Genomic DNA, 40,471 nt, shown 5'->3' with positions numbered 1-40,471 from the left:
TGCCAGTCGTCAGTCAGCCCAAGTTCGACAAGCGTTTCCAGAAGTGCGTCCCATACGCCTTGTTCGGCCCAGCGACGGAAACGAACATAGACCGAATTCCATTTGCCATATCGCTCGTGCATATCTCGCCACGGACAGCCAACGCGCAGAACATGGAGCATGCCATTGAAAAAGCGGCGATTGTCATGCGACGGCCGAGACTTGCGGCCACGCTCGGTCGGCAACAGCGGTTCGACGACCCGCCATTCCTCATCACTCAAATCGCCTCGCGCCATGGCTGCCTCCTAAAAAGCAGTCTTGAATCACGCCTCAGCCGATTTGGGAATGCACTTTGTCAACAGGACCTAGTCCTCTATATAATGAGGGACGAAGCGCGAGGTATCGCGCGTAATGGGCGTATCGTCCTCGCGAATACCGATACCCGCGGGTTGGCCTGCGACGATCCAGGATCCGATCACGGTCCAATCGTCTCCGAAGCGGGGAAGCAGATGCAGTGCCTGCCTTATATATCCCTCTTCTCCGTAGGGGCCCTCGACGTGATACAAACCGCCACCAGCTTCGTAATTGACGAGCGTCACATTCGCGCCCTCGCGGGATAGCAACGGTTTACGGACATAGCGGTCCCCAAGATGGCTGCTGCGCAGATCGTCCTCGAAATAGGCGGGCAGCAAATTTTCGTGGCCGGGGAACATTTCCCACAGCACGGGCAGTAGCCCCTTGTTGGACAGCGTCAGTTTCCAAAGCGGCTCGACTATTCGCGTCGGTGTCAACGGCAGATGGCGACCGAAAGGCTCGCGTACCATGTCTTCTAGCGGATAAAGCTTGAATATGCAGTCGATGCGCTCGTCTTGAAGATCAATTAGCCAATGTTTGTCGTCGACGCCGATATCGGGCATGGCGATCAGCTTTGTCTTGCAGCCAGCCTGTGCAGCGCAATCGACAAGATAGTTCAACGTCACGAGGTCTTCCTCGGATTCCAACATGCCGGCGAAGTGCATGCGCTGCGACGGTCCAGCAAGGACGCGTATCGCGTCGATCAGACGTTCATGCACGGAATTGAACTGGTCGGCTGAGGACGGAAGTTCGCCGCGTTGCTTCATGTCTTCCAGCCAGCGCCATTGGAAGACCGCGCTTTCGAACAGGCTGGTCGGCGTGTCCGCATTGAATTCGAGCAGCTTTGCCGGATCGTTTCCGTCGTAAGAGAGGTCGAATCGGCCGTAGAGATCATGTTCGCGATTGCGCCAGGAGCGTAATATTGCATCGTGGTAGGCGGGCGGAATGGCCATGCGGTGCATCAACTCACCGTCCGAGGCAATTTTCTCGACGGCAGCGTAACACATTTCCAGCAATTCGGCGGAAGGATCCTCCAGCCTCGTCTCTACTTCCTCAAGGGTAAAGGCATAGGCGTGCCGTTCGTCCCAATAGCGTTGGCCATACATGGAATGAATGGTGAAGCCACAAGCCTCGGCGTCGGCCTTCCAATCCAGTCGCTCGTTCATGACGACGCGTTTCATCCGCTCACCCGTTAACCCGAAAGATGGAAGCCGCGAAAGCCCCAGCCGCCACGCTCTACCATGCCGGCCGAGCGCGTCGAACGTTCGGAAGACGACCCCCAGAAACTATGGCCGCCACCGCCGCCACCCGAAGATGACGATTGTATATCGTCGTCCTTTTTCTTTGCTGCATAGTTTGTTTTTCCAAGCAGCATGCCGTTTGCGAGGCTGCGACCGGTCGCCGTTCGAAAGTCGCTGCTTCCACGCGGCTGGTAGAGCGCTTTGGTGCCAAGCGTTCCTGCAGCACTGCCGACGAGATAGCCGGCCAGCAATGGAATGAAGTGGCCCGTACCTGCCTGATGGGCGCCGGTTGTTGGTTGGCACTTGTCGGCACCATACTCCTTCTCGCAGTTCGCCATCGTCTCGTAGGCGGGCGCATTCTGCTTGCGCTCGGTTTCGGCTGCGGCAAACTGGGATCGACATTCGTCGGCAGAAAAGGCTTCGCTCGCGATGCAGGCGTCGGCGTCCTTGTATATTTGTGCGGTATCTTCCTTTTGGCCACAGCCCGTCAACGCTGCTGTTCCCATTAGCAGCAGAGACACACTCATCGATCGCTTCATTAGACCCTCGGCGCCTTCGCGTTCATACCCGGATATTCCGGACGTTGCCCGCACAAGTCTATCAGCCGCCACACACGCAGGTGCGGTTGTCTACATGTGCAAAGATTGCAACGTAAAGAATATGGGCGAGAGAATAATTAGGTGTAAATCGGCCATATTTAAAGAACGTAGACGTGCGTTCTGTTGATTTTTTGACCAAAGGTTGCGACCGCAAAAAGAGGTCTTTCCAATTTTCCTAAGTTTTGGTGACCCCGATATATCCGGGAGAAGGCGGGACTCATTTATCTCTGGCCCACGGGGGGTTACCAGGAGATAGACTATGGATTGGCGGAGCGTCGGCAATCCGACAATTGCTAGCCAAAACGGTGCCGGACTGCATCGGCATAAGGGCGGCTCACGGGCATTTCCATGCCGTCGCGCGTCACGATGAAAAGTTTGCCGTTGTCGCGTTTCAAACCGGCGACATGGTCGGCGGCAATCCAATGGGATCGATGCAGGCGCATGCCCTCGGTATCGCCGATTTCCCTCAGCGCATCGCCGAAGCGCAGCAGGACGAGCTCGCGGCCGCGGCTGGTGACGACCTCGGTATAGTGATCCCGCACGGCAAGCCGTATGAGCGCTCCCCGATTTTCCGGTTTCAGGCGCGACAGGATCGGTGCCTGCGAGGGCAGGTCGCGAATCTCCGATGTCTTTATTGAGGTGGTTGCCGGCTTGTTGTTGCTTGGTCCCTCGGCGGCCACCGCGATTTGCCGATGCATGGTCAGGTAGCTCAAAAAGCAAAAGAGCAGGCAAAGCGGTATCGAAGTCAACGATTGGCGCAGGCTGCCTGCCACGGTGGGCACAGTGCCGAAGAATGCCAGATCGATCAGCCCGATGCCGAAGCCGATCGGAAGTGCCGCAATGATCGAACCCGTCATCATCCGGGCAAACATCCTGGCCACCCGTTTGCGCAGGAGGATTTCGGCGACGACGGAGAAGACGATGGCTATCGACCAGGCCATGGCATGAAGGGCCAGCCAATAGCCGAGCCGAGCGCCCGGCATCAGCCGTGCGAATGTGTCGTAGGGACCGGTCAGGGCAAAGATCAGGACGACCGTGACGAAGGTTGCCCAGAATCGCGGCGAACGCTGGAAGACTTGCAATTCACGAAGCGTGGATTGCAGAAAGGTGTGATCCACGAAATTTTCCCGTTCTTTCGCGCAATTTCAATTGAGAGAACAACAATATCGCGGAAAGGCTCGACAAACTCAACCGGATCCCGCCATGACCTTCGAGCCGCTTCTTCATGCTTCGATCGCAATCCAGATTCACGTTGCGGCAGTCATCCCGGCCGCCGTGCTCGGCGCCTATCTTCTGCTGAAGCCAAAGGGGACTTCGAGGCATCGATTGCTCGGCAAGATATGGCTGAGCCTCATGCTGGTCACGGCGCTATCGAGCTTCTTCATTCACCAGATCAACATGGTCTATGGCTTCAGCCCCATTCATCTACTCTCCCTATTGGTTCTCTTTGGCTGTTGGGGAGCGATCGCCAATGCTCGCAATCACAATATTGGGGCGCATAAGCGCATCGTCAGAAGCCTCTACTTCGGCGGCATCGTCGGTGCGGGGGCGTTTACGTTCCTTCCGGGCCGTATCATGAACATGATAGTCTTCGGCGGCGACGAAATTGTGCCGCTCGTCGTCGTCGCGGCTATTGCGATCGTTCTTCTATGGCTGCTGTCGAAAGAAATATGGCGTCGCCGAGGTTTAACTTGACGTTCTGTCGCTCGCCAACTGGTGTTGCCCGTCTTCCTGGATATATAAGTGCTTTAAGGGACATTGGCTTAAGGCATCGCCAGGAGGTGCAATCATGGATTGGAAGGGGCGTCGGCAATCCGACAATATCGAGGATGAACGCGGCTCATCGCCCATCGGCGGCGGCGGCGGCGGCTTCCGCTTCCCCGGCGGCGGGATAGGCGGCGGCGGTTTGAGCCTGCGCACCATCATCGTTCTGGTGGTGATCTTCCTCGTGCTGAGAGCCATGGGCGTCGATGTCATGGGCCTGCTGCAGCAGAGTGGCGTGCTGGGCGGCGGCTCGGGATATCAGCAGAGCACATCAACCGGGAATAGTGGTCGGCCCGCTAATGACGAGATGAAGCAATTCGTCGCGACTGTTCTTGCCGATACAGAGGATACCTGGACCGGCATTTTCAAATCGATGGGCCAGACCTATACCGATCCGAAGCTCGTGCTGTTCTCGGGCAGCTTCCCTTCGGCTTGTGGACAAGCTTCGGCCGCGACCGGGCCCTTCTATTGCCCGAGCGATCAGAAGGTCTATCTCGATATGGCCTTCTTCCAGCAGATGAAGGATCAATTCGGTGCATCCGGCGATTTCGCTCAGGCCTATGTCATTGCGCATGAGGTCGGCCATCATGTTCAGGATCTGCTCGGCATCCTGCCGAAGTTCAACCAGGCCCGCCGGACCATGAACGAGGTGGATGCCAACAAGATGTCGGTGCGTATTGAGTTGCAGGCCGATTGCTTTGCCGGCATCTGGGGCAAGTTCACACAGCAGAAGGGCATCTTGCAGGCAGGCGACCTTGAGGAGGCACTGAACGCCGCCCAGCAGATCGGCGACGACACGCTGCAAAAGCGCACACAGGGCTATGTCGTTCCGGATAGCTTCAACCACGGTACTTCCGCGCAGCGCATGAAGTGGTTCAAGCAGGGTTTCGATTCCGGCAAGCTCAGTGATTGCGATACGCTGAACAATCCCGTTTGATCTCCTTCGCCCGCTCTCCGGCAGGAAGCGGGCGAAGTGCCAATTCCTTTTCCTTATTTCTCGCTATCCAGATGCGTCAATTGCGCTTCCGGATAGCGCCCGCCCGCGGCGGCGTCCTTTGGCACGGCGCGTTCGATCGCCGCCATATCGGCTTCCGACAACTTCACCGAGAGCGCGCCTAAAGCTTCCGTCAGGCGATCGCGGCGGCGGGCGCCGACAACCGGCACGATGTCCTGGCCTCGGGCCGCGACCCAGGCGATGGCGACCTGAGCGACGCTGGCATCCTTGGCTTCGGCGATCCCTCGCAATGCTTCCACCAATTCCAGGTTCTTTTCGACATTTCCGGCCTGGAAGCGCGGGCTCATGAAGCGGAAATCGCCTTTCTGGGCGTTGTCCTTCTGCCAATGGCCGCTGATGAGGCCACGCGAGAGGACGCCATAGGCCGTGATGCCGATACCGAGTTCGCGGCAGGTCGGCAGGATACTGTCCTCGATGCCGCGCGAGATCAGCGAATATTCGATCTGGAGGTCGACGATCGGATGCACGGCGGCGGCGCGGCGGATGGTCTCCGCACCGACCTCGGACAGGCCGATATGCCTGATGTAGCCGGCCTTGATGAGATCGGCCATGGCACCGACCTGCTCCTCGATCGGCACGTTCGGATCAAGACGCGCCGGGCGGTAGATGTCGATGTGGTCGACTCCGAGACGTTGCAGCGAATAAGCGACGAAATTCCTGATCGCGGCCGGTCGGGCATCATAGCCGAGCCAGCCGCCGGCCGGATCGCGCAATGCACCGAATTTCACGCTGAGCAGGAAATCGTCCCGCTTCAGCCCCTTGATGGCCTCGCCGATCAGCATTTCATTGTGGCCCATGCCGTAGAAGTCGCCGGTATCCAGCAGGTTTATGCCGGCATCGAGAGCGGCATGGATTGTCGCGATGCTCTCGGCGCGGTCGGACGGCCCGTACATGCCGGACATGCCCATGCAGCCGAGGCCGAGGGCGGATACCTGGGGGCCTGTCTTGCCCAATTGGTGGTTTTGCATTGCAGTTCTCCTTCGGTCGGAAGCGCGCTCTCATCTCCAGAGCCATCTACGCAGCTTGTTTTACTCGATCGGCCTTTGTGCGATAATCCGTGTAAATCGAAACGGGCTGTTTGGAATTTCGCACAATGGATGACTTGCCGCTGGCCGATCTTGTCGCCTTCACCGCTGTTGCCCGCGAGCGTAGCTTTCGCGTGGCCGCGCGCAAGCGCGCTGTTTCCGCCTCATCACTGAGCGAGGCGATCCGGCGGCTGGAGGAGCGGCTTGGCGTGCGCCTGCTGAACCGTACCACGCGTAGCGTGACGCCGACCGAAGCGGGTGAGCGGCTGATGGAGCGGCTGACCCCCGCGATGAGCGAGATCGCCGTTGCGCTCGACGACATCAATAGCTTTCGCGACCGTGTGGGCGGAACTTTGCGGCTGAATGTGCCGACAGTCGCTGCCATGGTGGTGATGCCTGATATCGTCAATCGCTTTTTGAAGAACTATCCGGGGATATCGGTCGAAATCGTTGCCGAAGACAGCTTCATCGATGTGCTCGCGGCCGGGTTTGACGCCGGCATTCGCTATGACGAGAGGTTGGAGAAGGATATGATCGCCGTGCCCATCGGGCCACGGCAGCAATCTTATGTGACCGCCGCGGCGCCCGCCTACCTGGCGGCCAACGGTACACCGCGCCACCCGCGCGATATACTCGAGCATCGCTGCATCGGTCATCGGTTTCTCAGCCGCTCCAACGCTCCCTGGGATTTTGAGAAGGATGGCGAAACGATCGTCATTTCGCCTTCAATGGTGATTGCCACGAATTCGATCGATATCGAACGCAGTGCCGCGGTTGCCGGTCTCGGCATCATCAGGACGTTTTGGGAATTCCTCGCGCCGCAGCTTGCGACAGGCGAGCTGGTACCCATTCTCGAAGAGTGGGAAACGGCCTTTTCCGGTCCGTTTCTCTATTATGCGAGCCGCCGACATATGCCGGGTCCGCTCCGGGCCTTCGTCGACTTCCTTAATATCGAGCAGCGACGGACCCGGGAAAAACAAGTGTCATTATAGCCCGCAGATCAAAAAAAGCGGTCGATAAATCGATAAGATTAAAGCGTTCACGGATTGTTTCCGCCAAAATCTTTAGGTATGGGGAACACTCCGGTTTTTCGTTCACGTTCTGTCTCTTCATGGAGGCGGGGCCGCCAAAAGGCAACTCCATGATCGATCAGAAATTCGCACGGCGCGGCCTGTTCCTCGTCTTCCTCATCCTCTTCCTCGATGTCATGGGCATTGCGATCATCATGCCCGTGATGCCGAAATACCTGGAAGAGTTGACGGGTGCCGCAGTCAGCGAAGCTGCCACCGAAGGCGGCTGGCTGCTGCTGGCCTATGCCGCGATGCAGTTCCTGTTCTCGCCGCTGATCGGCAATTTGAGCGATCGGTTCGGACGCCGTCCACTCCTGCTCGCCTCGGTGCTGACATTCGCGATCGACAATTTCATCTGCGCGATCGCGGGTACCTACTGGATGCTGTTCGTCGGCCGTATCCTCGCCGGTATCAGTGGTGCGAGCTTCTCGACCTGCTCGGCCTATATCGCCGACATCAGCAATGACGAGAACCGTGCGAAGAATTTCGGCCTGATCGGCATGGCCTTCGGTGTCGGCTTTGTGCTCGGTCCGGTCATCGGCGGTTTTCTGGGCGAATTCGGTCCGCGGGTGCCGTTCTATGGAGCGGCTGCCCTCGCATTCCTGAATTTCGTCGGAGCCTATTTCCTCCTGCCGGAAACATTGGACGCCAGGCATCGCCGGCCGTTCGAGATCTGGCGGGCCAATCCATTCGGCGCGCTCAGGCAGATACGACGCTATCAGGGCATCGGCTGGGTCTGCGTCGTCATGTTCCTGAACTGGCTGGCGCATGGCGTCTATCCGGCCGTCTGGTCCTTCGTCACCTCCTATCGCTATGATTGGAGCGAGGGGCAGATCGGCTTTTCCCTTGGGGTCTATGGTATCGGCGCGGCCCTCGTCATAGGGCTTGTCCTGCCTCGGCTGGTGCCCATGCTCGGGGAGTGGAAGACCGCATTGCTCGGGCTGGCGTTTTCCTGCCTCGGCCTGATGGGCTATGCTTTCGCGTGGCAAGGCTGGATGGTCTATGGGGTCGTCGTCGCAACGGTCATCGAAAACGTCGCCGATGCGCCCTTACGTTCCATCGCCGCGAGCAAGGTTCCGCCTTCGGCGCAGGGTGAGCTGCAGGGCGCGCTGGGCAGCCTGACGAGTATCACCGCGATCATCGGGCCTCTGCTGTTCCCGTATCTGTTCCGCTATTATACCGCGCCGACGGCGCCCGTGACCTTTGCCGGAGCACCATTCGTCATGGGTGCCATTCTGGTCGCGACAGCGCTCATTGTGCTTCTTACCAAGGTTCGCAAAGATCAGCCGAAGGCGGCCGTGCAATCGCAAGCCGGAGAGGCGGCCTAAAAATTCATCAGATATTTTGATGGTATGATGAATTCTTTAGCATCGTTACCTTGTCGGCTGGCTTTTCCGCCTAAGTTGCGGTATTGCGACAGGCTCGCGCACCCAGGGGTGGGGCGGTTCGCGCGATTCTGGAAATCGAGTTTTCATGATGGATATGCCGCTAGCTGCGCGCCCGTACGCGCACGACAACAATAATTCGTGGTCTGCGCATCTACGTGCCACCCTTGCGCTCGGCATACCGCTGATCGGCGCACAATTGGCGCAGCTTGGCATCAATACCACGGACGTGATGATCGTCGGTCGCCTCGGCGCCGAGCAGCTGGCCGCGATGGTACTCTCAGCGCAGTTCCTGTTCACGATCCTGATTTTCGGTTCGGGCTTTTCCATCGCCGTCGTGCCGTTGGTGGCGCAGGCCTACGGCCAGGGCGATGTCGTGTCCGTGCGACGGGCGCTGCGCATGGGCCTGTGGGTCGTGACCATCTATTGGCTGATGGCACAGCCTGCCTTTCTATATTCCGAGGAGATCCTTCTGGCGGCGGGACAAAAGCCCGATGTGGCAAAGCTGGCCAGCGACTACATCGCCATCGGCCATTTCGCCCTGTTGCCGGGATTGCTCTACAACGTCATTCGCGCCCTCGTGAGTGCTATCGGCCGTGCCGGCGTCATTCTCAATGTGACCATCGCCATGCTTGTCATGAACGCTGTGCTTGCCTATGCCTTGGTGCTCGGTCATTTCGGCATGCCGGCGCTCGGTCTTCATGGTGCGGCCATCGTCTCCGTTGCCGTACAGACGGCCGGCTTCATCTTCATCGTCGGCTATGTTCAGAGCCGGGAAGAAATGCGTCGCTACGAGATCTTCGTCCATCTGTGGCGGCCGGATTGGCATGCCTTGTGGGATGTCGTCCGCCTGGGCTTCCCGATCAGCATCACCGTTCTCGCCGAGGTCAGCCTGTTCACGGCGGCGTCGTTGCTTATGGGGCGGATCGGCACGATCGAGCTTGCTGCCCATGGCATCGCGCTTCAATGGGCATCGATTGCCTTCATGATCCCGCTCGGCCTCAGCCAGGCGGCGACGGTGCGGGTGGGCGTCGCGCACGGGCAGGGCGATCATCTCGGCCTGAAGCGCGCGGCGATCGTCGTGCTCATCGTTTCGAGCTGCATTTCGCTGTGCGGCAGCATCCTGTTCGCCACCTTGCCGGCATGGTTCGGAAGCTGGTTCCTCGACATTACGTCGGCCGATGCCCCGAAAGTGCTTGCCTATGCAACGCCGCTGATCGTGGTCGCCGGGCTGTTCCAGCTCGTCGACGGCTTGCAGGCGATTGCGAGCGGCCTGCTGCGCGGCCTGAAGGATGCGCGCGTGCCGATGATCCTGGCGCTGATCGCCTATTGGCCGATCGGCTTCTTCCTGGCATGGCTGCTGGCCTTTCCGTTCGATTTCGGCGGGATCGGCATATGGCTCGGTTTCCTGCTTGGCCTTGCTTCGGCGGCGGCGATGCTTTGCGCGAGATTCTACATTCTCGTCCGTTCGGAAAGAGAACCCGCATAATATCTGCGGCGGCGATCGTCGAGCGGTAAGACTACTGACAAATACTGTCAGCATGGTGGCGTATATTCCCTTCATACCAATGACGGGAGACGACCATGACACTCAGAGCCAGCGATCGTAACGATGCCGCGCTTTTGCCGCGGGAAGACTCCATCAACGAGGGCACGACAGTGCGCCTTTTTCCGCACGCCAATACATCGTCCCGGCGGCCCGAACCGGCGCAGAAGTCCTATTGGCTGGCGGTGGCTAGCGCAGAGCACGTGCGCCACGGGCGCGAGCACGGCTTCATGCAGGTGAACCACGGCAAGCAGGGGCCATTGAAGCGCATCAAGCCGGGCGACGGCATCGTTTATTATTCGCCGTCTGTAAAGATGGGCGAGAAAGACAGCTTTCAGAGCTTTACCGCCATCGGCTTTGTCCGTGAAGGAGAGCCCTACCTTGCGCAGATGGGTTGCGGAAAAGCCTATCGCCGGGATGTCGACTGGCTGGATGCGCCCGAGCAGCCGCTCCGCCCCTTGCTGGGTTGGCTTGATTTTACCCAGGACAAGAACTGGGGCTACAGGCTGAGATTCGGCCTTGTCGCCTTCGGACAGTCGGACTTCGAGTTCCTGGAGGAAATCATGATGAGTGAGCTTGAGGTGGTAAAGCAGCGCCGCCTGCAGGCTTGACCGGGCATGGAGCATTTGGGCGTTTCACATCCCGACGCAAACGAGAAAGGCCTCGGATTGATAGTCAATCCGAGGCCTTTTGCATCATGAATGGTTGTGGAGCAGCTTAGGCGCGTTCGGCCAGTGCCGGCTCGCCCTTCTTCTCGCGCACCAGATTGATGAAGCGGCGGAAAAGGTAGTGGCTGTCCTGAGGGCCGGGCGAGGCTTCCGGATGGTGCTGCACCGAGAAGACGGGCTTGCCGGAGACACGCAGGCCGCAATTGCTGCCGTCGAAGAGAGAAATATGTGTCTCCTCAATGCCTTCCGGCAGCGAACTCGAGTCGACTGCAAAGCCATGGTTCATCGAGACGATCTCGACCTTGCCTGTCGTGTGGTCCTTGACCGGATGGTTGGCGCCGTGATGGCCCTGGTGCATCTTCGCTGTCTTGGCGCCTAGTGCGAGGCCGAGCATCTGGTGACCGAGGCAGATGCCGAACAGCGGGATCTCCGACTTCAGAAGGTCCTTGATGACGGGCACGGCATATTCGCCTGTCGCGGCCGGATCGCCCGGGCCGTTGGAAAGGAAGATGCCGTCCGGATTGAGGCCGAGCACGTCTTCGGTCGAAGCGGTTGCCGGCAAGACGGTAACCTTGCAATCGAGACCGGCAAAAAGGCGCAGGATGTTGCGCTTGACGCCGTAGTCGAGGCAGGCAATGTGGTACTTGGCTTCGTCGGCGCCCAGCTCGCCATAGCCCTCGTTCCAGACCCACGGGGTCTGCGACCAGTGCGAAGACTGGCCGGATGAGGCGACCTTGGCGAGGTCGAGACCTTCGAGGCCACTCCAGGCCTTCGCATCCGCCTTCAACTGTTCGATGTCGAAGATGCCGTTCGGGTCGTGCGCAATCACGCCGTTCGGCATGCCGTTCTCGCGGATCCAGGCGGTCAGCGCGCGGGTGTCGATGCCGCAGAGGCCGATGATGCCGCGGGCCTTCAGCCATTGGTCGAGATGCTTGGCGGCGCGGTAGTTCGACGGATCGGTGATGTCGGCTTTGAAGATGACGCCGACGGCGCCGTGCCGGGCGGCCGGCGTCAGGTCCTCGATGTCTTCCTCGTTCGTGCCGACATTGCCGATGTGAGGGAAGGTGAAGGTGACGATCTGGCCGAGGTAGGAGGGGTCCGTCAGGATTTCCTCGTAACCCGTCAGCGCCGTGTTGAAGCAGACTTCGGCCTGGACCTTGCCGGTCGCGCCGATGCCTTTGCCTTCGATCACGGTGCCATCGGCAAGAACGAGAAGAGCAGTCGGCTTTTCAATGGTCCATGGGGCTGTGGCGGTCATAGTCATCCCGTTTCCGGCGTCGTGCGCGACCTTGAAGAGGCCGTAGGCTTCCGCCATGTTTGTAGCAAGGTACCGCCGGCGGCACAGGCCGCGGCTTGAGATCTCAATATCGATCTAATGTGCAGATGATGGACATAGCCAAACAAGGCGAGCCGGTCAATGCGCGCTTTTCGTTTCCTGCCGGGGAATTCGTCCTGTTTCGGTCGGTTTGACGCAATTGCATTGATCGGCGCTGATGGTCTATGAGACAGGCAACATGAAATGAGAGGCCGGGCGATCGTCGCCTGCCTGCTTGAGGAGTTACAGACATGATCCGCGAGACCCTTTCCAATGCCCAGAAGGATGCGATGAAGGCAAGGGATACGGCGAAGCTTTCAACCGTGCGTCTTATCCTTGCCGCCATCAAGGACAAGGACATCGCCAATCGCGGCCAGGCCAAGGAGCAGGCAAGCGATGACGAAATCCTCCAGCTGCTTGCCAAGATGATCAAGCAGCGCGAGGAGTCGGTGAAGATCTACGTCGACGGTGGTCGTCCTGAGCTCGCCGACAAGGAACGCGCGGAAATCACCGTCATCCAGGGATTCATGCCGGAGCAACTCTCCGACGAGAAGGTGCGTGAGATATGCGCCGGCGTCGTTGCGGAACTCGGCGCCCAAGGCTTGAAGGACATGGGCAAGTGCGTGGCGGCTTTGCGCGAGCGCTATGCCGGGCAGATGGACTTCGCGAAGGCTTCGGCTATCCTGAAGGAGTTGTTGAAGTAAAGACCAGTCTCGGCTTCGGCATACGGGCCTGCCGTATGCCGAGGGCGCGCTGCCAGGCGGCGTCCATGATGGCAAACTTTTCAGCCTGATAGTTCCGATATTCCTGAATGAAGCCGCTGGACAGCCACAGCTCGCTTTTTCCCGAGCGGCCTGTCCAGCCAACGCTTTGCATGTTTACGGCTTTGCGCATGAGCCGCTTTGCGTGCGTTCTTGAGATGTGGAAACGGCGACAGATGTCCGTGAACGCGACCGGCCCGACAATTGCTCTTTGTGTTTTCGGATCGATCATACCGACGCGCGAGATCAGGTAATCCATGATTATGCCGCCGGAATTTGCCCAGGTGAACAGATCGAATGTATCGCCTGGATGGCGGACGGCGTCGCTGGCAATGATGCTGACCGAGATTGCAGGCTGCAATGCCGCAACGAGTTCCGGTCTCCCGGCGAGCAGGCTGCTTCGTTTGCCTCCGTCCAATTTGTCGAGCGCCGCCAAGTGAATGCCGAGCCATCTTGCAAGCTGTTTGACAGCTTCTTCTGTCGGCTCCATCGGTCGTACCCGACGATCTGGCATGACTGTCTGGTAGCGCAGAAAATGATGGTCGAGCATTTCCTGAATGAAGCTCAATGCCGTGTTGTGACTGGCGATTTCGTGCTCGACGACAAAGTCGGCGAAGCGGTTGGCATGGATACCGGGCGGCTTCCCATCTACGCCGCCGTAATATAAGGCGAAGCCGGCGAGGGCCATCAACCAGCGCTGCTGTGAAGAAAAAACGGAGCCTATCCGGCGATTTTCTTCGTAAACCAATACAATTTCTCGGGTATAGTCGAGAACTATAGCGAAAAAATCAGGATTATCGGCAAGTTCCTTCGCGGATAAAGACATGCAGCCATCCCCCGATGAGCTGAGCAATTCTCTACGCTGTCTTAGGAAATCATCATCTAGATTATTGATACATGAAATATCAATTGTGGCCATCACGTCAAGATACTGGCCTCATTTGAACTCTAAATGTTCTGCCGCGGAGGTTCGGAGCTTCCGTCATCGGAAAATTGGGATCGTAAAATTAGAGAAGGCAGGAGCTGGGGGAGCTCCTGCCTTCTTGCGCTTTGCAGCCGTTTGATGACGCAGGGTGGGGCCCAAAAATCAAACGTCTATTGCAAAGGCACTCAGGTGGGGCGGCGCCGGGGGTAGGGATGGTGCCCCACCTGAGTATCCCGTAAAACTTATCTGAGAATCCTGACTTGCTGCGGCAAAGCCAACGCTTGCGGCGTCAATCCGGACATTTGAACTTTAACGCCTGCGGTGAGAGCAGGGATCTTCATATCCACCGGCAGCTGATAATGCGCGCCAGCGTAGAGCACATTCCGATCGTCAGCGCTGCCGGTCGTCGTTGCCGAGCTATAGGTAGCTGTGGCGAAGATAGCCGCGGCGGCTAGGGGTACGATCAGAACCCGCATTTCCTCTCCTAAACTGAAAGCCCTGTACCTGATGGCTTCCCGTTCGTGGGGCGTCTCGGCATGTCGCGTCGCGAAGCAATTTTCTTCGCCGGCTTGTCTCGCCCCGTGAGAAGAACGCTATTGCGCCGCACATCAACAATCAAATTACAAAAAAATAATGTTTGGCTTACGAACCATGCCGTAAATGCGCCACCAAACAGATGGGTCGCAGGCATCGAGCATTGCAGCTACTGATTGTTCGAGATGCGTCCGACGCACTGTTCCATCCACTTCAAGGTGTGCAAGTCTTTGCTTTTTCGCGTCTTTTCCGCAAAGGCCGATGCTCGTTAGGTCGGCCGAACACTTAATTCCGGCTAAGTGAGGTCAATATCGATCGTGTTTTTGGTGACTCGGAAACGACGCCTCAAGCCGGTGCGCGCGGCCTGATCCTGGTAATAACCTCACGAAGTTGTGATCAAGACGATGAAATTGCAATTGCCTGCAAAGGGCTGTGAATACCGTGTGTGCCGGTCGTGTCGTCGTGGCAATGCGCGCCATTCCTGTTTATATGGGATAAGCCAGAGGTAGCCATGCGATTTTCCAATACGTTTCTCGATGAGATTCGCGACCGCGTTCTGATTTCGGACGTGATCGGTCGTCGCGTGAGCTGGGACCGCCGCAAGACCAACGTGCCGCGTGGAGATTTTTGGGCCTGCTGCCCTTTCCATGGCGAGAAGTCGCCGAGTTTCCACTGTGAGGATCGCAAGGGCCGCTATCACTGCTTCGGCTGCGGCGTGACGGGCGATCATTTCCGTTTCCTCACCGAGCTGGAGGGACTGAGCTTTCCCGAGGCGGTGCAGCAGATCGCCGACATGGCGGGCGTCCCCATGCCTGTGGCCGATCCCGTGGAGGCAAAGCGGGAGAAGGAGCGCACGTCGCTGCTCGACGTCATGGAGATGGCGGCTCAGTTCTTTCAGGATCAGCTGCAGACTGCCAACGGCGCCCGTGCTCGCGCCTATCTGCGCGATCGTGGTCTGACCGGCCGCACCATCGAGACTTTCCGTCTCGGCTATTCCCCTGACAGCCGCAATGCGCTGAAGGAGTTTCTTGCCGGCAAGGGCGTATTGAAGGAGCAGATGGAAGCCTGCGGCCTGGTCGTGCACGAGAACGTGCCGGTCTCATACGATCGCTTCCGGGATCGCATCATGTTTCCGATCCTGTCGTCGCGCGAGAAGGTGATCGCCTTCGGCGGCCGCGCCATGTCATCGGACGCGCCGGCGAAATATCTCAATTCCAACGAGACCGAGCTCTTCCACAAGGGCAATGTGCTTTATAATTTCACACGCGCGCGCCGCGCTGCCCAGGGTGCCGACGGCGCAGGCACTATCATTGCCGTCGAAGGCTATATGGATGTCATAGCCCTGCATCAGGCGGGCATCGAGAATGCCGTTGCGCCCCTCGGCACGGCGTTGACAGAGAATCAGCTGGATCTCCTGTGGAAAATGACGCCGGAGCCGGTGCTCTGCTTTGATGGCGATGGCGCGGGATTTCGCGCCGCCAACCGCGCCGCCGACCTGGCGCTGCCGCATATCAAGCCGGGCCGCACCGTCCGTTTCGCACTGCTGCCTGATGGTAAGGATCCGGACGATCTCGTCCGTCACGACGGTCGTGCGCCTTTCGACAAGGTTCTCGCACAGGCAAAGCCGCTGGCCGATCTGATCTGGGTCAGAGAGGCCGGTAGCGGCACGTTCGAAACGCCTGAGGCGCGGGCGGAACTCGAAGCCCGGCTGAGGCGCATCGTGTCTGTTATCGTGGACGAGGATGTCCGCCGACACTATCAGCAGAATATGCGCGAGCGGTTGAACAGTCTCTTCCAGCCGCAGTTCCAGCGTGGCGGCAATCAGCAGGGGCGAGGCTTTTCCCGTGATGGCAATGGCCGCAATTTCACCGGTCGCGGCGGGCAGCAGGGCCGCGATCGGCCGGTCAGTACGACGGCGTCCGATCGCTTGACGCGTTCGGCCATGATCAAGGGGCATCAGGACATTCCGAGCCTGCGCGAAAGCGTTCTGGCGCTGACCATCGTCAATCATCCGCTGCTGTTGCAGGACGAATATGACGAGATCGCCGCTATCGACTACGAGAGCCGCGAATTGCAGCGTCTCTGGTCGGCAGTTCTCGGGATCGCCGCAGCCATGGCCGCACCGCAGCTCATCCGCGAGCGGCTGGTCGAGCAGTTGGAGGAACAGGACTTCGGCTCATTGCTGAAGAATCTCGACCAGCAGGTCCGCAACGCCAGGCTATGGACGGCAACCGAGGAAGCCGCGATGGAAGACGCGCGCGAAGGCTATCGCCAGGCGTTGGCGCTTCACAAGCGTTCCAAGGCACTGCGCTGGCACAAGATCGAATTGGAAGGCGCGATTGCCGAGGCAACGGAAGATAGTGACGGCGAGCTTATCGAGCAGTTGATGCGCGCCTTGCAGGAAGTGCAGCTCGAAGCGGTGCGGCTGGAAAACCAGGAGGCGATCATCGATGGCTTTGGTGTGCTTTCCGGCCGAGTCAAAAGCGCTGCGGGAAAGTAGGGAATAGATGTCACTGCCGGATAGACTGGAACCGCGATTTTCCGCCGATGATGCCTTGTTCGGCGATCGTGCCGGGGCGCCCGCGCCGCTCGATGTGCTGAAGCGTGTCTATGGTTATACCGCGTTTCGCGGCAAGCAGCAGCAGGTGGTCGAGCATGTCGTCTCCGGCGGCGATGCCGTCGTGCTGTTTCCGACCGGGGCCGGCAAGTCGCTGTGTTTCCAGATTCCCGCACTTTGCCGTAACGGTATCGGCATTGTCGTTTCGCCGCTGATCGCCTTGATGCGGGATCAGGTGGAGGCGATGAAACAGCTCGGCATCCGCGCGGCGGCCTTGAATTCATCCCTGTCGCGCGATGAGGCGAGCGATGTCTATCGCGCCGTCTCCAGCGGCACGCTCGACATGCTCTATGTGACGCCCGAGCGCATTCTCACCGATGGCTTCCAGCAGATGATCGCCAGGGCGAAGATCGCGCTGTTTGCGATAGACGAAGCGCATTGCGTGTCTCAATGGGGGCATGATTTCAGGCCGGAATATCGGGATCTGGGCAAGCTTGCGGAACTTTTTCCCGGCGTGCCGCGCATCGCGCTGACGGCGACGGCCGATCCGCATACCCGCGACGATATCATCGAGCGGCTTGCTCTCGACGGTGCCAAGGTTTTCACCACCAGTTTCGACCGGCCGAATATTGCCTATGAAATTGTCGAGCGCGATCAGCCGCGCCAGCAATTGCTGCGCTTTCTCGATGGCCACCGCGGCGACAGCGGCATCGTCTACTGCCTGTCGCGGGCAAAGGTCGAGGATACGGCTGAATGGCTGAATGGGCAGGGCATCCGGGCGCTCGCCTATCACGCGGGGATGGACCGATCGCTTCGCGATGCCAATCAGGATGCCTTCCTGAAAGAAGAAGACCTTTGCCTTGTCGCGACAGTCGCCTTCGGCATGGGCATCGACAAGCCGAACGTGCGCTATGTCGCCCATCTCGATCTGCCGGGTTCGGTCGAGGCCTATTATCAGGAGACAGGTCGTGCCGGGCGTGACGGCCTACCGTCCGAGGTTTGGATGGCTTACGGCATGGCCGATGTCATCCAGCGGCGGCGCATGATCGATGAGGGCAATGCAGCCGAAGAGATCAAGCGCGTGGAGCGAGGAAAGCTCAATGCGCTGCTCGCCATCTGCGAAACGGCCGGCTGCCGGCGACAGGCCATTCTTGCGCATTTCGGCGAGGCGCATGGCGGCGGTTGCGGCAATTGCGATACCTGCCTGAAACCTGTGGAGACCTGGGACGGCACGGAAGCAGCAATCAAGGCGCTGGCGGCGGTCTATCGCACCGGTGAGCGTTTCGGCACGGGTCATGTGATCGATGTGCTGATGGGCACGGTCAATGACAAGACGGAGCGGTTCGGCCATGTCGATATGCCCGTTTTCGGCGCCGGAAAGGATATTCCGTCTCGCACCTGGCAATCGATCTTCCGGCAATTGCTGGCGAACGGCTTCATCACCGTCGATCATACGGCTTTTGGCGCGATGAAACTCGAAGACCAGGCGAGGGCGGTCTTCAAACGCGAGCGGCAGGTCTTCTTTCGCAAGGATCGGCCGGAAGCGGGTCGCCGGAACAAGAAGGCGGGACGGTCGGAGAAACCGGCACATGGTCTTGCCGGCGAGGCGCAGGCTCTGTTCGATGCGCTGCGCGCCGAGCGGACCAGGATCGCCAAAGAACTGGGCGTGCCGCCCTATGTCGTCTTTCCGGACACGACCCTTATCGCCTTTGCGACGGAGCGGCCGAAGAACCATAAGGCACTCCTCGGGATTTCGGGCGTTGGGCAGTCGAAGCTCGAACGCTACGGGGATGCGTTTCTCGCAGTGATTTCAGATTTCACCGGCCGGTGACATTTCGCATCTAAATGTGAAATCGAGACAATCTCACGCTACATGCGTACGGTCATGCCACCGTCGACGGTCAAGACATGGCCGTTGACGAAGGAGGCAGCGTCGCTGGCGAGGAACAATGCAGCGCCCGCGATCTCGTCCGGCCGTCCCCAGCGCTGAACCGGGATGCGCTGGCGCACGAAAGAGACCAGTTCCTCATTCGAGGCCATCGCGGCATTCGTTTCCGTCGCGAACCAGCCTGGAGCGATGGCATTGCTGGTGATGCCGTAGGGGCCGAATTCCACCGCCATGCCGCGCATAAGGCCGGTCAGCCCCTGTTTGGCTGCGGGGTAGACGCAGTCGCCAGGCATGACGACTTGGCCGCTGATCGAGGTGACCGAGATCAGCCGCCCATGATTGTGGCGTTTCATCAGGCGGGCGGCATCGCGCGAGAGCGTGATCGAGGCGGCCAGATCCGTGTTGAGGAGGGCGAGAATCGCTTCGTCGTCGAAGTCGGCCAAGGGCCGTCTGTCGCGGGCGCCGACATTGTTGATCAATATGTCGAGCCGGCTATGATTTTTCTCGATATCCGCCATCGCCGCGCGCTGCGCTTCACGGTCGGCAATGTCGAAAGCTGCTGCTTCGGCGGAGCCGCCAGCTGCTTGAATGGCTTTCACGGCGCTGTCTACCGTTGCGATCGTGCGCCCATTGACGATGACATGCGCTCCCGCGTCGGCAAGTGCTTTCGCCATTTCGAACCCAAGGCCTCGCCCGCCGCCGGTGACGAGCACGACCCGTCCCGCGAGGGAGAATCTGTGATATATGCTCATTGCTCTCCCTCTATCATGCGATCAAGATCGACCTGCAGCAAGATAATGGACTCAGTCAAGTAATTTTTGCAATAGCAACCGATGAACCCTGGCCAAGAACTTGCGTATATCCGGGTCAGTTTGACAGATAATATCGAACCTGCTCCCTATCGCGCCGACGTCACGGCGCTACGCATTTTTGCCGCTGCTGGATGCAGCAAGGGGCCGAATCCTGTGTTATTTCTTGAATAGTTAGGCACTGTGACCAGCATCGGAATGCGACAATGACCTCAGAATTTCTATCACATCTGCGCAAAGAACTTCTCGGCTTGAAAGAAGCTGGTCTCTACAAGCCCGAGCGCGTCATCACCTCCAAGCAAGCCGGTGAAATCGCTGTCGTCGGCGGCGCCCGCGTGCTCAATTTCTGCGCCAACAATTACCTTGGCCTCGCCGACAACGAGGAGCTTGCCGAGGCGGCAAAAAAGGGGCTCGATCGCTACGGCTACGGCATGGCCTCGGTTCGCTTCATCTGCGGCACGCAGGAAGAGCACAAGCAGCTGGAAGCGCGGATTTCGGCGTTTCTCGGCATGGAGGATACCATCCTCTACTCCTCCTGCTTCGATGCCAATGGCGGGCTGTTCGAGACGCTGCTGTCGGAGGAAGACGCCATTATCTCGGATGCGCTCAACCATGCCTCGATCATCGATGGCGTGCGGCTTTCCAAGGCCAAGCGCTTCCGCTACGCCAACAACGACATGGCGGCGCTGGAGGAAGAGCTGAAGAAGGCCGAGGGCAGCCGCTTCAAGCTGATCGCGACCGACGGCGTCTTCTCCATGGACGGCATCATCGCCAATCTCGGCGGCGTGTGCGATCTGGCCGAGAAATACGGTGCCATGGTCATGGTCGATGACAGCCATGCCGTCGGCTTTGTCGGCGCTCATGGTCGGGGATCGCCGGAGCATTGCGGCGTCGAGGGGCGGATCGATATCATCACCGGCACGCTCGGCAAGGCGCTTGGCGGTGCTTCGGGTGGCTATACCTCGGCCAGAGGCGAAATCGTCGATTGGCTGCGGCAGCGGTCGCGCCCCTATCTCTTTTCCAACACGCTGGCGCCGGTCATCGCCGCTGCCTCGCTGAAAGTCTTCGACCTGATCGACAACGGCGACGCTCTTCGCGATCGTCTCCGTGGCAATGCCGAACTCTTCCGCAGCGAAATGACCAAGCTCGGTTTCACGCTCGCAGGCGCCGATCACCCGATCATCCCTGTCATGCTTGGCGACGCCAAGCTGGCGCAGGAGATGGCGGCGCTGATGCTGCAAAAGGGCGTCTACGTCATCGGCTTTTCCTTCCCCGTCGTACCGAAGGGACAGGCGCGCATCCGCACGCAGATGTCGGCCGCGCACTCGAAGGCCGATGTCGAAAAGGCGATCGCCGCCTTTGCGGAAGCCGGACGAGAACTCGGAATCATTTGAATTGGTTGGAGAGAACCGATCATGTCGAACATGATGAAAGCGCTGGTCAAATCCAAGCCGGAAGTCGGGCTGTGGATGGAGCATGTTCCGGTTCCCGAGGTCGGGCCGAATGATGTCCTGATTCGGGTCAAGAAGTCGGCGATCTGCGGGACCGATGTCCACATTTGGAACTGGGACCAATGGGCGCAGAAGACCATTCCGGTGCCGATGGTCGTTGGGCACGAATTCTGTGGCGAGATCGCCGAGGTCGGTTCGGCGGTGACGAAGTATCACGTCGGCGAGCGCGTCTCCGGCGAGGGGCACATCGTCTGCGGCAAATGCCGCAACTGCCGCGCGGGCAGAGGCCACCTCTGCCGCAACACGCTTGGCGTCGGCGTCAATCGACCCGGCTCCTTCGGCGAATTCGTCTGCATTCCCGAATCCAACGTCGTTCCGATCCCCGACGATATTCCGGATGAAGTCGCCGCGATCTTCGACCCGTTCGGCAACGCTGTGCATACGGCACTTTCCTTCGATCTGGTCGGCGAGGACGTGCTCGTGACGGGCGCAGGCCCGATCGGCATCATGGGTGCCATGGTCGCCAAGCGCTCCGGCGCGCGCAAGGTCGTCATCACCGATATCAATCCCACCCGGCTGGCACTTGCCCGCAAGGTCGGCATCGAGCATGTCGTCGACGCTTCGAAGGAGAACCTCGCCGATGTGATGAAAGCCATCGGCATGACCGAAGGCTTCGACGTCGGTCTGGAAATGTCGGGCGCGGCACCGGCCTTTCGCGATATGATCGACAAGATGAACAATGGCGGCAAGATCGCCATTCTCGGCATCGCGCCGGCCGGCTTCGAGATCGACTGGAACAAAGTCATCTTCAAGATGCTGAACCTGAAAGGCATCTACGGTCGCGAGATGTTCGAGACCTGGTACAAGATGATCGCCTTCGTGCAAGGTGGTCTCGATGTATCGCCCGTCATCACCCATCGTATCGGCATAGATGATTTTCGCGAGGGCTTCGAAGCTATGCGCTCCGGCAACTCCGGCAAGGTGGTCATGGACTGGAATTGACCCCCAACTGTCGCTTTTCTACATCGGTAGCAGGTCTCGATGCAGGAAATGCGAGCGTTTGGTTCGCATGCTCTTGTCATCGCGCGGGGACTTCCTAAATACCGAAAGCAATCGTTTATGGCGCACCGAGCCTGTGGATAAGGCTTTTTCGGGTATTTAACGGGCTTTTTTGCTGGAAAAGCTTGACGAGAACAAAAAATCTAGGAATCACCGTTTGACTTCGGAAAGAACGGTATACTGGATCAAGCGGATCACCTAATAACATGGCCGGAAATCCAAACGCAATCCAGCTTTGCCATCCGGTAGCGGCGATCGTGGTTAATCGGGCATTAAAGGTCATTCCGTTAGGTGTTTGTCGGTGAGTCGAGGCTGGCGCAGGGCGTGCCGGCCAGATTGAAATGTTCTACCGCGTGTAAGTTTGCAGCGTCAGGGAAAGCGACGATATAGAGATGGCAACCAAGGTCAAAGAGAACGAAGAAGCTGAAGTCGAACGCGACGGCACCTCCGACGGCCCGCTTCTCGATCTTTCCGATGACGCGGTCAAGAAGATGATCAAGGCCGCGAAGAAGCGTGGCTACGTGACGATGGACGAGCTCAATGCCGTCCTGCCGTCCGAAGAAGTGACATCGGAACAGATCGAAGACACGATGGCCATGCTTTCAGACATGGGCATCAACGTCATCGAGGACGAGGACGTCGAAGAGGCGGGTGCCCCGTCGAACGACGATGACGATGCCGGTGGCGACGAGGACGGAGAAGGCGGCGAGCTGGCGCCTTCGACGGGTTCGGCGCTCGCCACCGCGAAGAAGAAAGAGCCGACAGACCGCACGGACGACCCGGTGCGCATGTACCTGCGCGAAATGGGTTCAGTCGAGCTGCTATCGCGCGAAGGCGAAATTGCGATCGCCAAGCGCATCGAGGCCGGCCGCGAAACCATGATCGGTGGCCTCTGTGAAAGCCCGTTGACGTTCCAGGCGCTTATTATCTGGCGCGACGAACTCAACGAAGGCACCACGCTGCTGCGTGAGATCATCGATCTCGAAACCACCTATTCCGGTCCCGAAGCCAAGGCTGCGCCGCAGTTCCAGAGCCCCGAGAAGATCGAGGCCGACCGCAAGGCGGCCGAGGAAAAGGAAAAGGCACGCCGTGGCCGTTCGCCGAATGGCGACGACGACATTACCAATGTCGGCGGCGAAGGCATGCCGATCGAGGAGGAAGAAGAGGACGAGGACGAATCCAGCCTCTCTCTCGCCGCGATGGAAGCCGAGCTGCGTCCGCAGGTCATGCTGACGCTCGACACGATCGCCGAGACCTACAAGAAGCTGCGCAAGCTGCAGGACCAGCAGGTCGAACAGCGCCTGTCGGCCTCGGGCACGTTGTCGTCGGCGCAGGAGCGCCGTTACAAGGAGCTGAAGGACGAGTTGATCAAGTCGGTCAAGTCGCTGTCGCTGAACCAGAATCGCATCGACGCCCTCGTCGAGCAGCTCTATGACATCAACAAGCGCCTCGTGCAGAACGAAGGTCGTCTGTTGCGTCTTGCCGAATCTCATGGCGTCAAGCGCGATAGCTTCCTCGAGCAGTATCAGGGTGCCGAGCTCGATCCGAACTGGATGAAGTCGATCGGCAATCTGGCCGCGCGCGGCTGGAAGGAATTCGCCCGGAACGAAAACACGACGATCCGCGACATTCGCCAGGAAATTCAGAATCTTGCGACTGAAACCGGAATCTCTATCTCAGAATTCCGCCGGATCGTGCACATGGTGCAGAAGGGCGAGCGCGAAGCCCGCATCGCCAAGAAGGAAATGGTCGAAGCGAACCTGCGCCTCGTCATTTCCATCGCCAAGAAATACACCAACCGCGGCCTGCAGTTCCTCGACCTCATTCAGGAAGGCAATATCGGCCTGATGAAGGCGGTCGATAAGTTCGAATATCGCCGCGGCTACAAGTTCTCGACCTACGCCACCTGGTGGATCAGGCAGGCGATCACCCGCTCGATCGCCGACCAGGCCCGCACGATCCGTATTCCGGTGCACATGATCGAGACGATCAACAAGATCGTTCGCACGTCGCGCCAGATGCTGCACGAGATCGGCCGCGAGCCGACGCCGGAAGAACTGGCCGAAAAGCTCGCCATGCCGCTCGAAAAGGTGCGCAAGGTGCTGAAGATCGCCAAGGAGCCGATTTCGCTCGAAACGCCTGTTGGTGACGAAGAAGATTCGCACCTCGGCGATTTCATCGAGGACAAGAACGCGCTTCTGCCGATCGACGCCGCCATCCAGGCGAACCTGCGCGAGACGACGACCCGCGTTCTGGCATCGCTGACGCCGCGCGAAGAGCGCGTGCTGCGCATGCGCTTCGGCATCGGCATGAACACCGACCACACGCTTGAGGAAGTCGGCCAGCAGTTCTCGGTTACGCGCGAACGTATCCGTCAGATCGAGGCCAAGGCATTGCGCAAGCTTAAGCATCCGAGCCGCAGCCGCAAGCTCAGAAGCTTCCTCGACAGCTAGGGCCGGGCGCAAGCCGGCATTGGGTTGTTATGAAATCGAACCCGGTTTGCGAAAGCGAGCCGGGTTTTCCATTGATAACGGATCGGGATCAGGGTTCGGGCCATGGCGAACAAGCCGCAGACTATCGAAATGTCTCTGCCGGCACGGCTGCGCGATCTGCTCGCGGGATATGATTGGCGACCGGCCGAGCTCGGCCGCTCCCCGGCCCATGTCTTTCGGCTCGAAGCTGTTGGCCGAGCGCCCATCTATCTCAAGACGGAGATCATTCATTCGCTGGGCGAGCTAGCGGGTGAGGTTTCCAGGCTGCGATGGCTCGCATCGAAGGGACTTGCGTGCCCCGAGGTGATTGCCCACGAGACATACGGTGGACGAGAGTGGCTGTTGATGAATGCGCTTCCGGGCACTGATCTCGTCAGCGATGATCGATTGCCGCCGATCGAAAGAGTGCGGATCTTGGCCGCGGCGCTGCGGCGGCTTCACGGCCTGGATATTGCTACCTGTCCTTTTGATCATCGCCTGGAGAACAGGATTGCGGATGCAAAAGCGCGGTTGCTTGCAGGCTGTGTGGACGAAGACGATTTCGATGACGCAAGGCTGGGGAGATCGGCGCAGGATCTGTTCCGGGAGCTTGAAGAGCGCAGGCCGAAGACGGAGGATCTGGTGGTGACCCACGGCGATGCCTGCCTCCCGAATTTTGTCGCTCACGAAGGCAGCCTCAGTGGCTACATCGATTGCGGCCGCCTCGGCGTTGCCGATCGCCATCAGGATATCGCGCTGGCCTGCGGCAGCATCGCGCGCAATTTCGGGGAAGATCTTGTTGCCGACTTTTTGAAGGCCTATGGAAACTTTGAGATGCACTCTGAAAAGGCGGCTTACTATCGGCTGCTGGATGAGTTCTTTTGACGATGGATGAACGGATTCTCAGGTCACCCGATCACGCAGGTGTGTTTTTGAGCCATTGCGGATAGAACGGTGGCCTGACAAGTTCGATTTCGGCAATTGCCTCTTTCGTGTCGTGTTGTTGCATACCATATGTCTGCGGGCCGGCGAGGTCCGATCTGTTTGCCGCTAAGGATCGAATGAATCGATGCGCAATTTCCTCTTGATTGCTTTTTCTTCGCGAGTCATCCGCTGAACGATGGAAAAGGTTGCGGAAAAACGGGACAAGGAGATGAGGCCGGGCTTTGTCCTGTCGATCCTCCTGCATGTCCTGTTTGTTGCTATTTTTCTGCTGCCGCTGCTGCCCGCACCGCCACAGGCGAAGCCTGAGCAGAGCGTCAACGTCGAGCTCGTGCCGCAGCAGGAGGAAAAGCAGGAGCTTGCGACAAAGGCGAACGAGAAGCCCGACCAGCCTCCGAAACCGACGCCTAAGCCCGACGAGAAGCCGCAGCAGCAGACGGCCGAAGCTCAAGAGCAGCCGCAGCAGCCCGAGGGAAAAAAGGCGGACGAACAGCCGCCAAAGCAATCCGATCCCAAGGGCAAGGAGCAGGCAGAGAAGCCTGCAGCCAAGCCTGACGACGCCAAGGCCGACAAGCCGGTAGAGCAGGCGAAGCCAGAGCCCAAACCTGATGATCCGGGTGCTGACAAGCCCGTCGATAAGGCAGAACAGCAGCCCTCGGCTACCGAGACGCCTCTTCCTGACATGAAGGGCGATCAGAAGGATCCGACGACCACGCAGCAGGCTGCTGATGCCGCCGAGCAACCGAACGACACACCCCCAACGCCGCCGAACGACGCAGCCGCCGAGCAACAGGCGCGGGCCGCTGCCGATCAGGCTCAGGCGCAAGCACAAGCCGCGCGGGAGGCGCAGGAAGCCCAACAGCAGGCAGAAGCCAAGGATCAGCAGGCAAATGCTGCTCAGTCGCCGGCAAGCGACTCGACCGCCAAGGCATCCTCTGCGGCACCCGATGTGTTGGCGACCAACGAGCCCTCGGATTCGCAGGTGCAGCAACCGCAGGCGCCGTCGGCCGATCCAAATGATCCACAGGCGCAAGCCGATCCGCAGCGGTCTCCCGCCGCGCAGGCAAAGGATGAGGCGAAAGACCCGCCGCAGATCGTCGTTCCCGCGGTCAGGCCATCTCCCGCGCAGCAAAGCGCTGACAGTCAATCTGCTTCGAACAGCCAGGGCAATCCGGCTGAAGGCGGTACTGCATTGGTTGCGGAGCCACCGCGGCCTAAATCTCTCATGCCGAAGCGGGCTGTTCAGGCCAAGAAGCTCTATTCGGGTGCCGAGATGGCCCGCCTTTCGAAGAGTGACTACGACGCTTGGAAGAAACTGCCGCGGCGCGATCGGGTAAGGTATCTCTGCAATTCCGAAGAGAAAATACAGTTTGGTCGTGATTTTCGCGCAGTTGGATACGTCTATGCTAATTCAGCTCTATCGCAGGCGATGCTTTCTGATATCAGCCTATTTGGTGACGGTGCTGCAGTGCAGACTCCCAATGGTTGGCGGAGAGTGGCATTCACTTGCGAGGTGGATAGCGATGCCCTCAAGGTTATAGCTTTTTCTTATACGGACAGGGGCCCCGTTTCGCCAGATCAATTCGACAGGCTGGGTTCTGTTGGAAATTGATGTGGCTCCTTTAGCGCATCCACCTGAAACAATAGTTTATTAGCATCCCCATCGAAATTCGGCCTATTTCATCATACAATTGGCTGTATCTACCTGATTCAATTCTCCTCCCGTCGCATTGTACGATTCCGATGTCCTCGATTACTGCCGATTCAAGTTCCGCAGCCGCCGGCCGCTCCGCCTTGCGTGGCGTCCTCGTGGCATTCGCGTCTTATGCCGTCTTTGCCTTCAGCGATGCCTCGATCAAGATCCTGCATGGTGTGGTTCCCTCCTATCAGGTGGCCTTCATCGGCGCTCTGTTCGGCTTTGCCGCCGTGCCCTTCCTGAAGCGGCGGGAGGATGGCTGGATCGATATGGTGAAGACGTCGAACCGGCCCCTGTGGCTGTTGCGCTTCATCTGCGGTGCTACGGGCGCGATCTGCTCCGTCGTCGCCTTTACCAAGCTGCCTATGGCGGAAGCCTTTGCGCTGCTCTTCCTGCTGCCGTCCTTCGTGACGATCCTCTCCGTTGTCTTCCTCAAGGAAGATGTGCGCTGGCAGCGCTGGACGGCCGTCATCCTGGGGTTCGTCGGCGTACTCATCGTCCTGCGGCCGGGTTTTCGCGAGCTCTCGATCGGCCATCTCTGCGCCGCGATCGGTGGGCTTGCTGCCGCGATTTCGATCGTCATCAACCGCGCGCTCGGATCGAAAGAGAAGCGTATCTCGCTCTATGGGGCGGGCCTGTTCGGCACGCTGATCGTCAGCGGCTTCCTGATGCTCTCGGAGGTCACGGCGCCGACGGCGACGCAGTGGATTTTCCTGGCGAGCTATGGCCTGCTGGGCGCCTTCGGCAACGTGTTGTTGATGAATGCCGCCCGTATGGCGCCGGCCAATCTTGTCGCTCCGCCGCAATACAGCCAGATGCTGTGGGCCATCGTGTTCGGTTATCTGCTGTTCAATGACAGCATCGATACGCCCATGGCCTTCGGCATCGTCCTCATCATCTTTTCCGGCCTGCTGACGCTGGCGCGCGAGCGCAAGCGTGGCACGCCGCTGCCGGCGGCCGTTGCGGGTAATACCCAGACGGCATTGGCGACGGCGCAGGATGAACGGACGGAAGCACCCGGCAGGTGACGCGCATCTGCCGATGGGGCACGCATTGCATGCGATAGCGCCGCCGCGCTAATCTTTGTCGAAGTTTTCGGGGCAGGAAGCCTGTCCGTTTGGAAAAGGATCATCATGAGATCCGGCCAGTTCAGGATATTCCGCTCCCGTGCGGCAGGTATCGAGGTCGTGAAGGCCGAGACCAGTCACTGTTTTCCCAAGCATACGCATGACCAATTCGGTATCGGCATCATCGAATCCGGCGCGCAGGCGTCGCTCAGCGGGCGCGGAATGGTGCGGGCCGAGGCGGGGGATGTCATCAGCGTCAATCCGAATGAAGTGCATGACGGCACGCCCATCGGCGAAAGCCGCGCATGGTCGATGCTCTATTTCGATCCGAGGCTGATCGGCGATCTGCTTGACGATATCGGCGAGGGGAGCCTTGGCGGCGCGGAATTTCCGTCGCCAGTCATTCGCAATGGCCAAGTGGCGTCGTGTCTCAAAACCCTGTTCCCGCTTCTGGCTGGCAACGCCGCGCCACAGGATGCACTGTTGCAGGATGGGTTGTTGTTATCGCTGGTTGCTGCTGTGATGAGTGAGGGAGTGCCGGCGCCGCGCGATACAGGTGTTCCTGCAGCCATCGGTCGTGCGCGCGATCTGATCGAGCATGATCCAGCGGCACCCCTGACGCTTGCCGAACTCGCGGATGCCTGCGGGCTAAGCCATTTCCGGTTTCTGCGGGCTTTCACCAAGGCGACGGGGCTCACACCGCATGCCTATCTCTTGCAGCGCCGTATCCACGAAGCGCGGCGGCTGATCGCGGCGGGCACACCATTGGCTGAAGCGGCCTTTGCCAGCGGCTTTGCAGATCAGAGCCATATGACGCGGCTCTTCGTTCGCAATTTCGGCATATCGCCGGGCGCCTATGCAGCGGCCGCCGGCTAGAGCCTCTGCAATTTTGTTCAAGACCGGGCGATGACAACGGGGTTTTCTGCGGCACCAAGCCAGAGATGCAGAAGGAGAAGCCATGTATTTCCGCCATTCGAACGAGATGTGGAGCGAGTTCCCCGAATTGGTTCCCGGCGTTTTGTTTGCCGAAGGGATCAGCGCGGATGCTATCGTTACAGATCGCATCGCCAGCTATCATGCGACCGCCGCGGAGCGATTGGCGCAAGGGTCCGAAAGTGAGATGCCCGAAATTCAGGCCTGGCGGCGCAGCTTTTCAAAAATGGGGTTGAAGCCGACCCAGTATCGCTGCGCCTCGGAGGCTCTGCTGCGCCGTTTTCGTCAGGAGGGCTCCTTGCCGCAGCTGCATCCGCTCGTCGACCTCTGCAACGCCGTGTCGATCGCGTTCGTCATTCCCGTCGCTGTTTTCGATCTTGCGAAGATAACAGGTGATCTCGAGGTGCGGCATGCAGGCGGCAGCGAGTCTTACCTCACGTTTTCCGGCGAGACTGAGCATCCGGAGCCTGGAGAGGTGATCTTTGCCGATACTATCGGGCAGGCGCACGCCCGGCGCTGGACCAACCGGCAAAGCGGCCGTTCCGCCGTGCGCGAGGATACCAAGTCCGTGCTGATCGTCGCCGAGGCGCTGCATGACTCGGCAAGCGCCGATGTCCCGCATCTGATCGGCATGATCGCGGCGGAGCTGGCGAGCGTTTGGTCGGTCGAGGCGCGGTCGGGGCTTCTTAGCCGTTCATCACCGCGATTTGATCTGTCGTCCGCGATGAATTTGCAACCTGAGCAAAAACGCGGTTGACAACCGACGTGTTCGGGCAGAGCAGGGGCTTCGACAGAATTTCGAACGATTGAGAAAACATGTCTCCGCGCAGCCGCGCCGGGAGACGAAGAAAGCCCATGGATACGCTGCAGAATCAAGACCGGCCGGGTGTGCTCGGTCACCCCGGCTACCGTTCTTTTGCGGCGTCGCGCGTTTTTTCTTCGATAGGCTTTCAGTCGGTGACCGTCGCCATGGGCTGGATGATCTATGATCAGACCCATAGCGCCTTTTTCCTCGGCCTGGTCGGCTTCTGCCAGTTTCTTCCCATGGTCATCCTGACCTTCGTCGTCGGCCATGTCGCCGACAGGTTCGACCGGCGCCGCATCGGTCTCGCCTGCCAACTGGTCGAGGCCTTGACCGCTCTCGTGCTGGCCGTGGCGGTCTGGCAGCAGTGGATCGGTCCCGCCGGCATTCTCGCCGCCGTTGCCGTCATGGGTGCCGCCACAGCCTTCGAACGTCCGACAATGGCGGCATTGCTGCCGAATATCGTGCCGCCGTCGTTGCTTCAGGTCGCCATTGCCACCTCGACCTCGATGATGCAGACCGCCTTCATCATCGGCCCGTCGCTCGGCGGCCTGCTTTATGGCGTCAGCCCTGTCGCACCGTTTGCCGTTTCCGCGGTGCTCTACGTCATTGCGAGCATCAACGTCATTTCGATCCGTGTCGAGCGGCAACAGCCGTCGTCACGGGAGCCGATGACGCTGAGTTCTGTTTTTGCCGGCGTTTCGTTCATCAGAAGCCGGCCTGTGATGCTGGGGACGATCTCGCTCGATCTCTTCGCCGTCCTGCTCGGCGGCGCGACGGCACTCCTCCCGATGTTCGCCCGCGATATCCTGCATGCCGGCCCCTGGGGACTCGGCCTATTGCGCGCCGCCCCGGCGGTCGGTGCATTGGTGATGTCGATCTGGCTGGCTCGGCGACCACTGCAGAGCGATGTCGGCAAGAAGATGCTGTTTGCGGTGCTGATTTTCGGCGTCGCCACCATCGTGTTCGCGCTGTCGAGCAATATCATCCTTTCAGTAGCGGCACTGTTCGTCGTCGGTGCGTCGGATACCGTCAGCGTTGTCGTGCGCAGCTCGCTCGTGCAGCTTCTGACGCCGGATACCATGCGTGGCCGCGTCAATGCCGTGAACTCCCTGTTCATCGGCACATCCAACCAGCTCGGCGAATTCGAGTCCGGCATGCTCGCCAGTGTTCTTGGGCCGGTATTGACCGGCATCGTCGGCGGCGTCGGCACCATAGCCGTGGTGTTGCTGTGGATGCGGATCTTTCCGGATCTGACCAAGGTCAAGACGCTCAGGGGCTAGGTGCTCCGATAATCGGACTGATCTGCCGCGCCGTTGTGCAACCCCACATCCCGCAGCAGATGTTCGTTTGCTACGCAAAGCGTATCGCGTTTGCCATTCATTTTTATCGGCGGCTTTCTTTCACGACGACGCCAGCGGATTGATCGAGCCAGGTGCTCGGCAATCCGATGCCTCCAACCATATACATGAGATTTTCTCATCTGTTGCAAACCCGGTGGTTTCCCCAGATAGGACAAATGCACTGAAAATTTTGTCGTGTATAATGAAGCCTCCGATGATTAAACATGCGAGATTTTCATGGGAAAGAGGCCGCTTCCACCCCTGTCGGTGCTGCAGGCATTTTGCGCGATCGTCGAAACCGGCGGCTTTGGTCGCGCGGCTGATAGAATCGGCCAGACGCAGACCGCCGTCAGCCATCAACTTGCGCAGCTGGAGGGGTGGATCGGAGGCAGACTGTTCGATCGGGGCCGGGCCGGGGCGAGGCTGACGCCGTTGGGCGCGCGCCTGCATCCCGCAATTGCGGGGACGATCTCCGAGCTGGAGACGGCGCTCTATCAGGCGAGGGCAAGCGTCTCGGTTCGCAGCGTTGCCGTTTTGGTCTCGCCGGAGTTTTCAAGCCAATGGCTCGCTTCGCGACTGCCGGATTTCTGCCAGCGGCATCCGGATATCGAATTGAAGATGGCAGTCGGTTATCAGCGCCCGGATTTCAAGCCCGGCGGCGCCGATCTGGCGATCTGGCTCGGACGTGCCGAAGCCGGACTTATCGAGGAGGAATTGCTGACGGATGAGGAATTCGTCGTCAGTTCGCCGGCGCTTTCCAAACAATTGCCGCCGCGTAACGCCATAAGGGCCGCCCCGCTGCTGCGCTATACCGGCATGCGCCACACGATATTGGACTGGCAGCGCTGGTATGAGCAGATCACCGGCGGGAGCGGCGAGGCAGATGCGCAGTTTGATATTGTGGCTGCTGTGGAGGATGGGCTTCTGTTCGAGAGCTTTGCGGATATGCTTGACGCATGCCGGGAAGGGCGCGGTTTCGCCCTCGTTCGCAGTTCGCTTGTCGCGCGTGACATCGCCGACGGTAAACTGGTGCGGTGTTTTATCGAGGCCCAGCCCGCCGCAGTCAGCTACAATCTTGTCTATCCGCAGAATGCGCTGCAAAATCCATCGGCGGCGTTGTTTCGTAACTGGCTGCTTTCGCAAGTCCGTTCGGCCGCCTGAGCCGGGGACAACGCGGTCCCGTGTCAATCGCGCAACCTTATCAGACCCGCTTCCGTGGCGGCAAAGCCGAGCTTTCGATAAAAGCCGGTGAGATGCGGTTCGAAATCGACATGAAGCCACTCGGCGCCGCGTTGTCTGGCCAGCATCTTGGCCCTCTCGACCAGGTTGGTCGCGACGCCCCGCCGGCGGAATTCGGGATCGACGCAGGTATCGAGAATAAAGGCGTGGATGCCGCCATCCCAGGCGACATTGACGAAGCCCACCAGTCTCATGCCTGCGAACGCGCCGACATGAGCGAGGCTTCTTGCGAGGATCGGCGAGAAATTGCGTGAGGAAGGATCGTGCCACGCGTTCGCCCAGAGCGCGTTGAGCGCTTCGTTTCCGGGATTTGGGTCATCCCTGTATTCTATGTCCATAGGCATCTCTGAGGCGGACGCTCGATTGGGCAATGGTCGGAAAAACTGCGCGCCCTATGTCGGATATAGTCGTGGCCGATCGTCATTCTAACGTGAGCATAGAACAGAGGAGGCTGACATGTCCTATGTGGATGGTTTTATCGTTGCCGTGCCGAAAGACAAGATGGAGGCATACAAGGTGCTGGCGCGCATGGCCGGCGAGGTCTGGAAGGAATATGGGGCTCTCAGCTATGTCGAGGCCGTCGGAGACGATGTGCCCTATGGCGAACTGACATCCTTCCCCCGCGCGGTGCAGGCAGCCGAGGATGAGGTCGTCGTCTTTTCGTGGATCACCTATGAATCCCGGCAGAGCCGAGACGAAATACTGGAAAAGGTCATGGCCGACCCACGCTTGAAGAATGGGATGGAGAACATGCCGTTCGATGGCAAGCGCATGATCTACGGCGGCTTCAACATCTTCCTCGAGATGTAGCCTGTCGGCCGCCGGACTTGACTTTCCGGCTGTTGCGGCCGACCTGATGCGGATCGCTGCCATTCTTGCCGGAAGAAGCCATGCCGCAAACCGTCATCACGCTGTCCACCCGTGGCCAGGGACTTTACGAATTCACCGACCCCGCGGCGGATTTCGTCCGTGCGTCGGCGTCGGGTAGCGGCGAAGGGCTTTTGACTGTCTTTGTGCGCCACACATCCTGCTCGTTGCTGATCCAGGAAAACGCCGACCCCGATGTGAAGACCGACCTCAATGCGTTTTTCCGCCGGCTGGTGCCGCCGTCCTCCGATCCCTCTATGCGCTGGATCGTGCATACGACGGAGGGACCTGATGATATGCCTGCGCATATCAAGGCGGCGCTGACCCAGGTGTCGATCGGCATTCCCGTGATGAACGGCCGTCTGACGCTTGGTACTTGGCAGGGCATCTATCTCTTCGAGCATCGCGACCGGCCGCACCGGCGCGAGGTCGTGCTGCATCTTTCCGCCTGAGCTGCCGCGATTTTCGCGTCAGCCGATCGGTAGCCGCCATGAATACAACCTGAATGGTCAATTCGCGTTCGGTTCAGCTTGGCTGACATAACGTGAGTTCAATCCCAAGGGCATCGAGCCGGATATCGGGATTGCAACGATCCGCAGCAAGGATTTGAAGGAGAAACACCCATGACCAATCTTTTCGCCAAGGCAGGCATCGCAGCTCTCATCGCACTCGGCGGCATTTCCGCAACGGCCGTCACCGCATCGGCCAATGATTTCCATCCCGGCATCCAGCAGGTGCGTTACGATCACCACCGCGGCCGTGCGTGCTCGCCGGTGCTAGCAGTTCGCAAGGCCCGCGACATGGGTCTGCACCGCGCCCATATCAACAACGTCACGCCGCGCCGGGTTGTCGTCGAAGGCTTCGGCCGCCGTGGCCATGATCGTGTCGTTTTCGCCAATGTGCCCGGTTGCCCGTTGATCCGCCGTTAACGGCAGCCAGGTGGGAAAGGCCGCGTTTTCCACATCTATTCGATAGTTTCGAAGTCGCCTCCACTCGGGAGGCGGCTTTACTTTTTTACATTGTGCTATGATAAGGCATCTGGCGTCGTTTTAGCGTTCATTGTACCTGATTAGCGGATGAACGGCTGATTCTGAGCTTGTTCAGCATCGCGCCGTTACTTCTCGGGCACTCGCTCAGCACATGTTGCAGGCATGAGAGGGAAGCCCTTTGCTGTATGGAGGACACAATGAGACAATTGCTGGCAAAGTTGGGGGTAGCCGTCGCCATCGCAGTTACCGCACTGTCGGTCACGGCGGATTTTGCCGCCGCACAGGGGGTGGATATCTATGTCGGCCCCGGCCGTCATCGGCCGCCTCCGCCGGAATACGACAATCCGCCGCCGCGCTTCGACCGCCGTCGTGGCTGCGATCCGCGTGAAGCGTTGGATGTCGCCCGCAGTTATGGCCTGCGCCGTGCCCGCGTCGTGGATGTGACGCCGCGCCGCGTCATCGTCGATGGCTTCGGTCGTCGCGGTCCGGATACGATGATGTTTGCCAATGTTCGCGGCTGCCCGATGCTGGGCCGCTGATCGGAAAAGCGGGCGCATATTGCGCCTGCCATTCCATATTTGACCTTTTCGCCTTTTGGCGGGGGCCGCGGAACCGCCCTTTGCTCGATTCTGATGAATCCGAGCGAAGGGCGGTTCTGTTTTCAACTACTGCTGGATCGCGTAGGTGATGCTGACCGAAGCATTGTACTCGTTCTCGCCGGTTGCGACGGGAACGGCCTTGTCCATCGGGGCCGCGGCCATTGCCTGGCGCATATATGGCTGAGGCGGAGCGGCAATGCCGCCTTCGTGGATCGCGATGACCCGGCCGAGCTTGACGCCGGCGGCATCCGTCAAGGTCTTTGCCTTGGCGGCAGCATCGGCCACTGCCTTCTTGCGGGCTTCCTCAAGCGCGGCATCCGGCTTGTCGTTGGTGAACTGGATGTCGCCGCCCTGGTTGATGCCGAGCTTGATCGCCTGGTCGAGCAGCGCACCGAGCTTGGAGAGATCGCGCACGCGAACGGTAAGGCCGTTCGTCACCTGGTAGCCGTTTAGAACCGGCGGCTGCGCACGGCCGTCCTTGTCGTTCGGATAGGTATATTGCGGCTGAATGGAAAAACCTGACGTCTGAAGGTCACGCTCGGCGATGCCGATATCCTTCAGCGTTGCAAGCACAGCGCCCATAGCCTTGTTGTTCAGGTCGAGCGCGTCCTGAGCGACCTTCGCCTGCTGAACGACCGCCAGCGTGACCACCGCCATATCCGGCGCGACTGCCGCATGTCCCTCACCGGTGACGGTGATGACGGCTTCGTGCGGCTTTGCATCCTCTGCGAAGGCGCCGGCGGCGGGCACGAAGAAGGCAGCGCTGACAAGAGCGGCAAAAACAAAATCTCTGGTTTTCGTCAGTGGCATGGTTCGTTCCTTGGTTGGTGTTTCCTCGGGATTCGCTTTTGCGGATTGATTGTGAAGGTATTGCGGCAGTCCCTTGTGGGAAAAGAGAAATTGGGCTAGAGCCAAGTCGGCTTCCGGGGAACCATTGCTCCGGTGCTGTAAGCGCGACGATTTTCTCTCGTGCCGGGCCTGTAGCTCAATGGTTAGAGCCGGCGGCTCATAACCGCTTGGTTGGGGGTTCGAGTCCCTCCGGGCCCACCACTTAATCTAGTTCGTCACGAACGATGATTTTTTCGTCAATACGATTGCGCCAGCGTGCATTGTTTTCATTGCGGAATTGGCACTGTAGCCCTTCCCAAGCCACTGAATATGTCCCTCCATGGTTACATCAAGCGGGACGCATGCTGCACGAGCCCAGATTCGCCGCCGCATAAGTCTGGATTTAGTCCCGCCCGTCGCGAAAGGGCGTTCTGTTAGTGAAAAAGTCATCTCTGCATCCTAGCGTTGTTCGCAGCAGTGGCCACCGCGGATGCGACAAGATGCCTGAGCATAATCACCTGAATCTTTATGTCGACGACTCTGGCAGCCGGGTCGTCAAAAGGCATCCTGGAGACAATCCTCGCTTTGATTACTTTGCTTTGGGTGGCCTTGTCATACTGGACGAACATAAGCCTGCTGCGCAGGCTCTGTACGATGATTTCTGTCAGAAATGGAAAATCACCGTCCCTTTGCATTCTGTGAAAATTAGGCACAGCAAAGACGACTGGCGTATGCTCCGCGATCCGACTTTCGACAAAGAGGCATTTTTTAGCGATCTCCACGCCATGATGCGTGTCCCTGGCCTCTATGGGATAGCGTCCACGGTTCATCGCCCAGGTTATTTGAAACGCTACAGCGAGGTGTATTCCGACAGTAAGTGGCTTCTCTGTAACACGGTTTTCCCTATCTTGATCGAAAGGGCGGTCAGGTATGCAATCGAGCTCGGGACTAAGCTTCGTATACATGTCGAGAGATCAGGTGAGTCCGAAGATCGGCTGATCAAGCGATACATCGAAGAGCTGAAAAGTAAAGGCATGCCCTTTAATCAGGAGACCTCAGAAAAATATAAGCCACTAACCGCGGATGACTTCGCGGCGACAATCTGTGAATTGGAGTTTAAGGACAAGCGAACGCGGCTCCTGCAAGTGGCTGACCTTTTATTATATGCTATTGCTAGAAGTCGCTATGAACCCACCTATCGGGCTTATCAGGCGATGATCGCAGACAAGATGCTTATCGATTGCCTATTCTCAGCTGAGGATGCAATTGCGAGGGGTTCGAAGTTTTCGTGTTTTGATTTAATTGAGACGCCGACTGACAAACTAGAGAGTTGCATTCTCAATTCAGAAGACGTATAAAGTTCTTGGGCCTAGCCCCCTGGGTCTTCCAACGGAGGCCGCCACGATGCTCTGAGCAAACGCTTGGGGCATTTTTGGTTTTTGAGCTTCAGCGCAGAAATGGTTCGCCCGCATGTAAGCCTTAACATTTGGCTTGGCTCAGGTTCGTCACCTACGTTGGTATTTTAGCCCAACAATTGAACCGTCAGTCATTATTTCTATTGCAAATTTGGCTTTAGAACTTATTTCGCACCACCTAAGGCGTGCCAGTGAACATCAAGATGTAGCATTGGCACTATAAGCTTGACGCGCCTCAGTCAGCGCTTCGTCGGTGTTCAATCTGATTGTAGGCATAGTTGAACCTCATGTCTCAGCACTTCCTTCCTGCTGCCGGATCATTCCATCCCTCAGTGATCGCCTTAATACGATCAGCCCTTCCCGGATAGGACTTCGAGGGCCGCTCGGCCAGGATGTGGACCGCGCCGAGTGTGGCATCAAGACTCATCTTCGAAAGACGCATTGCCGCTCCAGCGAAACGGTCCGCTGCCAATTCCTTCATTGGATCGGCCGACGTTTCCAGATGGTGACAGTAATGGTGTCCAAGCTCGTGGGCGATCACCATCATAGCGCCTCCGTATCCGATCTCCCGGGAGAGCGTCCGGTCATAGACGATGATACGGTTCCCGTCTTGAACCGTCGCGATGGCATTCCCACCGAGGGATGCGTTCATCGGGTAGATGTTGCATCCATCTTTCACATCGAGACCGACCGCATCACAGAGATCGAAGAACATGTCCGTGTAGTCTTCGAATGCGGGCTCGGCGATGACGTCCTGGTCGCCCACTGGCATGTGGAGGGCCGGGCTATCTCTTCCTAGATGCAGTAGGACGCCGTCTTGAGCGGCTGCATTCATGGTCGCAAATCCCAGCTGTTGGTTTTCACGCGGAACTGAGCCGGTTTTTCCACCGAGAAGTGAGCCACCTCTGAGTATGGTTTTCTGATCAGGCTTTGGTCAATGGGTTGGTCTTTTCTCCTCTCTTTTGGGCTGCTGCAGCCGAGCTGGCTTTGAAGCGGAAGCTATCGTTCCCGGTTTCCAGGATATGGCAACGATGGGTCAGGCGGTCGAGCAGAGCCGTGGTCATCTTGGCATCACCGAAGACGGTCGCCCATTCGCTGAAGCTGAGGTTGGTAGTGATGATGACGCTGGTGCGCTCATAGAGCTTGCTCAGCAGATGGAAGAGCAGCGCACCGCCTGAGGCACTGAACGGAAGGTATCCGAGCTCATCGAGGATCAGCAGATCGAGGCGAACCAGCGTCTCAGCAATCTGGCCTGCCTTGCCTTTGGCCTTCTCCTGTTCGAGCGCATTGACCAATTCGATGGTCGAGAAGAAGCGGACCTTTCGGCGATGATGCTCGATCGCCTGGACACCAAGGGCGGTCGCGACATGTGTTTTTCCTGTGCCCGGCCCGCCGACGAGCACGATATTCTGCGCTCCGTCCATGAACTCGCATCGGTGCAGTTGGCGCACCGTCGCCTCGTTGATCTCGCTGGCTGCGAAGTCGAACCCGGAGATGTCCTTGTAGGCCGGGAAGCGAGCTGCCTTCATGTGGTAGGCGATCGAGCGAACCTCGCGCTCGGCCATTTCGGCTTTCAGCAACTGGGACAAGATCGGCACGGCCGCATCGAAGGCTGGAGCCCCTTGCTCGATCAGGTCGATGACGGCTTGGGCCATGCCATACATCTTCAGGCTGCGCAGCATGATGACGACGGCTGCGCTGGCAGGATCATGACGCATGACGGCCTCCTGCGGTCCGCAGGCGCAAACCATCGTAGCGTTCAACATCAGCCTTGGGTTCACGCAACAGCGTGAGCGCCTGTGGCGTATCAACGTCGGGACCATCGATTGTCTTGCCATCGATCAGCCGATGCAGCAGGTTCAAGACATGCGTCTTGGTCGCCACGCCTGCATCCAGGGCCAATTCCACAGCCCTGACAACAACTTGTTCGTCGTGGTGAAGTACAAGAGCAAGGATATCGGCCATCTCACGATCACCGCCGGAGCGGCGGAGCATCTGGTCCTGAAGTTGCCGAAAGGCCAACGGTAATTCCAGGAAAGGCGCACCATTACGCAGGGCACCGGGCTTGCGCTGGATGACCGCAAGATAATGCCGCCAGTCATAAATCGTACGTGGCGGCTTGTCGTGGCTACGTTCAATGACCCGCTCATGCTCGCATAGGATATTGCCTTCTGCCGCAACGACCAGTCGCTCGGGATAGATCCGCAGGCTGACAGGCCGGTTGGCAAACGATGCAGGCACGCTGTAGCGGTTCCGCTCAAAAGTGATCAGGCAGGTGGGCGAGACGCGCTTGCTCTGCTCGACGAAGCCGTCAAACGCGGCAGGGAGCGCCATCAATGCCGGGCGTTCTGCCGACCAGACGTCCGCGATCGTGCCGGGCAAGGTGCCGTGTGCTGTGTCGCGCCACAGGTCCTGGCAATGCTGTTCCAGCCAGGCATTCAATGCCGCCAGATCCGGAAAGTCAGGCATCTGTTGCCACAGTCGCGGTCGGGCATCCTGGACATTCTTCTCGACCTGACCCTTCTCCCAACCCGCGGCGGGATTGCAAAACTCAGGCGCAAAGACGTAGTGGTTCGTCATCGCGAGGAAACGGATATTGACCTGCCGTTCTTTGCCACGACCGACACGATCAACCGCGGTCTTCATGTTGTCGTAAATGCCGCGACCAGGTACTCCGCCAAACACGCGGAACCCGTGCCAGTGGGCGTCGAACAGCATCTCGTGCGTCTGCAGCAGGTAGGCTCTGACCAGAAACGCTCGACTGTGCGATAGCTTGATGTGTGCGACCTGAAGCTTGGTGCGCTCGCCGCCGATCAAGGCATAATCTTCACTCCAATCGAATTGGAATGCTTCGCCTGCACGGAAAGACAGCGGAACGAATATGCCGCGGCCAGTCGTCTGCTGCTCAACCCGCCACTCACGGGCAAAGGCGGCGACCCGACCATAGGAGCCGGTAAAGCCGAGAACCACCAGATCGGCATGAAGTTGCTTCAACGTTCGGCGCTGCTTGCGCGACCTCCCGGCCTCGGTCTTCAGCCAGGCCGCCAGTTTGTCGGCAAAAGGATCAAGCTTGCTCGGTCGCTCCGGTACCGTGAACGTCGGCTCGATCGTACCAGCGTTCAAATACTTCGCGATCGTGTTACGCGACAAACCGGTATGCCGACTGATCTCGCGGATCGACTGCTTCTCGCGCAGCTTCATCCGACGGATGATGTTTAAAAGTCCCATGTGGATCACTCCGTTGCCCCCGTCGCTCACCGCGTTGGGGGAAGGTTCACATGGCTCAATTCTCAATGGAAATTATGCGCCTAACCGGCTCAGTTCTGCGTGGAAAC

General features: G+C 59.1%; 38 protein-coding genes and 1 tRNA gene. 25 read left to right on the top strand and 14 right to left on the bottom strand.

The window, feature by feature from the left end; translation table 11 throughout:
* The 4 genes from GA0061101_RS35995 to GA0061101_RS35980 all read right to left on the bottom strand — a co-directional run.
* A partial coding sequence (locus GA0061101_RS35995; protein WP_141694164.1) for a transposase occupies window positions 1-275 on the bottom strand: 275 nt, incomplete at its 3' end.
* Between the two features lie 69 nt (window positions 276-344).
* Window positions 345-1,514: a glutathionylspermidine synthase family protein gene (locus GA0061101_RS35990; RefSeq protein ID WP_092577277.1), complete on the bottom strand. Its 1,170-nt coding sequence runs from the start codon at window positions 1,512-1,514 to the stop codon at window positions 345-347.
* Between the two features lie 11 nt (window positions 1,515-1,525).
* On the bottom strand, window positions 1,526-2,101 hold the full coding sequence (locus tag GA0061101_RS35985; RefSeq protein ID WP_162693675.1) for a DUF1190 domain-containing protein: 576 nt from the start codon (window positions 2,099-2,101) through the stop codon (window positions 1,526-1,528).
* A 365-nt stretch (window positions 2,102-2,466) separates the two neighbouring features.
* Window positions 2,467-3,291 (bottom strand): LytTR family DNA-binding domain-containing protein, encoded by an 825-nt coding sequence (locus GA0061101_RS35980; protein WP_092577274.1) that lies wholly within the window; start codon window positions 3,289-3,291, stop codon window positions 2,467-2,469.
* 85 nt (window positions 3,292-3,376) lie between these two features.
* Here GA0061101_RS35980 and GA0061101_RS35975 point away from each other — a divergent pair, with 85 nt between their 5' ends.
* The gene (locus tag GA0061101_RS35975; protein WP_092577272.1) at window positions 3,377-3,868 is read left to right on the top strand and encodes a DUF2306 domain-containing protein; all 492 of its coding nucleotides are present in this window, start codon (window positions 3,377-3,379) and stop codon (window positions 3,866-3,868) included.
* 94 nt (window positions 3,869-3,962) lie between these two features.
* On the top strand, window positions 3,963-4,874 hold the full coding sequence (gene ypfJ / locus GA0061101_RS35970; RefSeq protein ID WP_092577268.1) for a KPN_02809 family neutral zinc metallopeptidase: 912 nt from the start codon (window positions 3,963-3,965) through the stop codon (window positions 4,872-4,874).
* 53 nt (window positions 4,875-4,927) lie between these two features.
* On the opposite strand, the gene GA0061101_RS35965 is transcribed toward ypfJ, so the two are convergent.
* Window positions 4,928-5,920: an aldo/keto reductase gene (locus tag GA0061101_RS35965; protein ID WP_092577266.1), complete on the bottom strand. Its 993-nt coding sequence runs from the start codon at window positions 5,918-5,920 to the stop codon at window positions 4,928-4,930.
* Window positions 5,921-6,045: 125 nt separating this feature from the next.
* Here GA0061101_RS35965 and GA0061101_RS35960 point away from each other — a divergent pair, with 125 nt between their 5' ends.
* The 4 genes from GA0061101_RS35960 (at window position 6,046) to GA0061101_RS35945 (ending at window position 10,589) form a co-directional block, all read left to right on the top strand.
* The gene (locus tag GA0061101_RS35960; protein ID WP_092577263.1) at window positions 6,046-6,969 is read left to right on the top strand and encodes a LysR family transcriptional regulator; all 924 of its coding nucleotides are present in this window, start codon (window positions 6,046-6,048) and stop codon (window positions 6,967-6,969) included.
* A gap of 149 nt (window positions 6,970-7,118) precedes the next feature.
* Window positions 7,119-8,375 (top strand): TCR/Tet family MFS transporter, encoded by a 1,257-nt coding sequence (locus tag GA0061101_RS35955; RefSeq protein ID WP_037194597.1) that lies wholly within the window; start codon window positions 7,119-7,121, stop codon window positions 8,373-8,375.
* A gap of 148 nt (window positions 8,376-8,523) precedes the next feature.
* On the top strand, window positions 8,524-9,921 hold the full coding sequence (locus GA0061101_RS35950; protein ID WP_092577284.1) for an MATE family efflux transporter: 1,398 nt from the start codon (window positions 8,524-8,526) through the stop codon (window positions 9,919-9,921).
* Window positions 9,922-10,016: 95 nt separating this feature from the next.
* Window positions 10,017-10,589, top strand: coding sequence for an EVE domain-containing protein (locus GA0061101_RS35945; RefSeq protein WP_037194595.1), 573 nt, complete (start codon window positions 10,017-10,019; stop codon window positions 10,587-10,589).
* A 106-nt stretch (window positions 10,590-10,695) separates the two neighbouring features.
* Here the strand turns inward: GA0061101_RS35945 and carA are convergent, their stop codons facing one another.
* Window positions 10,696-11,904 (bottom strand): glutamine-hydrolyzing carbamoyl-phosphate synthase small subunit, encoded by a 1,209-nt coding sequence (gene carA / locus GA0061101_RS35940; protein WP_092577281.1) that lies wholly within the window; start codon window positions 11,902-11,904, stop codon window positions 10,696-10,698.
* A gap of 308 nt (window positions 11,905-12,212) precedes the next feature.
* On the opposite strand from carA, the gene GA0061101_RS35935 reads away from it, so the two are divergent.
* The gene (locus GA0061101_RS35935; RefSeq protein ID WP_037194592.1) at window positions 12,213-12,665 is read left to right on the top strand and encodes a GatB/YqeY domain-containing protein; all 453 of its coding nucleotides are present in this window, start codon (window positions 12,213-12,215) and stop codon (window positions 12,663-12,665) included.
* Here GA0061101_RS35935 and GA0061101_RS35930 read toward each other — a convergent pair.
* Both GA0061101_RS35930 and GA0061101_RS35925 read right to left on the bottom strand, forming a co-directional pair.
* On the bottom strand, window positions 12,640-13,548 hold the full coding sequence (locus tag GA0061101_RS35930) for a hypothetical protein (RefSeq protein ID WP_092577260.1): 909 nt from the start codon (window positions 13,546-13,548) through the stop codon (window positions 12,640-12,642). The two genes, GA0061101_RS35935 and GA0061101_RS35930, sit on opposite strands and share 26 nt — an antisense overlap.
* Before the next feature lie 341 nt (window positions 13,549-13,889).
* Entirely contained in the window at window positions 13,890-14,123 is a 234-nt protein-coding gene (locus GA0061101_RS35925) for a hypothetical protein (protein WP_037194588.1), read from the bottom strand.
* 569 nt (window positions 14,124-14,692) lie between these two features.
* Between GA0061101_RS35925 and dnaG the strand changes: the two genes are divergently transcribed.
* Together dnaG and recQ are read left to right on the top strand one after the other, a co-directional pair.
* Window positions 14,693-16,681, top strand: a complete 1,989-nt coding sequence (gene dnaG / locus GA0061101_RS35920) for a DNA primase (protein WP_092577257.1) — start codon at window positions 14,693-14,695, stop codon at window positions 16,679-16,681.
* A 7-nt stretch (window positions 16,682-16,688) separates the two neighbouring features.
* The gene (recQ, locus tag GA0061101_RS35915) at window positions 16,689-18,569 is read left to right on the top strand and encodes a DNA helicase RecQ (protein ID WP_092577254.1); all 1,881 of its coding nucleotides are present in this window, start codon (window positions 16,689-16,691) and stop codon (window positions 18,567-18,569) included.
* A gap of 38 nt (window positions 18,570-18,607) precedes the next feature.
* Here recQ and GA0061101_RS35910 read toward each other — a convergent pair whose 3' ends face one another.
* Window positions 18,608-19,378, bottom strand: a complete 771-nt coding sequence (locus GA0061101_RS35910) for an SDR family oxidoreductase (RefSeq protein ID WP_092577250.1) — start codon at window positions 19,376-19,378, stop codon at window positions 18,608-18,610.
* Window positions 19,379-19,641: 263 nt separating this feature from the next.
* Here GA0061101_RS35910 and GA0061101_RS35905 point away from each other — a divergent pair, with 263 nt between their 5' ends.
* The 10 genes from GA0061101_RS35905 (at window position 19,642) to GA0061101_RS35860 (ending at window position 32,360) form a co-directional block, all read left to right on the top strand.
* Window positions 19,642-20,829 (top strand): glycine C-acetyltransferase, encoded by a 1,188-nt coding sequence (locus GA0061101_RS35905; RefSeq protein WP_047638625.1) that lies wholly within the window; start codon window positions 19,642-19,644, stop codon window positions 20,827-20,829.
* Window positions 20,830-20,850: 21 nt separating this feature from the next.
* The gene (gene tdh, locus GA0061101_RS35900; protein WP_037194576.1) at window positions 20,851-21,888 is read left to right on the top strand and encodes an L-threonine 3-dehydrogenase; all 1,038 of its coding nucleotides are present in this window, start codon (window positions 20,851-20,853) and stop codon (window positions 21,886-21,888) included.
* Window positions 21,889-22,337: 449 nt separating this feature from the next.
* Complete coding sequence (rpoD, locus tag GA0061101_RS35895; RefSeq protein WP_037194574.1) at window positions 22,338-24,398, top strand: RNA polymerase sigma factor RpoD; 2,061 nt, start codon at window positions 22,338-22,340, stop codon at window positions 24,396-24,398.
* Window positions 24,399-24,500: 102 nt separating this feature from the next.
* Complete coding sequence (locus GA0061101_RS35890; protein WP_092577247.1) at window positions 24,501-25,301, top strand: APH(3')-II family aminoglycoside O-phosphotransferase; 801 nt, start codon at window positions 24,501-24,503, stop codon at window positions 25,299-25,301.
* Between the two features lie 268 nt (window positions 25,302-25,569).
* Window positions 25,570-26,970 (top strand): DUF930 domain-containing protein, encoded by a 1,401-nt coding sequence (locus GA0061101_RS35885; RefSeq protein ID WP_244655167.1) that lies wholly within the window; start codon window positions 25,570-25,572, stop codon window positions 26,968-26,970.
* Between the two features lie 131 nt (window positions 26,971-27,101).
* Complete coding sequence (locus GA0061101_RS35880; protein ID WP_092577243.1) at window positions 27,102-28,082, top strand: DMT family transporter; 981 nt, start codon at window positions 27,102-27,104, stop codon at window positions 28,080-28,082.
* Between the two features lie 105 nt (window positions 28,083-28,187).
* The gene (locus GA0061101_RS35875) at window positions 28,188-28,997 is read left to right on the top strand and encodes an AraC family transcriptional regulator (RefSeq protein ID WP_092577240.1); all 810 of its coding nucleotides are present in this window, start codon (window positions 28,188-28,190) and stop codon (window positions 28,995-28,997) included.
* A gap of 82 nt (window positions 28,998-29,079) precedes the next feature.
* Window positions 29,080-29,811, top strand: coding sequence for a B3/B4 domain-containing protein (locus GA0061101_RS35870; RefSeq protein ID WP_092577237.1), 732 nt, complete (start codon window positions 29,080-29,082; stop codon window positions 29,809-29,811).
* Window positions 29,812-29,909: 98 nt separating this feature from the next.
* Complete coding sequence (locus GA0061101_RS35865) at window positions 29,910-31,139, top strand: MFS transporter (protein ID WP_037194561.1); 1,230 nt, start codon at window positions 29,910-29,912, stop codon at window positions 31,137-31,139.
* A 297-nt stretch (window positions 31,140-31,436) separates the two neighbouring features.
* The gene (locus tag GA0061101_RS35860) at window positions 31,437-32,360 is read left to right on the top strand and encodes a LysR substrate-binding domain-containing protein (protein WP_092577235.1); all 924 of its coding nucleotides are present in this window, start codon (window positions 31,437-31,439) and stop codon (window positions 32,358-32,360) included.
* A 23-nt stretch (window positions 32,361-32,383) separates the two neighbouring features.
* Here GA0061101_RS35860 and GA0061101_RS35855 read toward each other — a convergent pair whose 3' ends face one another.
* The gene (locus tag GA0061101_RS35855) at window positions 32,384-32,776 is read right to left on the bottom strand and encodes a GNAT family N-acetyltransferase (RefSeq protein WP_425350055.1); all 393 of its coding nucleotides are present in this window, start codon (window positions 32,774-32,776) and stop codon (window positions 32,384-32,386) included.
* Window positions 32,777-32,894: 118 nt separating this feature from the next.
* On the opposite strand from GA0061101_RS35855, the gene GA0061101_RS35850 reads away from it, so the two are divergent.
* The 4 genes from GA0061101_RS35850 (at window position 32,895) to GA0061101_RS35835 (ending at window position 34,833) form a co-directional block, all read left to right on the top strand.
* Entirely contained in the window at window positions 32,895-33,248 is a 354-nt protein-coding gene (locus tag GA0061101_RS35850; RefSeq protein WP_092577231.1) for a DUF1428 domain-containing protein, read from the top strand.
* An 80-nt stretch (window positions 33,249-33,328) separates the two neighbouring features.
* The gene (locus tag GA0061101_RS35845) at window positions 33,329-33,757 is read left to right on the top strand and encodes a secondary thiamine-phosphate synthase enzyme YjbQ (protein ID WP_037194553.1); all 429 of its coding nucleotides are present in this window, start codon (window positions 33,329-33,331) and stop codon (window positions 33,755-33,757) included.
* 171 nt (window positions 33,758-33,928) lie between these two features.
* Window positions 33,929-34,234 carry a hypothetical protein gene (locus GA0061101_RS35840; RefSeq protein WP_047562779.1) on the top strand — a complete coding sequence of 102 codons (306 nt, stop codon included), beginning with the start codon at window positions 33,929-33,931 and terminating at the stop codon, window positions 34,232-34,234.
* Between the two features lie 257 nt (window positions 34,235-34,491).
* On the top strand, window positions 34,492-34,833 hold the full coding sequence (locus GA0061101_RS35835; RefSeq protein ID WP_037194548.1) for a hypothetical protein: 342 nt from the start codon (window positions 34,492-34,494) through the stop codon (window positions 34,831-34,833).
* Window positions 34,834-34,959: 126 nt separating this feature from the next.
* Here the strand turns inward: GA0061101_RS35835 and GA0061101_RS35830 are convergent, their stop codons facing one another.
* Window positions 34,960-35,703 carry an SIMPL domain-containing protein gene (locus GA0061101_RS35830; RefSeq protein WP_092577228.1) on the bottom strand — a complete coding sequence of 248 codons (744 nt, stop codon included), beginning with the start codon at window positions 35,701-35,703 and terminating at the stop codon, window positions 34,960-34,962.
* A 164-nt stretch (window positions 35,704-35,867) separates the two neighbouring features.
* On the opposite strand from GA0061101_RS35830, the gene GA0061101_RS35825 reads away from it, so the two are divergent.
* A tRNA-Ile gene (locus GA0061101_RS35825) sits at window positions 35,868-35,943 on the top strand.
* Window positions 35,944-36,221: 278 nt separating this feature from the next.
* Window positions 36,222-37,079, top strand: coding sequence for a DUF3800 domain-containing protein (locus GA0061101_RS35820; protein WP_092577226.1), 858 nt, complete (start codon window positions 36,222-36,224; stop codon window positions 37,077-37,079).
* A 349-nt stretch (window positions 37,080-37,428) separates the two neighbouring features.
* On the opposite strand, the gene GA0061101_RS39980 is transcribed toward GA0061101_RS35820, so the two are convergent.
* From GA0061101_RS39980 to istA, 3 genes are all read right to left on the bottom strand, one after another.
* A complete protein-coding gene (locus GA0061101_RS39980; RefSeq protein WP_208865055.1) occupies window positions 37,429-37,971 on the bottom strand; it encodes a M48 family metalloprotease in 543 nt (180 codons plus the stop codon).
* 88 nt (window positions 37,972-38,059) lie between these two features.
* On the bottom strand, window positions 38,060-38,854 hold the full coding sequence (istB, locus tag GA0061101_RS35810; protein WP_092577223.1) for an IS21-like element helper ATPase IstB: 795 nt from the start codon (window positions 38,852-38,854) through the stop codon (window positions 38,060-38,062).
* Window positions 38,844-40,364 carry an IS21 family transposase gene (gene istA, locus GA0061101_RS35805; RefSeq protein ID WP_141694163.1) on the bottom strand — a complete coding sequence of 507 codons (1,521 nt, stop codon included), beginning with the start codon at window positions 40,362-40,364 and terminating at the stop codon, window positions 38,844-38,846. The genes istB and istA overlap by 11 nt, the downstream gene beginning before the upstream one ends.
* Window positions 40,365-40,471: the final 107 nt, after the last annotated feature.

Origin of the sequence: Martinezella lusitana, assembly GCF_900094565.1 — a bacterium.
Lineage (GTDB): Bacteria > Pseudomonadota > Alphaproteobacteria > Rhizobiales > Rhizobiaceae > Rhizobium > Rhizobium lusitanum.
Note: the sequence above shows the minus strand (reverse complement) of the source record. Positions and strands in the feature narration are given on the sequence as shown.

What these genes read in the sequence shown, in the direction of transcription:
- GA0061101_RS35990 (WP_092577277.1), bottom strand. Translation starts at nt 1,514, where the DNA reads ATGAAACGCGTCGTCATGAACGAGCGACTGGATTGGAAGGCCGACGCC.
- GA0061101_RS35875 (WP_092577240.1), top strand. Translation starts at nt 28,188, where the DNA reads ATGAGATCCGGCCAGTTCAGGATATTCCGCTCCCGTGCGGCAGGTATC.
- dnaG (WP_092577257.1), top strand. Translation starts at nt 14,693, where the DNA reads ATGCGATTTTCCAATACGTTTCTCGATGAGATTCGCGACCGCGTTCTG.
- GA0061101_RS35850 (WP_092577231.1), top strand. Translation starts at nt 32,895, where the DNA reads ATGTCCTATGTGGATGGTTTTATCGTTGCCGTGCCGAAAGACAAGATG.
- GA0061101_RS35955 (WP_037194597.1), top strand. Translation starts at nt 7,119, where the DNA reads ATGATCGATCAGAAATTCGCACGGCGCGGCCTGTTCCTCGTCTTCCTC.
- GA0061101_RS35930 (WP_092577260.1), bottom strand. Translation starts at nt 13,548, where the DNA reads ATGTCTTTATCCGCGAAGGAACTTGCCGATAATCCTGATTTTTTCGCT.
- ypfJ (WP_092577268.1), top strand. Translation starts at nt 3,963, where the DNA reads ATGGATTGGAAGGGGCGTCGGCAATCCGACAATATCGAGGATGAACGC.
- GA0061101_RS35880 (WP_092577243.1), top strand. Translation starts at nt 27,102, where the DNA reads ATGTCCTCGATTACTGCCGATTCAAGTTCCGCAGCCGCCGGCCGCTCC.
- GA0061101_RS35935 (WP_037194592.1), top strand. Translation starts at nt 12,213, where the DNA reads ATGATCCGCGAGACCCTTTCCAATGCCCAGAAGGATGCGATGAAGGCA.
- GA0061101_RS39980 (WP_208865055.1), bottom strand. Translation starts at nt 37,971, where the DNA reads ATGAATGCAGCCGCTCAAGACGGCGTCCTACTGCATCTAGGAAGAGAT.
- tdh (WP_037194576.1), top strand. Translation starts at nt 20,851, where the DNA reads ATGTCGAACATGATGAAAGCGCTGGTCAAATCCAAGCCGGAAGTCGGG.
- GA0061101_RS35870 (WP_092577237.1), top strand. Translation starts at nt 29,080, where the DNA reads ATGTATTTCCGCCATTCGAACGAGATGTGGAGCGAGTTCCCCGAATTG.
- istB (WP_092577223.1), bottom strand. Translation starts at nt 38,854, where the DNA reads ATGCGTCATGATCCTGCCAGCGCAGCCGTCGTCATCATGCTGCGCAGC.
- GA0061101_RS35985 (WP_162693675.1), bottom strand. Translation starts at nt 2,101, where the DNA reads ATGAGTGTGTCTCTGCTGCTAATGGGAACAGCAGCGTTGACGGGCTGT.
- GA0061101_RS35830 (WP_092577228.1), bottom strand. Translation starts at nt 35,703, where the DNA reads ATGCCACTGACGAAAACCAGAGATTTTGTTTTTGCCGCTCTTGTCAGC.
- GA0061101_RS35925 (WP_037194588.1), bottom strand. Translation starts at nt 14,123, where the DNA reads ATGCGGGTTCTGATCGTACCCCTAGCCGCCGCGGCTATCTTCGCCACA.
- GA0061101_RS35845 (WP_037194553.1), top strand. Translation starts at nt 33,329, where the DNA reads ATGCCGCAAACCGTCATCACGCTGTCCACCCGTGGCCAGGGACTTTAC.
- GA0061101_RS35960 (WP_092577263.1), top strand. Translation starts at nt 6,046, where the DNA reads ATGGATGACTTGCCGCTGGCCGATCTTGTCGCCTTCACCGCTGTTGCC.
- GA0061101_RS35950 (WP_092577284.1), top strand. Translation starts at nt 8,524, where the DNA reads ATGGATATGCCGCTAGCTGCGCGCCCGTACGCGCACGACAACAATAAT.
- istA (WP_141694163.1), bottom strand. Translation starts at nt 40,364, where the DNA reads ATGGGACTTTTAAACATCATCCGTCGGATGAAGCTGCGCGAGAAGCAG.
- GA0061101_RS35840 (WP_047562779.1), top strand. Translation starts at nt 33,929, where the DNA reads ATGACCAATCTTTTCGCCAAGGCAGGCATCGCAGCTCTCATCGCACTC.
- GA0061101_RS35890 (WP_092577247.1), top strand. Translation starts at nt 24,501, where the DNA reads ATGGCGAACAAGCCGCAGACTATCGAAATGTCTCTGCCGGCACGGCTG.
- GA0061101_RS35975 (WP_092577272.1), top strand. Translation starts at nt 3,377, where the DNA reads ATGACCTTCGAGCCGCTTCTTCATGCTTCGATCGCAATCCAGATTCAC.
- GA0061101_RS35965 (WP_092577266.1), bottom strand. Translation starts at nt 5,920, where the DNA reads ATGCAAAACCACCAATTGGGCAAGACAGGCCCCCAGGTATCCGCCCTC.
- carA (WP_092577281.1), bottom strand. Translation starts at nt 11,904, where the DNA reads ATGACCGCCACAGCCCCATGGACCATTGAAAAGCCGACTGCTCTTCTC.
- GA0061101_RS35905 (WP_047638625.1), top strand. Translation starts at nt 19,642, where the DNA reads ATGACCTCAGAATTTCTATCACATCTGCGCAAAGAACTTCTCGGCTTG.
- GA0061101_RS35910 (WP_092577250.1), bottom strand. Translation starts at nt 19,378, where the DNA reads ATGAGCATATATCACAGATTCTCCCTCGCGGGACGGGTCGTGCTCGTC.
- GA0061101_RS35885 (WP_244655167.1), top strand. Translation starts at nt 25,570, where the DNA reads ATGAGGCCGGGCTTTGTCCTGTCGATCCTCCTGCATGTCCTGTTTGTT.
- GA0061101_RS35865 (WP_037194561.1), top strand. Translation starts at nt 29,910, where the DNA reads ATGGATACGCTGCAGAATCAAGACCGGCCGGGTGTGCTCGGTCACCCC.
- GA0061101_RS35945 (WP_037194595.1), top strand. Translation starts at nt 10,017, where the DNA reads ATGACACTCAGAGCCAGCGATCGTAACGATGCCGCGCTTTTGCCGCGG.
- recQ (WP_092577254.1), top strand. Translation starts at nt 16,689, where the DNA reads ATGTCACTGCCGGATAGACTGGAACCGCGATTTTCCGCCGATGATGCC.
- GA0061101_RS35820 (WP_092577226.1), top strand. Translation starts at nt 36,222, where the DNA reads ATGCCTGAGCATAATCACCTGAATCTTTATGTCGACGACTCTGGCAGC.
- rpoD (WP_037194574.1), top strand. Translation starts at nt 22,338, where the DNA reads ATGGCAACCAAGGTCAAAGAGAACGAAGAAGCTGAAGTCGAACGCGAC.
- GA0061101_RS35855 (WP_425350055.1), bottom strand. Translation starts at nt 32,776, where the DNA reads ATGGACATAGAATACAGGGATGACCCAAATCCCGGAAACGAAGCGCTC.
- GA0061101_RS35860 (WP_092577235.1), top strand. Translation starts at nt 31,437, where the DNA reads ATGGGAAAGAGGCCGCTTCCACCCCTGTCGGTGCTGCAGGCATTTTGC.
- GA0061101_RS35835 (WP_037194548.1), top strand. Translation starts at nt 34,492, where the DNA reads ATGAGACAATTGCTGGCAAAGTTGGGGGTAGCCGTCGCCATCGCAGTT.